The following is a 54,656-nucleotide window of genomic DNA, read 5'->3' as shown; positions in this document are numbered from 1 at the left end:
GTCGCGCGCCTGCATGAGCGGCCTGTCGGAACGCGGCGCCGGATGGTGCCCGCCGGCTCCAAGCGCCTGAGCGCCGGGTTCAGCGAGCTCATCGCCCGCGAGCAGGTGGTCGCTGTCTCCGACGACTGCGGCCTGGACACGGTGTACGCGTACCTGCCGGTCGTGCTCACCTGGCTTCGGCTGGCGCCGACCGGGCGGGTGCAGACCCACTACTCGGGCAAGTGGAAGCGAGAGATCCGTGTTTGAATGCACCGCCTGCGGGCACAGTGAGATGGTCCACGTCATGTTCTACGGCTGCTGCATCGTGAAGGGGTGCGCGTGCTTGGGCATGGACGGACGCGGCCCCCACTGCGACCCGGCAACCCACGCGGACCTGCACGACACGCTCACCGAACTGCCACCGCCACGCACGGAGCTGGAACGCCTCGAACGGATCAAGGGCGCACGGGTCACCGACGAGCAGAAGAACCGGATCCTCAGCATGAAAGCGGAGGGGCACGGCAGCAAGGTCATCGCCCGCGTCACCGGCATCTCCCGCACCGTCGTCCGTGCCGTCATCCACGAGGTGCACCCGAAGGGGCCCGCGACCCAGCCCCGCACCCGGCCCCGCCAGGAGGACTGGCAGCGGGCGATGGACGCCGGCATCACGAACGCGGAGTACCTCGCCGAGCGCGGCGAGGGAGGACGCGCGCGCACCATCGACGCGCTGAACGACTGGATCGCGGAACGCACCGCCGCAGGCGGCACCGCGGTCGCCGCAGGGTAGGGGTCAGGAGCGGCCCGCAGGACGGGCTGCGCAGAGCAAGAACCCCCGCCGGAATCCGGCGGGGGTTCGCTCGTGGTGTGCGTCAGATCGAATAGTCGTCGTGGAGGACGACCTTGCCGAGCTCCACCTGGCCGCCGGGCTTGCGCCAGTAGTGCAGGCGACGGGCGGACGCGGTGTTCTGCTCGACGTACGACCGCCACGCGACCGCACCGTCCTCACGGACCTTGCCGGTGGTGTCGAGCTTGTGGCCGTCACGGTCCTGGCCGAGCAGGATGCGCAGGACGCACCTGGCGACCTTGTCCAGCAGCTGCGGGTTGTGGGCGGAAAGCTCATCGAGGGACGCGGCGAAGCCCTCCCCGAAGGTGTACTTCGGCAGCGGGCTCTCCTGCTTCTCGGCGGGAGTGGTCTGCTCAGCCCACAGCGCCATCACACGAAACCGGATCTCCGCGTCCGCGTCCGCGAACATGCGGCGGACGGGCTTGTGGACGGGGACAGGGCCGGTCTTCGGCTTCGAGGCCGGCTTCGACTTCGTCGCTGCGGCCAGCTGGGCTTCCAGTTTGCGGACCCGTTCGCGAAGCGCGGTGTTCTCCGCCTCCGCGGCGACGAGCTTGACGGAATCGGACTCGCGGCGGACCGCGTCCGCGTTCTGGGAGGTGCTGGTCGTGTACGACAGGGAGCCGCGGTGGTTCAGCAGGCTCTTCACGTGCCCGGTGATGGCGCGGACCCGCTGCTTGCCCTCCTCGGGGCTGCGAGCCATGAACAGTCGGGCGCTGTCCCACCGGCCCGCCGGGAACACGCGGGTCGCCCCGCCGTACACATTCACGTCGTCCAGGTCCGCGGCGCCTGCCCGGCGGGGGACGACCTCGCGGATGTCCACGGCGGCGGAGTCCAGGAAGTAGATGTCGGCGATGTCGCCGATCGCCTCGTACAGGTCGTCAAGCGGGATGTACGGCGCGGCCTCATGCGACGGTTTCGTGACGACGACCGCGGGGAACGACAACTGCTCCTTCATCACAAGGTCGAAGAAGTCGGCGACCGCTGTGCGTGTCGTCAGGTAGCGGATGCCTGGTAGGGCAGGGGCTGGGGACATGATGTGCTCCGAATCGCGAAGTGCGGGCGGGCTTGTGGCTCATAAATGCGCGGTCTCGCACACCAGCGTCGCCCAAGCGCCCGGGCCGGTGCGGCGCATAGTCCAGCGTGTTCCGATTCCCGCCCGCCGCCGACCGGTTCCTCATCGGGGACCAGTCCGACCGTGGCCCGCTGCTGCAGGTCATCGAGATCATCGTGTGCGGGATCATCGGCCACAAGGCGTCCGTCCTCCATTACGCGCGCCTCGAGGTCGAGGAGGTGTACGACTCGGACGAGATGGACTGGGTGCAGGTCGGCCGTGACGTCGAGGAGCCGTACCTCGGCTGCATCCGCTGCCTCGCGGAGGTGGAGCTGCCGCTGCCGCCACCGGTGCCGGTGGACATCGTCGACTGGGAATGACGAAGCTCCCCGGCGCCCAGGGCGCTGTCACCAGGCGCTTACGACACCGCGATCGATGCGGACAGGATCGCGAAGAACACGAGGAAGCCGAGCATCGTCCCCACGGCGGAGACGGCGATTGCGGTGATGCCCTGCCACTTCCGCCGCCCACGAAGGCAGACGGCGATGACGCCCATCACGAACCCGACCGTCAGCATCACCCACCCGAAGATGAACCCGCCGCCGGTGATGAACCCGCCGATGGTCGCGAAGACCAGTCCCGTCACCGCGGCGAACAACGCGATGACCCCGACCGGGTTCCCGTCGACGGGCCCGAACCCGTACGACGCCGGCACGGCAGGGTACGCGAAGTGCGGAGGCGGGCTCTGCGGGGCCGCATACGGCGGCTGCGGGTACTGCTGCTGCGTGGGCGCGGTCGAGTTGTCGGTCATGAAGGTCCCCAATGGTCGAACAGCGAGAGTGCGCGGGCACGCCAACGATGCCCCCGAGCGAGTCCCCATCGCACGTTGTACGTGTCCGACGACAACCTAGCCGCACGCGCCGACACCGTCCACATCTCGCGGCCGCCGCGCATAGAGGGGTGAGCCGCCCGACGACGCGCGGTGACATTCCTCCGTAGCTCAATTGGCAGAGCAGCCGGCTGTTAACCGGCAGGTTCTTGGTTCGAGTCCAAGCGGGGGAGCGAGGTACCTGCGCGTCTGGGGTGCGCAGGTCCCCGACTTCGCCTCGGTAGCTCAGCAGGCAGAGCACCCGACTTGTAATCGGAAGGTCGCGAGTTCAACTCTCGCCCGAGGCTCGAGCTCGCGCATGGGAGAGGGAGCGTCCGACGTGGACGCTGCTTGCCGTTCCCGGATGTGAGGTACCCCGTGCTCCCGACCCGCCCCGACGACCCCGACTGCGGCTGCGGCCCGACACCCGCTGAGCAGAAGAAGCTGTTCGGCGCCGTCACCCGCCGCACCGCGCTGACCGCAGGGCTCCTCAGCGCCGTCCTCATCGGCGCCGGGCCCGTCGCCGGTGTCGCACCGGCCGCAGTCGCATCCGAGGCGGACCCGACATGGGAGGACGTGCAGCGGGCCAGGGCGAACACCGCCGCCAAGAGCGCGGAGGTCGCCCGCATCTTGAAGCTCATCGAGCAGCTCGAAGCGAAGGTCGCCGAGGCGGAGCAGGCCGCCCGGGACGCCGGGGACGAGTTCCATGAGGCGCAGCAGGCGTTCTTCGACGCTGCGATCGCCGCCGACGAGCTCCAAACCCAGGCGGATGCCGCCGACGAGGACGCGCAGGACGCCGGAGACCGGATCGGACGCATCGTCGGACGGCAATACCGGGAGGGCTCAGTCGCCCCGCTCGCGCTGCTGACCGCCACATCCGCCGCGGAGGCGGACAGCCTCCTGAACCGGCTCAGCGCGCTCGAGATGATCCGGAAGCGGAACGAGGCCCTGTACGGGGAGGCGTTCACCGCGAAGAACACCGCGCAGTCCCTCGCCGACCAGGCGAAGGAGAAGCAGAAGGAGCGGGACCGGCTGTTCCGGCAGGCGGAGCGGAAGATGAAGCGCGCGCAGCGCGCCGCGGACGCCGCACAGGCGACCCTCGCCCGCCATCAGGAACGGCTCGAGACGCTGAAAGCGCAGCTCGCGGCGCTCACCGACTCCACCGGGAAGACCGTCTCCGAGTACGAAGCCGGCGTCAACGCGGAGAAGGCGGCCCGCGCGGAGCGGGAACGGAAGGCACGCGAGCAGGCCGGGAACGTCACCGGCGGTGGCGGCAGCGCCGCACCCGCACCGGCGCCCACACCGCCGCCGACGCACACCCCGACACCCACCCCGACGACACCCCCGAAGACGACCCCGCCGCCGACCACCCCGCCGGTCGTGAACCCGCCGGCGCCCGTGCAGACGTGGTCGAAGCCGGTGCGGGGGACCGTGAAGATCAACTCCGGATTCGGCCCCCGCACGACCCAGTGCGGGCCGAGCTACTGCTCGTCCGGCTACCACTACGGCTCCGACGTGAACGCGTCCTGCTACGCGGACATCCTCGCCGTCGCCGCCGGGAAGGTCGTCTACGCCGGGTGGAACGGCGGGTACGGGAACTTCGTGAAGATCGACCACGGGGGAGGGCTCGCGACCGGGTACGCGCACATCGCGAACGGGACCATCAAGGTGACCGTCGGGCAGCAGGTGAAGCCCGGCGACCTCATCGCGGGGGTGGGGAACACCGGGAACTCGTTCGGCTGCCACCTGCACTTCGAGGTCTACAAGAGCGGAACACCCATCAACCCGGAGCCGTGGCTGCGCGCTCGCGGCCTCCTCTGACCCGTCCGCCACCGATCGAGGGCGTGCTCTCCTGTCGTGGAGAGCACGCCCTCGACGCGTTGAATCGAACGTGCGTTCGAAAGTGTGGCCGTTTCTGCCCAGCTGATCCAACCTCTGCCAAGGTCACCTTGGCTGGAGTTTCCCCAGTGTTTTCAAGGGATCGAGGGCTGTTGCCAAGTCTGCCAAGTAGTAGTTGTCTCACGTGAGAAGAAAAAAGAAGAAGAAAGAAGAAAAGGGCCCTGAGCACACTCTCCTCCCTCTATATAGAGCAACATGCGCTTGGCAAACTTGGCTGGAGCACGATTCTTGCCGTCTGACCTGGGGTTTTCGCGAATATCGGACTTGGCGGCGGCTGGGCAGAAAACCAAGCCCGCGAGAAGAACCCCAGGTCAAGGGCGAAAACGCTTCAGCAGGCGGGTTGGCGGCGTCGTTCGCCGCAGGGTATGGGCTGCCCACGACCGAAGGTACGCCCAATGCCCACGCCCACCGCGGAGCCGAACCTCCGCCACGCGATCCTCGCCGGGCGCGAAGACCACGCCTGGTGGTCCACCCCCGCCGCCCGCCTCGTGCTCGACAGCGTCCTAGAGCTGCTCACCCCGCTCGCGCTGCGGGTCGGCGCCGACCCCGCAGACGCTCTCTCGTACGCGTTCGAGGTGTGGCTGACCTTCGACGATGAGCTGCTCGCCGACGAGGCCGCCGACCTGTGGGCGTACACGTGCACCGCCGTCCGCCACGCGCTCGCGCGCGAGCAGGAAGCAGCCCGCAAGGTCACCTCCGCCACCGCCGTCCGCCGCACCTCCACCCGCGCCGCCGCCGGCGTCACCTCCCTCGACGACAACGACCTCGCCGCCGACGAGGTCGAGTACGTGGAGGTGTCGGTCTCCGACCCGCGCCTGGTCCGGGCGAAGGCCGCGCTGGACCAGGTGCTCACCATGGCCGGGTTCGACGAGGACGGCCGACTGATCGTCATCGACGTGCTCAGCGACTCCCTCGAAGGCTCCCCGTCCGCCCGCGCCTCCATCGCCCGCGCCGAGCGGGTGCACACCGTCGTCGGCGCGCACCTGACCGGCGAGCAGTGGAGGACCCTCGTCGAGATCATCCTCGGCACCCCCGCCGGGCTCCCCGGCGTCGTCCAGCTCGCCGCCGCAGGCCACCCCGCGCCCGCCGTCGAACCGCACATCTCGTCGCGTCTGCTCACCCTCATCTCGGCGGCGGCCGCGTGAGCACCGTCACCGTCCGCAACCCCTGCCACCGCACGATCGCCCGCGACCAGATCGTCATCGGCGAACGGGTCCGCGGCATCGACACGGAGACGCTGGACGAGCTGACCTCGTCCATCCAGGAGCTGGGGCTGCTGTACCCCGTCCTCATCGACGAGCAGAACCACCTCGTGGACGGACTGCGACGACTCGCAGCCCTCGACCAGCTCGGCGTCGACGAGATCCCCGTCATCATCGACCAGAACCCCGTCACCGCCACTGACGACGCGGAGCGACTGCGCCGCGAGCTGGCCGCGAACGGCGTGCGCACCCAGTACACGCCCGTGCAGGCAGCCGCCGCCCGCCGCCGCCTGCGCGAGCTTGTCGCCAAGCCGCAGCAGCGCCGCACCGGCGCGCCGCTCGCGGAGCGACGGAAGAACTGGGCCTCCGAGCTCGCCGTCGCCGAGACCGGCGTCTCCCGCACCACCATGGACCGCGTCGACCAGATCGTCCGGGTCGCCGAGGACGTCACCCGCCCCATGCACGTGCGCCGCGAAGCCGCCGAAGGGCTCACCCGCATCGACGTCGAAGGCGTCCCCGTCCACCGGGTCCTGCAGCAGGTGACCACCGCCGCCCGCGCTGCGGACGCCGTCGCGAAGTACCCCGCACTCGCGTCCCTGCCCACGCCGGACGCGCAGGCGACCGTCGCCGCACAGCTGGACGCCCTGCCCGCCGACGCCCGTCAGGCGCAGCTGGAAGCGATGTCGTCCCTGTTCGGACAGCCGGCTGAAGCAGTCTCCGCGTACCGGGTCCTCAGCGACGTTTCGCGCATAGAGGAGCTCATCGAACACGGCGAGGAGGCGGTCCTCGCGGCCGCGACCCTCACGTCGGACGGACACCTGACCGAGGAGCAGCGGCACACCTGGACGGGCCTTGCAGCCCGACTCGAAACGCTCGCCGCCAAGCTCCGTGAAGCACTCACCGAGGGAACCCACCCATGACCAACGACATCCACATCGCGTTCTCCGAAGCCGTCGCCGACACGTTCGACGCGCTCAGGAAGTCGCCGCTGCTGAACGACCCCGCCGTGGTGAAGGAGCTGGACACCAGCTACGTGTTCCTCAGCGAGGTCACCCGGGTGGACCCGCAGGTGCTGTTCAACAACATCTCGAAGGGCGCGTACGACGTCTCCCACGCGTCCGACCACATCATCCTCGTCTCCGGCAAGCACCCCCGTGAGCTGGCGTGCGACACCTGCGGGAAGCTCCTCAGCCACCACGGGCCCGCCGCCTCGTACAAGACGCTGCTGACCGCGGTGCAGGACATCGAGGCGATCGCCGCGCTCCACGCCGCCGCCCCGAAGGGGGCGTGATGGCCGCAATCGACTTCACCGGCGCGAACGGCCCGAAGCCGTGGCTGGACCGTGTCGTCGTCGCCGCGATGGACAACGGCTGGTCCGACATCCAGATCCGCCTGAACCGCGACCCCGAGTACGTCGCACTCGGCCAGGGCGGCACGGACTCGAAGCTGGAGGTCCGCGCCCGCATCAACCGGACCATGCAGCCGGTCGGCGAGGTCGAAGGCCGCAACGCGGAGATCCTCGTCACCCACATCAAGGCGACCGCCGGCATCGGCTCCGGCCCCGCCATCGCACCCCTGGACGGCCTGTACCCGTACAAGGAGACCGGCGGTCAAGCACGGAAGGTCGACATCCGTGTCGCCGTGTTCCCCACCTACGCGGGGGAGACCCTGTCGCTGCGTCTTCCCGCCACAGACGCCGCCGCGACGATGGACGACCTCGCGTTCAACGCCCGCAACCGTGAGCTCGTCGAGCAGGCCATCGGCATGGCGAACGGCCTCGTCCTCGTCGCCGGTCCCATGGGCTCCGGCAAGTCCACGACCCTCCGCACGTTCGTCCGAGAGCTCGGCGGCCCGGACGTGTCCGTATGGACCGTCGAGGACCCGGTCGAGATGGAGATCGCCGGCGTCGACCAGATCAACATCAACAGCGAGGCCGGCAACGGCTGGCCCGAGGTGCTGACCGGTCTGCGCCGAAGCGACCTCGAAGTGCTCATGATCGGCGAGATCCGCAACTACGAGCAGGCATCCGCCGCGCTCGAGATCGGCAACGCCGGCGCGAAGGTGCTCTCCTCCATCCACGCGAACGACTCCATCGGCGCGGTCATGCAGCTCATGGAGCTCGCCGACGCGAAGCCGCGCACCCTCGGCGCGCAGCTGCGGTCCGTCATCAGCCAGCGTCTGCTCCGCAAGCTCTGCACCGCCTGTGCAGGCGCCGGCTGCGGCGCGTGCGACAGCTCCGGCTACCGCGGCCTGCAGCCCATCCACGAAGTGCTCCTGCTCACCGACGAGTTCACCGCCGCGCTCGCCGCGGGGGAGTCGATGACGGAGCTGCGCCGCGTCGCCGCCGACGCAGGCATGGTCACGCTGCGCGCATGCGCGCAGGAGCTGGTGGACGCCGGGGTCACCGACCTCCGCGAAGTGAGGAGGGTGCTCGGTGTCGATTGAGCAGGACAAGGCCAACGGGGACGAAGCGTGGAAGGCGGCGGTCGCCGCATCCCCGAAGAAGATGGAGGAGATCCTCCGCGCCGCGATCGCGAAGCACCCGAACGGGTCGGACATCCAGTTCGTCGGCGGCGACCAGGTGTGGGTTCACGAGAACGCCGCCGAGCACCGCACCGGCATCGAGATGACCGACAACCTGCTGCTGCACTGGGCGGAGGCGTTCGGCGCCGAGCGAGGAGGCGCCCGCGAGCTCGCGTTCGGGAAGAAGGGCACCCTGGAGGTCGCCCTCGACATCATCGGCCTCCGTCTGCGCATGACGTGGCGGCGCCAGCACTCCCACGGCGGCCGGTACGCGCTGAACGTCCGCCTGCTGCCCAGCAAGCCGCCCGTCATCGACGGCCCCCGCTTCCAGGAGAACCCCGTCCCGCCGGCTCTCATCGACATGGTGATGAACAACACCGATGGGCTCATCCTGTTCGAGGGTCCCACCGGGTCCGGCAAGTCCACGCTGCAGGCCGCGCTCGTGGACCTGGTGAACCGCACCCAGGCCCGCCACATCTACACCCTCGAAGACCCCATCGAGTTCGTGCACGTCTCCCAGAAGTCCCTCATCAGCCAGCGGGAGATCCACACCGACGTCGACTCGTTCTTCCAGGGCCTGCAGACCGCGAAGCGCTCCAAGCCCGGCATCATCCTCCTCGGCGAGCTCCGCGACCCGGTCACCAAGCGGGCCGCGCTCGAATCCGCCGTCGAAGGCCACCTCGTGCTCGCCACCTCGCACGCCTCGGCGGTGCCGGAGGCGATCGCGTCGTTCATCGGCGCGTTCCCGTCCGACGAGCAGAACGAGGTCGCCCAGACCCTGTCTGTCGCGCTGCGCGGTGTCGTCGTCCAGCAGCTCATCCCCGCAACCAGCGGGAAGGTCGTCCCCGTCCGCGAGCTGCTGAAGGTGGACTCCGTCATCGCTTCCAAGCTCGCCGACCGGGAGACCGGCGGTGACCTGCGCGCCATCATGCTCTCCAGCGAGGTCCGCCGCAGCGAGGGGACGTTCTCCCGCGACGACGACCTCCTCAAGCTGTACCGCGGCGGGAAGATCACCGCCCAGGTCGCGCTGGAGAAGGCCCTCAAGCCGGAGGAGCTGCGTGCGCGCATGGGAGTACGGTCATGAGCGAAGAAGAGCGCCTCGAGCAGACCCGCCGCGAATACTGGCGCAAGCGCCGCCAGCGCACCTACGCGACCCCGGAACCGCTCGACTTCCCGTGGGGCGAGTTCGACGTCCCCGACGAGACCATCCCGGCGGTCAAGCCGTTCGAGCTGCCCCGTTGGAACCACGCGCACGCGCCCATGCAGGGCGCGCCGGTGGAGGTCGCACCGCGCCGCACCGTCTCCGAGGACTTCGACGGCCCCGCACCGACGACCGGCGAGCTGGCCCCGATCCCGTTCGCTGACTGGGCGACCGGCGGTGACGTGTACGTCCCCGACGTCGAGCCCACCGCTGACACGCTCGACGTCGAGACGGCGGACATCGGACTCGACGTCGAGGAGCCTGCCATCGAGCGCGACCTCGACGACGTCGAACCGCCCGCGGAGGAGGCCGAGCGGGCCGCGCCGCAAGTGAAGCGGGGACTGTGGGCGCGGATGCTCGCCACGCTCGGCGGCAAGCCTAAGCAGCCCGAGCCCGAGACGGCCACCGAGACCGCCGACGAGGCACCCGTCGAGGACGCCGCCGCCGATGTCGAGGGTCCGGCCGATGACACGTGGACCGACGACACGTGGGAGGCGCCCGCCGACGAGAACGGCACCGGCATCGCCCCGGAGGTCGCCGCGTGGGAGGAGGCGTGGTCTTCCACCGCCTACGCCGACGGCGACGCCGAGGACGAGTCGCAGCTGTCGAAGAAGGAGCTGCGGGCGAAGCGGAAGGCGGAGGCGAAGGCCCGCCGCGCCGCGAAGCCGGACGCGGCCGAGCGCAAGCGCCTCGCGCAAGTCGCGCGGGAGGAGCGCGAGCGGGAGAAGAAGCGTCTCGCGGAGGCTGCGCAGGAGGAGAAGATCGAGGCGGATGTGGCCCGCGCCCGCGCCCGCCGAGAGCAGAAGGCCCAGAAGGAGTGGGAGAAGCGGCAGAAACGCCGTGACGCGGTCCGCCGCAACGGCGGCAAGGAAGGCTTCTGGCAGGGCACGTCGAAGCCGAAGCCCATGGAGATCGCCAACTCCGTCCGGTCGCTGTCCATCGTCCTCGAGGTGAACCCCGCCGAGATCGAGGCGGTGAAGATGATGGCTGAGGAGTTCGCCGGAGGCCGCATCGGCGACGCGTACGACCGCATCTACGACCGGCTCGTCAAGGACAACATGACGCTCGTGGAGGCGTTCGAGCCCGAGCGGCTGTTCCCGCCGATCGTCCACAACATGCTCCGCGTCGGCGCGAAGACCGGCAAGCCCGGCGCTGCGCTGCGCACCGCCGTCGAACTGCTCGACACCAGCAACGACAACTCCCGGAAGATGCGGAACGCGCTGTTCGAGCCGATCCTCCTGGCCATCCTGTCCCTCGGCGTCCTGTTCCTGACCGCGTGGATGGTCATGCCCCAGTTCGTCGAGATGTACGAGGGCATGGAGATGCCGATCGGCATGTTCACGCAGATGGTGCTGACGTTCAGCGACGTCACCGTCTGGGTCCTCGGCATCCTCGGTGCGGTCGCCGCCGCCATCCTCGCCTGGTGGTACCTCCACGGCCGCTGGGACATCCGCGTGCGCACCGCCATCGACCGGTTCAAGCTCAGCGCACCCCTCACCGGCAAGGCCACGCAGTCCAATGAGGCGTTCCAGCTGTTCAACATCATCGACTCGTACCTGTCCGTCGGCGCCACCGAGCGGGAGACCCTGCTCGGCGCGGCATCCACCGTCAGCAACCGGGCCGTGAAGCGGCAGCTGCGCGCGACCGCGAACGGGCTCACCACGGGCGAGAAGACGTTCGCGCAGTTCCTCGACGACGACATGTTCCCGCGCCTGGCCCGCGCGTTGCTGGCCACCGGCCAGCGCACCGGGCAGACCATCCCCGCCATCCGCCACCTCCGCGACACGTACCAGAAGGAAGCGCGCATCGAAGGGGAGCAGGCGGTCGAGAAGGTCGTCCGGCAGGTGTCCGGCTACTCGACCATCGTCTACATGCTCACCGCCACGATCGTGACCATCCCGCCGCTGGAGATCTTCGGCCAGACGCTCGGGTACACCGGATGACCCGCACCGGCCTCGCCGTCACCGCTCTCTGGGTGACGACGTTCGCTGCTGTCGTCACCGGGCAGAGCGCCCCGTTCGCGTGCCTGCTCATCGCTGCCGCGGGCGCAGCTGTCGCGGACGCGTGGGACATGCGGATCCCGAACCTGCTGGCCGCGGCCACCGCGGTCGCAGCCATCGGCGTGTGGGCGAGCTTCGGGTTCCCGCTGCTCGCGGTCACCGTGGCCCTCATCGTGGCAGCGGCCGTGCTCGCCGCGTACGAATGGGACCTGCTGGGCGGGGGAGACGTGAAGTTCATCCCGTCCCTCGCCCTGGCCGTCGCGTCCACCGGGCAGACGCTGTCGTCCGCGCTCGCGCACGTCACCGTGCTCGCCGTGTTCCTGTTCGGGACCGCCGCCGCCTGGGCGGCCGCTCTCGGGAACCGTCACGCACCGGTCGCAGCTGGCGCCCCGCTCGCGCTCGCCGCGGCCACCGTCCTCTGATCGCACCTCATTGGGGCGCGTAACGCACCCCAAAACCGGCGATGCGGTCGCCTGACCCTCCTTGGTAGCGGCATTCATCTGTCCCCTCATAAGGAGATTCACACATGGCAAACCCGTTCCTCGTTCTCGGTGGTATCGCTGTCAGCATCATCACCGCGACGTTCGGCATCCTGCAGGTCCCCGGCTGGGTCAACTCGGCCAAGGACGCGTCGGTGTACAACGACATCGACCAGGTCACCATCGGCGAGGCGGCAGCGCTCTCGACCGGCGGCAAGGCCCTCGACTTCGCCGACCTGACCGGCGCCGAGGGCGCGAAGTCGGGTGTCGTGATCAACGTCGCGGCCGAGACGGTCCACATCGAGGTCGCCGACAACGACACCGACTACGTCGTGGCCATCGCGTCCGAGTCGGGCAACCTGTTCGGCCGTGTCAACGGCGGCGAGATCGTCAAGGTCGAGCTGTCGGAGCACGCCGGCGTCGTCGCCGACGCTCTCGCCGACCTGAACACGGAGCTCGGCGTCGTGGCGGCGGGCTTCGAGGAGATCACGCTCGCCGACCTCGGCATCACGCCGTAAGGCTGACTCAGTCCGCCGGCACGTCCGGCGTCAGGGGCCAGGTGAGGTGGGCACTCGCCTGGCCCCTTCCACAGAACTCGCGGACCCGGAGGCAATGGGCGCCTCCGAGCCGCACGACCTCTGCTGAGGTCTGCCGCTGGGCCCGCAAGGGCTCACAAGGGGCCAGGTGCGATCGGGCAGTCGCACCTGGCCTCTCCTTCGCTCCCGGCGCATAGAGGACCCGACATGATGACCGGCATCTTCCGCACGCTGAAGCGAGACGAGCGAGGCAACGCGCCCGCGCTCGTCGTCGGCGGTGCCGCCGTGTTCACGATCGTCAGCGTCGGCGTCGCGTCCGGGCTCATCACCGGGCTTGTCACCGCCGGCCTGTACGGACGGAACGCCGCGCTCGAGGACGCCGCCTACGAGGCGCTCTACGCGGACACAGCCCGCGGCTACTCGCACCTGACGACCCTCCCGGACAGCGCCGAGATCACCCTCCACCCGGACGAGCGCACGGAGGTCGTCGCGCACCGCGAGGTGGAGAAGAACCCGTCCGCGCGGACCGCCCGGGTGACGATCACCGTCAGCCGCACCACCGACATCGGGTACGCCGACTGCGCACCGGCCGACGGGCGATGCTTCTTCGCGACCGAGCTGGTCGCCGACGTGGGGTCGGGACTGTGATCGGCCGGCTCCGTGCTCTGCTCCGCGACACCCGAGGAGGGGCGACCCTCGCCCCGGTGTTCGCGATCATCGGCGTCATCATCATCGCCAGCGTCGCCGCGTCCATAGCAACCGCCGCCGCAGCGAAAGGCACCGCGGACGCGGACCGGAACGCCGCAGCACAGGTGCGCTCCGCCGTCGCCGCGCTGCAAGCCGACCTGAACCTGCGGACCACGTGCGCTGCGCTCGCCACGCAGATGGCGAACCCGATGTACTCGCCGACGGGCTACTTCGCCACCCCGCACGAGGACATCGACTTCCACACCGCCACCGCCGCAGGAAGCGACTGCCGGGTGACGTTCGACGTCACCACCACCCGCGGGCGCACGCAGACCCGGTCCTACACGGTCGAGCTCCGGAGGACCCCGCTCATCCTCACCGACGGTGTGTGGCAGGACGCGGGCGCCAGCACTCCCACCCGCACCGTGTGGGAGCCGTACCGGACGGTGGTGACCGGATGACGGGCACGAACAGCTTCCGCCGCCTCCTGCGCGACGAGCGCGGCTGGGTGTACACGCACATCGCAGTGCTGATCATCGCGCCCATCCTGCTCATCGTGATGGGCACCGCCGCCATCACCGCGCTTCGCACCGGCGCCAGCCTCACGGAGGCGATGGACCGTGCCGTCCTCGCGCAGACGATGCTCGACGACTTCGAGAACGCCGTCTCCTCCGCCGCCACCATCACCTGGTCCGACGACGAGGTGACCACCGTCATCGACCCGGCCGCGGTCCCCGCCACCTCCCTCTCGAACCCGGCCGACATCCTCCCCGAGTGCGTCACCGTCATCTGGACGGTGGCGGACGACGGATCGCTCGCGTCCCTCACCCGGACGGTGCAGCGGCACCAGGCCGCGTCGTGCGCGTCCCCGGTGGCCGCGACCATCCAGTCCGCCCTCACCGGCCTGGAGCTCGGTGCCGGGTTCACGATGCACAACGCGCACGGCCGAGAGCTCACCGACGTCCCAGGGTTCGAGTTCGGGCACTGGGTCCCCGCGTCCCAACCGAAGCCCGCAGGGCTCACGGACGGACAGTGGGGCGACACGCGCGTGGCGACCGTCCGGTTCGACGCCGTCATGCAGGAGCTCATCGGCGCCCGCGACCTGCGCGCCACCGCCCGCACCCCGGTGCCTGCGCGGTGAACACCACCGCACCGCGCATGACCCGGTCGAAGGAGGACGAGATGACCGATGTGAAGCCCCGCCAGGTGTGGGCCGACAACGACGTGCGCTCCCGCGGGCGCACCGTCGAGGTCGTGAGCGTCGACGCGACACACGCGACCGTGAAGGTGCTCACCGCCCGCACCGCCGCGCCACCGCAGGAGCGCGAGCGTGCGGTCGGCCGCCAAACGCGGATCCGCCCGAACAACACCGGGTACGTGCTGGTCGCCGACGCCGACTGACCCCGCGCAGACCGTCGCCGACATCGAGCACGCCCGGCAGGTCGCCGCAGGGTGAAAGGCGAGCCCGCCACGCCCTGAAAGGCACCCGCCGTGTCCCACCCGTTCGTCGCGCTCGGCGCGATCACCATCACCGCGATGACCGCCGCGTTCGGCATCATCCAGGTGCCCGGGTGGATCGACGAAGCCCACGACTCCGCGGTCTCCGCGGACCTGGCGTTCGTGCAGACGCTCGAGGAGCGAGCGCTCCTCAAGACTCGCAGCTACTGGAACGGCAACCAACTGCAAGAGAAGGCAGGCACCGTGCGTGGCCGCGACCTGCCCGCGGAACGGCCCCTGTGCGTGTCCGCGGCCGCGCTCGGCATCGGGTACGCCGCCGTCGGCAAGAGCGATTCCGGCACCTACCTCGCCCGCACCAGCGCCTCCGACGTCGAAGGGACCGGGAGCACGCCGCTCGCCGCGATCGCCGCCGCCGGTGGCCTCCCACCAGGCGTCCCCACACCCGTCAGCGGCGACTCCTGCACCGCCGGCGCCCAACTCGTGTACACGCCCGTGGGTTGACTGTCAGACCCCCGGCAGCACCACGTCCACGGGGATGCCTACCCACTCGTCGGGGTCCTGGGTGATCTCGTCTCGCGCGACCGCGCGCACAAGGGAAGCGAGGACCTTCGGGAAACGGACCTGTGCCACCGCCCACGCTTCCAGCCGGTTGAGTTCAGCCGCCTGCGCGTGGACCCGCCTCAGCAGTGCGGGTAGGTCCTGGAACTGGTCGTTCAGCTGCGGGTACCGTTCGCGAGCTTCGGGGTATTCCGCGAACAGGTCCGCCTGAGATTCTGCCCGCGCGTCTGTGCGGAGGTCGGCACTGACGTTGATGAGCGCGGAGCCGCAGGTTCGCGCCTGAGCGCGCACGGCCTCGACGACGGCACTCGGGTTCACTTGCCACTTGTACAGGTCTCCCCGGCTCAGGAGCGGCGTGACACCCGCCAGCCTGGGCAGCGTCGCGTCGAGCCACGCGCGTTGCCGGAGCCGCTGAGGCTGCAGGACCGCCCACACCTCGCGACGTTCCAGTTCACGCGCCGACGGTGGCGGTGGCGGCCGCAGCTCCACCGCCCGGTCGTTCATAGCCGTGACCGTGCGGTCGAGGTTGATGCGGAACAGGGCGACATCCGTGCGCTGCGCCGCAGCGATAGCGGCGGGCGTGTACCCGGATGACGAGTAGAAGAGCGCGTTGTACGTGTTGAAAGCCGCGCCCCGCAGCCTTTGCACGTCGGGCGCGCCGACAGGAGATGCGTGGTGCTTCACCTGCGCGACCGCGCCGCTGGCGATCACGTCGAGGCCGCCGTCGGTGCCGGGCCCGGTCACCGCAGCGTCGTCGAACCCGAGCCACCGCATGTGAGCGGCCGCGAGCTCCTCCGCCTCCCGCCACGTCATCACCACGCGGTGATCGTACGGGCACGCCGCGACATCCGCCGGGACCACCCCGCGCATGAGGACCGCGGAAGGGAGCAACACCATGACCCGCATCGGCCTCGTCGGCTGCGCAGCACAGAAGCTGCAGCGCCCCGCACCAGCCCGTGATCTGTACGTGTCGCAGCTGTTCCGGAAGGCGTCCGCGTACGCCCAAGCCACCTGCGACGTGTGGTTCATCCTCAGCGCCAAGCACCACCTCGTCCACCCCGACGAGGTGCTCGACCCGTACAACGTCCGTCTCGGCGACAAGGTCACTGGGCCGCCCATCTGGGACTGGGCGACCGAGACCGCCCGGCAGATCGAGGAGGCCGCGGCTGCGTTCGACGACCCGCACCTGGTCGTCCTCGCCGGCGAGCAGTACCAGACCATCCGGTGGCGCACGACGCTGCCCATCGACATCCCGATGAAGGGCCTCGGCATCGGGGAGCAGCTCGGGTTCCTCACCCGCGAGCTGAACGCCATCCACGCATAGGGGAGACCCCGCAGAGAACAGAACGGAGACCCCCTATGCCCGATCGTCAGCGGCAGCGGCAGGCGGATGCCAGAAACGTTATGAAGGCCGCCGCACGGCACGCGGCTGTGTTCGGCCCTGGGCCGAGCACCCCGCCGACGGTGACCCGGCACCCGAACGTCACCCGGATCGAGGTCATCGACAACAGCGGCCGCGTGTTCGGTGGCCGCTACACCCGAGGCGCCGAGATCCATGTGCAGGACGACGGCCGCACCATCAAGGTCTTCGCGGAGGAGGGGACCGGTCAGCAGAACGACCCGTACCGCGGCCCGTATGAGCGACTGCAGCGCACCCTCACACGTCCGCCCGTCGGCTGGTTCTCCTTCGGCACCCACGTCGACCAACCGGACGTGAAGCTCGAGTTCTGGGGCACCGACGACGGCGGCATGCCGCTGTGGGAACGCCCGGTCTCCGTCGGCGACCGGGTGCAGGCTGTCGCACGGGCGCTCGCGGCGATCCCGCTCGGCGAGTTCGCCGAAGGCCCCGAGAGGATCGCGGAGATCGTCGTCACAGCGCTCGACGAGCACGACGCACGAGAGGCGTGACCGGCGGCACCTGCCACCGCGCATGTGTGAGTCAGCCCCGACGACGACGACAACCGCGGCGACGCACGAAGGAGCATCATGGCTGGAATCCGCATCAAGGGACACGCGCTCAAGCTGGAGTGGAGCGGCGAGCGCGGCGCTGAGTCCAGCAGCACCGGTACCTGCGAGTGCGGGGATTGGGAAGAGTCCGCATCCAACCAGCGAGAGGTCCGGTTCGAGTACCGCATGCACCTCGAGCAGGTAAAGAAGCACGCTGCCGCCTGACGGCAGGCCCGTGCAATACCGGCGCAACACCCGGCGCAACACCGGGTGCAACACCGACGCAACCCGGTCGGTCGAGCCTCGTACATGAGTGACGTCCAAGCCCGCCGACGAGACGAGAACCACGATGAGCGCGAAGGATCTGGCCGAGCGGTTCCAGGTCGACACGCGCACCATCGAGCGGGACCGGAGCGAGCCGGGGCGGAGGGCGGCGTGATGAGCCGCACCCTGGACATCCTCGAGCGGGCGCAGCACGGCACGACAGCTGGGTTCAAAGCGGGGTGCCGCAGCAAGGGCGGATGCCCCAACCACGGGATCCGCGGGCAGTTGACCTGCCTGGAGGCCGCGCGTGCACAGCGGCACTACTTCTCGCTGGCGGTCCTGGCTGAGACGGACACCATCACCTACGCGATGCTGCACGTTGCGAAGACGAATCCCTTCACGCCGGTGAGAGAGCAGGAATGAAGGAGTGCACGATGCCCGTTGCGGCAACCCGGTCTGTGCGCGGGTATGTGCCGGAGGGCGCTACCCGCGGGAGTAGCCGGCCGGGCAGGGCGCCTCGCGTCCGAAGCGATCGCACCCCGCCGACCTGATCACCATGTGCCGCCGCACCGCGCTCCTCCCGGTGAACAGGCGCCGGCAGACCCGTCACGTTGATGCTGTAAGAACTGGACGGTGACGGCCTGGGCCAGAGGATCGGCTAGCAGAGCGGCATGATCGGTACCTGCGACAACGGTGGTCGTCGCCCGCGGTAGGGCACGTTCGGCCTCGTGCGCATCACGCATTCCGACCGCGTCCCGATCGCCGGTCAGCAGCAGGGTGGGCGCGGTGATCGCCGCAAGATGTTCGGGGGCGAGCCCTGGCTCGCCTTCCAGCGATCCGAGCAGGGCCGCGAGAGCGAGCGGGTCGTTCTGGCTGAATGCGAGTGCTGTGCCGGAGTCCACGGGCGCGCCTCGATAGGCAGCCCACGCATTCAGGAACCCGTCGATGCCTTGTGTGCGCAGCGTCGCAACGGCGTCAGGGGAGAAGATCGCATCGGCTCCACCGGCGAGCGCTCCGAAGCGTCCGCCCAGGCTCACGAAAGCCGACACACGCTCTGGGCGACGGCTTGCAAGATGGAACCCGATGCACGCCCCCAGGGAGTACCCGACGACATGCGCCCTCGGGGCATCGACGGCATCCAGCACGGCCACGAGGTCGTCGGCCTGGGTGGCGAGCGCATAGTCCCGCGGCCGGTGCGGCTTTCCACTTCGCCCATGCCCCCGAAGGTCCACCCCCACGACTCTGAACCCCTCCAGCGCAGCGGTATACCCCAGGCCCCGCCACACCACCTCCGACAGCCCCGTCCCATGAGCGAGCAGTACCGCCGGCCCGCTGCCCACGACGGTGAACGCGACCGGGGTGCCATCCGAGGAGAGCGCCAGGCGACGCTCAGGCTTCGCGGAGATGTTCATCCAAGACATTCTGAGCTCGTCGACGAGCGGGACGGCGACTTCGTTGAGCGCGAGAAGGGCGAGCCACGCGCGCAGGCGGGCGGTGTCGTCCCTGAGGGCGGCTACGGTCCGCAGACGCCTCCACCGGCAGGGTTTGACATCTTCCGCGAAGAGAATCACTTTCTAGGGGAGGTCTCACTACCGCGAAAACCCAAGGGCACACTCCGCGCGGACCTGCAAGTGGTGCGCGTAGAGATGCGCCGTGTCTGCGGGCTGACCGCCGTGTGCCAAGCCGCCATGTTGCCATCTCATTGTATATAATATTGAGTGGCGAGCGTGCAGCAGCAGAGAGGATTTCCGATGAGTGACGAGCATTCCGTGGTCACGTCCGGACAGCGAATGGGTGTCGATGGATGGAAGGGGAGATTCTTCGAGGACTTCGAACCGGGCGACGTCTATTACCACCCGCTCGGGAAGACGGTGTCCGAAACCGACAATCAGTGGTTCACGCTGCTGACCCAGAACACCGCAAAGGTGCATTTCGACCACAACATGGCCTCGGTCACCGAGTTCGGGCGACCGCTGGTGAACTCCACCTTCATCCTGGCGCTCGTAACCGGTCAATCGGTGATCGACCTGTCGTTCAACGTCATGGCCAACCTAGGGTGGGACGAGGTGCGCCTGCCGACTCCCGTGTTCGCGGGCGACACGATCTACTCGAGATCCAAGGTGTTGGAGAAGCGGACGTCGCGGTCGCGGGAGAACGTCGGCATCGTGACGGTGGCGACCGAGGGCTACAACCAGGACGGCGCCATCGTCATCTCCTACAAGCGCACCTTCATGGTCTACCGCCGCGGCTTCGCACCGGAGAACCCGACCCCAAGGCCCGACGAGTCGAGTCTCCCGTCGGTGCTCGATGTCTGACATGGCGAGCGATCTGGCCCGCACCTGGCTCTTCGTGCCCGGCGACCGCCCGGACCGCTTCGACAAGGCGGTGGCGTCAGGCGCCGACGCCGTCATCATCGACCTCGAGGACGCCGTCGACGCCGCACGCAAGCCCGCAGCGCGCGCCGCCGCGGCGGCCGCGGTCGCGCGGGGCGACTTCAGCGTGAGGGTCAGCTCGGTGGGCGACGACGCGGGGCTGCGCGATCTCGACGCGCTGAGCAGCGCCGACGCCCGCCCGGCTGCCGTGATCCTGGCGAAGGCCGAGGATCCGGATGCCGTCTCGAAGGTCGTCTCGGCGCTCGGCTGCCCGGTCGTCCCGCTCGTCGAGAGCGCAGCCGGGCTGGAGGCAGCGGCCGAGCTGGCGGCCGCGGAGGGCGTCGCGCGCCTGGCATTCGGTGCCGTCGACTTCAGCCTGGACATCGACGCCAGCCCGGATCCCGATGTCCTCGCTTATGCGAGATCCAGGCTGGTCACGGTGAGCAGGGCGCACGGCATCGCCGCGCCGCTCGACACGCCGAGCCTCGCGATCGCGGACGCCGCCGCCGTCGCTGCTGAGGCGGGGCTCGCGCGGCGCTTCGGGATGGGCGGCAAGCTCTGCATCCATCCGGCCCAGGTGCCGGTCGTCGCCGCCGCCTTCCGGCCGACCGAGCGCGAGGCGAGCGAAGCCCGTCGCGTGCTCGCCGCCGCCGAGGGCGACGGCGCCGCTGCGCTGGACGGCCGGATGATCGATCTGCCCGTCTTGGAACGGGCGCGGCGCGTGCTGGCACGCGCGGAGGAGGGCGCATGATCGCTCCGCCGCTGGACGGTCTGACCGTCGTCGCCTTCGAGCAGGCCGTGGCGGCGCCGTTCGCCACGCGTCAGCTCGCGGATCTCGGCGCCCGCGTGATCAAGGTGGAGCGAGACTCCGGCGATTTCGCGCGCGGGTACGACACCAAGGTCGATGGGCTCGCCAGCTACTTCGTCTGGCTGAACCGCTCCAAGGAATCCGTCGTCCTGAACCTGAAGGACGAGGCGGGCCTCGCCGCCGCGCGCCGATTGGTCGTCGGCGCCGATGTCGTCGTGCAGAACCTCGCCCCGGGCGCGATGGACAGGCTGGGCCTGGGCCCCACGCAGGCGCTCGGGCTGAACCCGTCGCTGGTCTACGTGTCGATCTCGGGATACGGCTCGACGGGACCGTACAGCGACAAGAAGGCGTACGACCTCCTGGTGCAGTGCGAAGCGGGCCTGCTGTCGATCACGGGCACCCCGGATGTGCCGAGCAAGGTGGGCGTGTCCATAGCGGACATCGCGGCCGGCATGTACGCGTACACGGGTGTTCTGTCGGCGTTGCTGCAACGAGGGCGCACGGGTGCGGGCCAGGTCATCGAGGTGTCGATGCTGGAGGCGCTCGCCGAATGGATGGGGCAGCCGTACCTGTACGCCCGGTACGGCGGCGAGGCGCCGCCCCGCACCGGCGCGGCGCATGCGACCATCGCCCCCTACGGCCCCTTCGCATGCGCGGACGGCGCGATCTTCCTCGCGGTCCAGAACGAGCGCGAGTGGGGGCGCTTCTGCGTCGAGGTGCTGCGGATGGGCGAGATCGTGGACGACGCGCGATTCGCCGGCAACGCCCGTCGGGTGGCGAACCGTGCTGAGCTGCAGGCGGTCATCGAGCCGCTGTTCGCCGGCATCACGCGGGCGGAGGCGCTCGCTCGTCTGGACGCGGCGGGCATCGCGAACGCCGAGTTGCGGGATCTGCATGGGCTCGCCGAGCATCCTCAGCTCGAGGCGCGGGACCGATGGCACGATGTCGGCTCGCCGGTCGGTCCGATCCGGGTGATGGTTCCGCCGGTCACGGCGCCCTGGGAGTACCGGATGGCCCCGGTGCCTTCGTTGGGCGAGCACACCGCGCGGATCCTCGCGGAATGGCAGGAGGATCCGGGTTGAGAAATGCAGATGTCCAGCGGATCGCCGGTCGGCCTGAGTATAATGCATCATGACCGGGTGGTCACGAGGCAGACGGGGGATCTGAGATGACATCAGTGGCGGCGCGACCACAGCTCGGGGATGAGGTGGCCTCGTACGTCCGCGATCAGATCACGTCCGGCACGCTCGCACCCGGGGCGCACGTGCGCCCGGAGGCCGTCGCGGCGGAGCTCGGCATCTCGTCGACGCCCGCGCGCGAGGCGCTGCAGGCCCTGCGCGCCGAGGGCTTCCTCGAGCTCGCGCCACGCCGGGGCTTCACCGTCGCGCGCATCAGCGGCTCGGACATCCGGGACATGTTCCTGATGCAGTCGATGGTCGGAGGGGAGCTCGCGGCCCGCGCCGCCCGGAACGCGACGCCCGCGCTCGGCGAGCGCCTTCGCGAGATCCACGCTGAGCTCATCGCCGCAGCGGAGCGCGGCGACTTGAACGCGCTCGAGGAGTGGAACCATCGCTTCCACCGCGAGATCAACCTGGCGGCGGGCGCGCCGCGGCTCGCCTGGGTGATCCAGCTGCTCTCTCGTTATGCGCCGCGCCGCTTCTACGCGTCGATCGAGGGATGGCCCGAGACGACGATCGACGATCACAGCGGGCTGCTCGAGGCGGTCATCGCCGGGGATGCCGACCGCGCGCGCGCGGAGATGGTCGCGCACATCGAGCACGCCGGGGAGCAGCTGGCGGCGCACGTCGACGCGCGCCTGCAGAGTCACGCCACGCAGTTCGCCTGAGCTTTTCGCGCCTCCGGGCGGCGATCGCCGATCACGCCGCATGGCATCGCTCCAGGGCGCACATTGCATCCCCGTGAGATATACAATATATACTGCAGGGACCGACTTCGAATGGACCGACTTCGAATCTGAGGCGGTTCGAAGCGGACGCTGCGTGGCGATGGAGGCACAATGAGCGACCACCTGAACGACGAGGAGCGACTTCTCGTCCAGACGATCCGTGAGTTCGTCGACCGAGATGTGAAGCCGACTGTCCGTCAGGTCGAGCACGCCAACGAGTATCCCGAGGCGTGGATCGAGCAGATGAAGCACATCGGCATCTTCGGGCTCGCGGTCCCCGAGGAGCACGGAGGGATGCCGATCTCGATGCCCGCCTATGCGGCGGTGACGGAAGAGCTCTCGCGCGGCTGGATGTCGCTCGCCGGCGCGATGGGAGGCCACACGGTCGTCGCGAAGCTGCTGGCCGACTACGGCACCGCGGAGCAGAAGAGGCGATATCTGCCGCGGATGGCGACCGGCGAGATCCGCGCGACCATGGCGCTGACGGAGCCGAGCGGCGGGTCGGACCTGCAGTCGATGACGACCATCGCGCGACGCGACGGCGACGACCTGGTGATCCGCGGGCAGAAGACCTGGATCACGAACGCGCGCCGTTCGTCGGTCATCGCGCTGTTGTGCAAGACCGATCCCGCCGCGCAGCCGGCGCATTCCGGGATGTCGGTGGTGCTCGTCGAGCACGGCCCTGGGCTCACCGTGTCACGCGACCTGCCGAAGCTGGGATACAAGGGCGTCGAGAGCTGCGAGCTCGTGTTCGACGAGTACCGGATCCCTGCCGACGCCATCCTGGGCGGCGTCCCCGGCCGGGGCTTCGCGCAGATGATGAAGGGCCTGGAGACGGGTCGGATCCAGGTCGCGGCGCGGGCGCTCGGCGTCGCCGCCGCTGCGCTCGCGGACTCGGTCGCCTACGCGCAGCAGCGCGAGACGTTCGGCAAGCCGATCTGGCGCCACCAGGCGATCGGGGGTTACATCGCGGAGATGGCCACGAAGCTGACCGCTGCGCGGCAGCTCGTGCGATACGCGGCCGAGAGGTACGAGAGCGGCCAGCGTAGCGACATGGAGGCGGGCATGGCCAAGTACTTCGCCTCGGAGGTCGCGATGGAGGTGACCCTGAACGCCGTGCGGATCCACGGCGGATACGGGTACTCGACGGAATTCGACGTGGAGCGGTATTTCCGCGACGCGCCGCTCATGATCGTGGGTGAGGGCACCAACGAGATCCAGAAGAACGTCATCGCGGGCCAGGTCATCGCCCGCGGTGGGATCTGATCCGATCGATAGAGGAGTGGGATGACGATGACGTCGACCGACCAGCAGACGGAGACCGCCGAGTTCTCCTTCGACGGGTTGTACATAGACGGCGAGTGGGCGCCGAGCGGCACGGGGCGGGTCGAGCAGGTGCGCTCTCCGTTCGACGGGCGCCTGGTCGTGGAGGTCGCCAAGGGCGACGCCGCCGATGTCGGTCGGGCAGTCGCGGCCGCGTCGCGCGTGCACGCCGCGGGCGCCCTGCCGTTGAGCCGCAGGATCGAGATTCTCGACGCGGCTGCCGTGGCTCTCGTCGAGCGCGCGGAGACCTTCGCACGTGCGATCGCGCTCGAGTGCGCGAAGCCCATCAAGACCGCGCGCGGCGAGGTCTCGCGCGCGGTCGACACCCTCAGGTTCACCGCGGCGGAGGCGCGGACGCAGTCGACCTCGACGGTGCCCGTGCATGCCGTCGCCTCGGGTGAGGGGAAGCTCGCGTACACGCTCCGGGTGCCCATCGGCGTGGTCGCGGCGATCGCGCCGTTCAACTTCCCGCTCAACCTGGTGATGCACAAGGTGGCTCCCGCGGTGGCGGTCGGCTGCCCCGTCGTGCTCAAGCCCGCGAGTCAGACGCCGGTATCCGCCCTGCTGCTCGCACAGCTCTTCGCCGACGTCGGCCTGCCCGCCGGCTGGCTCAACGTCGTCACGGGCGGCGGCAGCGAGGTTGGGGTGCCGCTGTCCACGCATCCGGACGTGGCGTACGTCACCTTCACCGGTTCGCCGTCGGTCGGGTGGGGGATCTCCGCGGCCGCTCCGCGCAAGAAGGTGCGGCTCGAGCTGGGGTCCAACGCGCCGCTGATCGTCGATGAGCGCTCCGACTGGCGGGCGGCGGCCGAGGCGGCCGCGTTCGGTGGCTTCGTGCAGGCCGGCCAGTCGTGCGTCTCGACGCAGCGGATCTTCGTGCACCGTGCGCACGTCGACCGGTTCACCGACCTGCTCGCGGAGATGGTGAGCACCCTGGTCGTCGGCGACCCGCTGGATGAGACGGTCGACGTGTCGGCCGTGATCAACAGCGGCGAAGCCGAGCGGATCGAGTCCTGGATCCAGGAGGCGCGCCAGGGCGGCGCGACGGTCGTCATCGGCGGCGAACGAGACGGCGCCGTCGTATCGCCGACCATCCTGCGCGACGTGTCGCCCGAGATGAGCGTGCAGTGCCGGGAGGTGTTCGGGCCGGTCGTGACCATCGTCGCGTTCGACGACTTCGCGGATGCGCTCGCCCAGGCCAACGACTCGGACTTCGGGCTCAACGCCGGGGTGTTCACGGACGACATCGCGCACGCGCTGGAGGCGACCCGTCGTCTGGAGTTCGGCAGCGTGTACATCAATGACGCGCCGACGGTGCGCGTCGATCTGCAGCCCTACGGTGGCGTCAAGGACTCCGGGAACACGCGGGAGGGCCCGCATTACGCCATGGAGGAGATGACGGACGTGAAGTTCGTCACCATAAGGCCGACCGCGTGATCGCCGGGCGCCGCCGCGTGCGGGCCCTCAGCGATGCGCGCCGAGCCGCGAGCGCTCGTCGCCGTACTCGAGAGGCCCTACTGCGAGAAGCCCGCCGTCGATCACCAGGGTGTGCCCGGTGACGTACCGTGCGAGGTCGGAGAGCAGGTAGACGACGCCTCCGGCGATGTCGTCGGCGGACCCGCGGTGTGCGAGCGGCACCCTGCTCATCAGCGCGTGCTCGTCGCTCGCGCTGCGCAGCGGGATGCGGGGCGACACGATCGCGCCGGGCGCGACCGCGTTGACGCGGATGGCGTGGGCGGCCCACTCGATCGCGGCGCTGCGCGTGAGGTCGAGCAGCCCCGCCTTCGCTGCGCCATAGCCGGCGTGCTCGGGGGCGCTGCGGATGCCATCGACCGAGGCGACGTGCACGATCGATCCACCATGCCCATCGGTCACGAGCGACTGCGCGAACCGCTGCGCGGCGACGAACACGTAGCGGAGGTTGATGTCCTGGGTGAGTTGCCACTCGTCCCGCGTCATCTCCAGCAGTGGTGACCAGATGGCGCGCCCGACGATGGTCACGAGCCCGTCCAGTCCTCCCAGACGATCGTGGGCGGTCCGGATGCCCTCGGCGAGGTCCTCATCGTTCAGGACGTCGGCGGTGATGGCTACGGCCTTGCCGCCGCTCGCTTCCACCGCTTCTGCGACGTGCGTGGCGGGGGACGCCTCGCGATCGAGTACCGCGACCGAGGCGCCAACGCGTGCGGCCATGAGGCATGTCGCCTCACCCATGCCTTGACCGCCTCCGATCACTAGGATGCGGCGGCCGGTCAGGTCGATCAGAGGAGGGTTCATTCCGAACCCTCCGTGACGGGTGCGGGTGCGGCGCTGAGGTGGTCGACGTGCATTGATACTTGGAGCAGGGCCGAACGCAGATAGCCGCCGCGCATCCGCTCGAGCGGCGTGCGCCACTCCAGCTGGGTCGCGACCTCCCAGACCGGCGCCTCCGCTTCGCCGAGGAGTTCGGCGATCCGGGTGCTGCGGCGCAGATGATGCGCGCTGATCTCGCGGCACCGCGCACCCAGACCGTGGAACGGCTGCTCGTGCCCGGGGCAGGCTTCGGCATCGTATTCCGAGATGCGCTCGAGGGAGGCGAGGAAGTCGCCGAGCGGATCGTCGCTGTCTCCGCCGAGCCCGAACCCGGGATTGATGCGCGGAAGCACGAGGTCACCGGTGAAGACCAGATCCTGATCTTCGTCGACGAGACACGCGTGGCCTGCGGTGTGGCCGGGCGTGGCCAGCACCCTGATGCGTCGCCCCGAGACCGCCAGCAGCTCGCCGTCGTCGACCAGGAGGTCGGGGGCGGCGACCGGCCTGCCGTGTGCCTGCTGGGCCGCCACCAGCAGTTCGTCGCGCCGATCTGCGGGTACGCCCCAGTCGATGTTGCGTCCCGCCTGCCGGTCGGGCTCGTGCGGGGCGGCAGGCGCCATCGACCGCGCCTCGGCGCGTGAGATGATGACCGGCGCGTCTGCGCGTCGCGCGAGCCAGGCCGCGGCGCCGAGGTGGTCGGCGTGCGCGTGCGTCGCGAAGATCTCCTGCACGCGGCGCACACCGCCGAGCCGGTCGAGGGCCGCCTCGAGAAGCGTGCGGTTCTCCGGCCGGTCCTCTCCCGGATCGATTACGTGAAGCCCGCCATCGGCGTCGCGCACCACGTACGCGAGGCTGTGCTTCGGCTGCGCGTGCAGGACCGGCAGCGGAATCATCCACACGTCGTCACGGACGGCGTGCGGCTCTCCGAACGCTGCGACGAACTCGGTGCCGACGGCTCTCACAGGACCTCCGTGTTCATCGCTGGATGGCGCGGGTCGTGGCTCGCTGTCTGATCCCTTGGCGATCAGAGGCTTCTGCGATATCCTCACCACGGACTACACATTATATATTGAATCGGGACGATTGATACGATTCCGGCGCCGATGCCGGAGGTCGATGGGAAAGGGCGATGGTGACCGAGTACAAAAGCTTGTGGCTGATGCTTGCCGAGCAGGAGTTCTGCCAGCGGTGGCTGGACGTCGACGGGGTACGCACGCGCGTCGCGACTGCCGGCCCGGAGGACGGGCACCCCGTCATCCTGCTTCACGGCACCGGTGGCCATTGGGAGACGTTCGCGCCCACGATCGGCGCGCTCAGCTCGACGTATCGGTGCATCGCGATCGACATGATCGGCAACGGCTTCACCGACAAGCCGGACTACGACTACGAGATCAGCGTGTATGTCGACCACGTCCGCGGCGTGCTGTCGCGCCTCGGGGTTAAGCACGCCCACTTCGTCGGTATGTCCCTCGGCGCCTGGGTGTGCGCGAAAATCGCCCAGCAGCATCCGGAGCTCGTCGACAAGCTCATCCTGATGTCTCCCGCCGGCCTGATCGCAACTGAGGACAACATGGCCCGAATCCGGGCAGAGAGGACGAAGGCGGTCGAGGACCCGAACTGGGAGTCGATCAAGGCGATGTTCGTCCACCTGATCGCCGAGGAGGAGCGCCGCCTTCCCGACCTGATCGCCCTACGCCAGGCGATCTACCGGCGCCCCGACACGCGCGCGACGATCGACCACCTGCTCGCCCTACAGAATTACGAGACGCGCGAGCGAAACCTCCTCAGCCCGGAGCAGTGGAGCCAGATCAGCGCCCCGACGATGGTCGTGGCGTCCGGCAAAGACCACGGCGAGTACCAAAACACCGCGCGGCAGGTGGCCGGATTCATTCCGCACTCGGAGGTCTTTGAGATGCCGGAAGTGCGGCACTGGCCGCACTTCGAAGACCCCGAGCTCTTCAACCCGGCGGCTCTGAACTTTCTGGGACGCTGACGTGCTCGACACCGCCGACATCCGCAGGCTGGCGGACGAGCTCGACCACGCCCGTAAGCACGTCGCCACGGTGCGCCAGCTCTCGCTCCGGCATCCGCACATGACGGTCGCGGACGCCTATGCGGTGCAGAGCGCGTGGGTCGAGCGGATGCTCGCCGACGGGCGACGGATCGTGGGTCGCAAGATCGGGCTGACCTCTATGCCGATGCAGAGGTCGATGGGGATCAGCGAGCCGGACTACGGGGTGATCGCTGACGACATGGTGTTCGACAACGGCGGTGCCATCCCATGGGATCGATTCACGTTTCCCCGTGTCGAGATCGAGTTGGCGTTCGTGCTCGCGGAGCGGTTGGCGGGCCCAGGCATCGGAGCCGCCGACGTGCTGCGGGCGACGAGCTTCATCTCGCCGTCCATCGAGGTGCTCGACAGCCGGGTCGAGATGACCGACCCCGGCTCGGGTCACCGTCGGACGATCGTCGACACCATCTCCGACAACGCTGCGAACGCCGGCCTCGTGGTCGGGCCCGGCACGCTGGATCCGCGCGATCTGCGTCCACGCGATCTCAGCGCGCTGCTCTACATCAACGGGGTGATCGAGGAGAGCGGTGTCGCGAGCGCAGTGCTGGGCAACCCCGCGCAGGCAGTCGCGTGGCTGGCCAACCGCCTCGGTGCCTACGGCCAGGCTCTGGCGGCCGGAGAGGTCATCCTGTCCGGCTCTCTCACTCAGTCGATCCCGGTGAGCCGGGGCGATGTCGTACACGGCGAATTCGGTGCGCTGGGGGCGGTGACATGCCGGTTCGTCTAGACGAATTCGAGGACCAACTCCCTGCCACCAGCGCACGCGCGTGGCGGCGCCGGCTTGCTGCCCGCGAGCCGCTCGTGGGCCTCTGGGCCGTTTCGGGGTCCGCCACCGCGACCGAAATCCTCGGGAGGTCGGGGGCGGACTGGCTCATCATCGACGTGGAGCACTCACCGAGCACAGCTCTCAGCGTCCAGGAGCAACTTCGTCTGCTCGAAGCCGCGCCAGTCTTCACCGTCGTGCGCGCGGGATCGAAGGACCCGCTCGAACTCGGTCGCTGGCTCGACCTCGGGGCACGCGGGCTCATGATCCCGATGGTCGAGTCGGGCTCCGAAGCCGAGGCGATCGTCGCCGCCGTGCGATATCCGCCGCGCGGCAGGCGCGGCGTCGGCGGCGGTTTCGCGCGTGCGACCCGCTGGACGGGCGTGTCCGACTATCTCGCGCGGGCGGAGGAGAGCTTCTCCATCATCGCGCAGATCGAGACGAGCCGTGCGATCGATGCACTGGCCGAGATCCTCGCCGTCGACGGCATCGACGCGGTGTTCATCGGCCCCGCTGATCTCGCAGCCTCTATGGGGCACCTCGGCCAGCCTCGTCATCCGGATGTGCGCAGACATGTCCAGGAGGCCATCGCCCTCTGCGCGGCGCGCGGCGTCCCCGTCGGTGTCAACGCATTCGCCGTGGAGGACGCACGCGAATACGCCGCTCTCGGTGCGCGCCTTCTTGCGGTCGGAGCAGACGTGACACTCCTCGCCCACGGAAGCCAGTCGCTCGTTGCGAGCATGGAGGCGTCCGGGGCCGGCCGGACATGAGGGGCGTCGCGCTCCGACGCGTGACTGCAGACCAGAGCAAAGGAACCAAGTGTTGAACACCATCGAGTGCGACGTCGTGATCATCGGGGCAGGCCCGGCGGGCGTGACGCTCGCGAGTCTTCTGGCCGGGTATGACGTCTCGGTTCTCATCATGGACCGCGAGCCCGACGTGCTGCAGGAGCCGCGTGCGGTCGGGATCGACGACGAGGCCCTCCGCACCCTGCAGTCGTTCGGGATGGCGGAGCGCGTGCTTGACGACGCGGTCCGCAACGCACCGATCCGCTATTACGACTCCAAGGGCCGGGTCCTCGCCCACGTCGCGCCCAGCGCTCGCCCGTACGGCTGGCCACGTCGCAACCTCTTCTTCCAACCCAATCTCGAGAAGGTGCTGCGCGAGTACCTCGCGATGCAGCCGAACGTCGAGCTGCGGACGTCGTGCGAGGCCGTGGGACTGCAGCAGGACGACTCCGGGGTCGTCATCACGGCCCGGCACGGCGGGGAGCACATCGAGGTGCGCGCTCAGTACGCGATCGGCGCGGACGGAGGCAAGAGCTTCGTGCGCAAAGCCGCCGACATTGAGCTCCTCGGCGACACCGCCCCGATGAAATGGCTCGTCGTCGACGTCGAGAAGGACACGTGGGATGCGCCCTACTCGGCCGTGTACACCTCGCCGGAACGCCCGTCGATGACGATCCCGCTGCCCTTCGGGTACCGCCGATTCGAGTTCAAAGTGCTCGATGGGGAGGACCCGGATACCATGGCGACACCGGAGAAGGTCGCCGAGCTGATGGCGCCGTTCTACCCCGACGGGCGGATCCCCAACGCGATCCGCCGGCGCATCTACTGGCACCACTCGCGCACCGCCGCGACGTTCCAGCGCGACCGCGTGTTCCTCGTCGGAGATGCCGCGCACCTCCAGCCCCCCTTCTTCGGCCAGGGCATGAACTCGGGCATCCGGGACGTCACGAACCTCGGCTGGAAGCTCGGCTTCGTGCTGCGGGGGATGGCCGCACCGGAGCTGCTCGCCACCTACGACGCCGAGCGCCGCGAGGCGGCGAAGGACATGGTCGAGTTCGCCACGGGCGTCGGGCGCCTCTACCACCCGCGCAGCACCTTCACGGAGGCGGCCCGGAACGTCCTGTTCCGTGGTGCGCAGAAGGTTCCGGGCGGACGCGACTACATCCTGCAGATGAAGTACAAGCCCACGCCGCGGTATCGGCGCGGCCTGGTCCTGGCGGGGGAGCGGGCCGACAAGGCGTCGCTCGTCGGCCGTGCGTTCCCGCAGCCCATGGTCGAGCGCATCGACGGCGGTCGCGTGAAGATCGACGACGTGTTCGGGCAGCGGATCGTGGTGCTCGGCGTGGTGCCCGGCACCGCCGAGGCGCTGTCCGCGCAGACGGCGGAGCGGCTCGCCGCACACGGCGGCTGCGTCGTGCAGGCGCACGTCATGCCGGCCTACCGCCGCGCCGGGCAGTTCGATCCGGCCACGCGGCCGGCCGAGGGCCCGGCGCCCGTCATCGACCTGTACGACCTCGAGGGGGGCCTGCGTGACCTGCAGCTCGCCCGCCCCGCCGACGAGGTCTACGTCATCCGTCCCGATCGCTACGTGGCCGCGACCTGCCGGCTCGCCGAGCTCGACGCGGTCGTCGGCGGCGTCGTCGACCTGCTGGACGGTGCATCGCGGGGTGCCGTGGCCGCGGGCGGGACGCGACGATGACGATCCGCGTGTGCATCAACTTCCCGATGCGGGCGGTGAAGCACTTCCCCCGCTGGATCGGAGACCACGGGTTCGCGGATGTGGGTCGCTGCGTGGAGGAGAGCGGATTCGACGGCATCGCGGTGAGCGAGCACCCCATGCCCGACAGGGCGTGGCTGGCCGAGGGCGGTCATCACGCGTTCGACCCGTTCGTCGCGCTCGCCGCGTGGGGCGCGGTCACTCGGCGGATCACGCTGATGACGGCGATCGCCGTCACGGGCTACCGGCACCCGTACGTCACGGGAAAAGCCGCGTCGACGCTCGATGTCGCGACTCGCGGCCGATTCGTGCTGGGGCTCGGCGCCGGGTATCTGAAGGCGGAGTTCGAGGTGCTCGGGGCCGACTTCGCGCACCGCGGCGCCCTGTTCGACGAGGCGATCGAGGCGCTGAGGGCGTCCTGGCGCGGTGACGACTTCGACGGGCCCACCTACCCGCTGCACGGTCACGAGTCGCTGCCGCGCCCGACGTCGCCCGACGGCCCGCCCATCTGGGTCGGGGGCAACAGCCGGGCGGCCCGCCGGAGGGCCGTCACCCTCGCGGACGGATGGATGCCGATCGCCCAGGACGAGGGCATGGCGGCGATCACCGGGACGCCGGCCCTGACCGACACCGCGACGCTCGCCGAGCAGATCGGCGAGGTGCAGGCCGCGCGCCGGGAGGCCGGAAGGGCCGATGCGGACATCGCCTTCACGCCGTTCGAGAAGGCGGCGCTCCGCGAGGGCGCGGCCCCGTTCGGCACAGCCGTGAAGCGCGCGCTGGGCGCCTATGAGGACGCGGGCGTCACGTGGCTCGTGATCGAGCCGCTGAGCCGCAGCTTCGGCGACTTCGAGGCCGATCTCGAGCGGATCGCGGAGGCGCTGGCGTGATGAGGACGATGCGAGCGGCCCCGGCCGCGGAAGGAGGGCGACGGTGACCATGACGATGACGCCTGGAGCGACGACGCGCGCGAGCGGCGGCCGATGGGCTCCGACGCTCTGGCAGCTGATCGAGCGGCGGGCCGACGAAGCGGCCGACTCCGTGCTCGTGATGGACGAGAAGGGCAACGTGGTGACGGCGGCGGCCTTCCGCGACCGCGCGGAGCGCCTCGCGGCCGGCCTGATGGCCCGAGGCGTGGGGCCGGGGTCGGTCGTCTCCTGGCAGCTGCCCAGCAACATCGAGGCGATGCTCGTGTTCGCGGCGCTCTGCCGCCTCGATGTCGTGCAGAACCCGCTGATCCCCATGCTCCGCGAGCCCGAGGTCGACTTCATCACCGCGCAGGCGGGCACCACGCTGCTCATCGTGCCGAGGGTGTTCCGTCGGTTCGATCACGCCGCGATGGCCGCCGCGATCGCGGGCCGGCGAGCGGGCCTGGACGTGCTCGTCGTCGACGACGGGCTTCCCGAGGGCGACCCCGCCGCACTGCCGGACGCGGCGGCGTCGGGCGAGGAGGTGCGCTGGCTCTTTTACACATCGGGGACGACGGCCGAGCCGAAGGGCGCCAGGCACTGCGACCGGAGCATCATCGCCGGGGCGAAGGTGTTCACCCGCGCCCTCCGTCCGACGGCGGACGACCGGATCGCGTCGGTCGCGCCGATGGCGCACGTCGGCGGGATCCTCTACTTCCTCGGGGCGCTCGTGGCAGGGGCTCGGCTCATCATCACCGAGGTGTTCGATCCGGTCGCCACGACCCGCCAGCTGAGCGAAGCAGGCGTGACCCTGTGCGGCTCCGGTGTGCCCTTCATCCAGGGCTTCCTCGCGGAGCAGCGACGGCGCCCGGAGGTGCCGCTGTTCCCCGATGTGAAGGCGTTCCTCATCGGCGGGTCGAGCCGCATGGCGTCGCTTCACGTCGCCGCGCGTGACGAGCTCGGCGGCGTGGGGATCGTGTCCGGCTACGGCGCCACCGAGGCGCCGTTCAGTTGCTGGGGGAGCATCGACGACGACGACGCGCACCACGCGCTCGCGGACGGTCGCCCCGCCGAGGGCGTCGGCATCCGGGTGGTCCGGGAGGACGGCAGCGAAGCCGGCCCCGGCGAGAGCGGCGAGGTCCGCATCAAGGGTCCGACGGTCATGAAGGGGTACGTCGACGCCTCGTTGGACGAGTCCGCTTTCGACGACGACGGGTACTTCCGCACCGGCGACCTGGGGTACCTGGACGACGAGGGCTACCTGGTCATCTCCGGGCGGATCAAGGACGTCATCATCCGCAACATGGAGAACATCTCCGCTCGGGAGGTGGAGCTGCCGATCATCGATCACCCCGGCGTGCTGATCGCCTCGGTGATCGGACTGCCCGACGAGAAGACCGGCGAGCGCGTGTGCGCTGTGGTGGTGCCGAACGACCCGCAACGGCCGCCGACCCTCGAGGATCTCTGCGCGCACCTGACCGCGGCGGGCCTCAATCCGCGCAAGCTGCCGGTGCAGCTGGAGATCGTCGACGAGCTGCCGCTGAACGCGATGGGCAAGGTGATGAAGCAGCAGCTGCAGAAGCGGTTCGCGGCGCCGGAGAGGGCAGGGCGATGAGCGCGCAGTCGCGGTACGAGACGATCCTCGTCGACGTCGAGGAGCACGTCGCGACGGTCACCCTGAACCGTCCGGATCGGCTCAACGCCTTCAACGAGGCGATGGTCGCCGACTTCGGCCGCCTGTGGGCCTGGGTCCGGGACGAGGACGACGTGCACGCGGTCGTGATCCGTGCGGCGGGCGATCGCGGCTTCTGTGCGGGGGTCGACGCGCGAGAGGGTCCCTGGTGGCAGGAGCAGGCGGTCTTCCGTCAGGAGGATCCGGGCGCGGTGCTCGGAGCGAAGGCGCAGCGCGTCTGGAAGCCGGTCATCGCCGCGGTCCACGGGATCGCCGCGGGCGGCGCGATGTATCTGCTCAACGAGGCCGACATCGTGATCGCCTCGGACGACGCGGAGTTCTTCGACCCCCACCAGACGGCGGGCCTGGTCTCGGCGCTCGAGCCGATCGGCATGCTGCAGCGCGGCGTGCCGCTCGGCGATGTGCTGCGGTGGGCGCTGACGGGGAACGACGAGCGGATCACCGCGCAGACGGCGCTGCGTCTCGGCATCGTGACGGAGGTGGTGGCGCGCGCGGATCTCTGGCCGACGGCCGAGCGGCTCGCCCGGGAGATCGCCGCACGGCGGCCGGATGCCGTGCAGGGCACGGTGCGCGCGATCTGGGAGGCGCTCGATGTGCCCCCGAGCGTCGCGCGACAACGGGGCCTGGCCTACACCCAGCTGGGCAACGGCACACAGGCGCCCGATCTCTCGATCCCGCGGGTGACCCCGCGCTATCGCTGAGCGGCACGACAGGAAGCACAGGACAGGCACATGGATCGGCTCGACGACGAGCCGAGAGAGGAAGGTCGCTGATGAGCGCTGCAATCCCGGAGCACTGGGATCTCGAGACGGACTTCGTCTCGATCGGATCGGGCATCGGCGGCCTGTCAGGCGCCGTCGTGGCGAGATCGTGGGGACTCGACTCGGTCGTCATCGAGAAGGGTCCCACGGTCGGCGGGGTGACGGGCTACTCCGGGGGCCAGCTGTGGGTGCCGGACAACCACCACCAGCGGGCCCTCGGCGTCGAGGATTCCCTCGAGGAGGGGCTCGCGTACATCAACGCCACCTCGGCCGGCCTGAACGACGAGGTCCACGCCCGCAACTACCTCGTGCACGCCCAGATCGTGGCCAAGTGGTTCGAGGATGAGGCCGGTGTGGGATTCGCGGTGATCCCCGGCTTCCCGGACTATTACTATCCGAAGGCGCCGCATTCCCGCACCGACGGCCGGTACCTCGAGAGCGCCCCGTTCGAGGCGGCGTCCCTGGGCGAGTGGCAGGCCAGGACGCACCTGTCGCCCCAGATGGTCTCAGGGCTCACGATGGGCGAGGCCGTCGAGCATGGCGGGAACATGGCGTTCGCGAAGTGGGACCGCACGCTCTTCGACGACCGTGTCGCCCACGATGTGCGCACCTATGGTCCCGGGCTCGCGGCCAATTTCGTCAAGGCCGCTCTCGACGCCGGCGTGCCGCTGTTCACCGAGACGGCCGCCGCGGAGTTGATCCGCGACGGGGGCAGGGTGATCGGCGTGAGGGCGGTCCGGGAGGGGCGCGACTGGTTCGTGCGTGCCCGCCGCGGCGTGCTGATCGCCGCGGGGGCCTACGACTGGAACGAGCAGGCGCACACCTCGTTCAGCATGGTCCCCGAGGTGAAGGCGGCGGGTCCTGCGTCGGTGACGGGCGACGGGCTCCGGCTGGCAGGACGGCTGGGGGCGCGCGTCGCGCAGGTGCCGCAGCCTCTCAACGCCGGCTTCGGGATCCCGGGTGAGCAGCACGAGGGGGCGCCGATGTGGCGTCTCGGCGCCGCGATCATCGGGGTGCCGCACGCGATCGCCGTCAACCGGAAGGGGCGCCGGTTCTGCGAGGAGTCGTTCTACCGCTCGGTTGGCTTCGCGTTGAAGAACATCGACGGCGCCACCATGGAGTTCGAGAACTTCCCGTTCTGGGGCATCCAGGACAGCCAGGCGCGCGATCGCTACTACGTCGGCCCGTACGGCCCGGGCGAGCCTCTGCCGGAGAGCGTGGCGATCACCGCCGACACGCTGCGCGAGCTCGCGGAGAAGGCGGGCATCGATCCCGACGGCCTGGAAGCGGAGGTCGCGAGGTTCAACGGCTTCGTGCGCGCGGGTGTGGACGAGGACTTCCATCGCGGGGAGCGGCCCTGGTCGGCCCTGAGCTTCGGCGACATCACGATCGACGGCAACAGCAACCTCGGCACCATCGAGCGCGGCCCGTTCTATGCCATCCGGATGGTCCCCCTGAACATCGGCCTCTCGAACGTCGGCCTGGCGGGCGATCTGCACAACCGGGTGCTCGACTGGGATGACCAGCCGATCGAGGGGCTGTACGTCGCCGGCAACTCGATGGCGATGACGGAGTTCGGGGCGGGCTACACGAGCGGCCAGGCGAACACGCGCGGGATGATCGGCGGCTACCTCGCCGCACGGCACGCCGCGGGAGATCCGAGCGATGCGCTGAAGCGGTACGAGAGCCCAGCGGAGCACACCGCCGCCTCGCGCTGAGCGCGCCGACGGCGCAGCCGATCGCGGAGCCGGTCGCTCGTCACTCGGTGTCCAGCACGATGCCGGGTGAGGCGCGGCCGGTCCAGACGTCGAAGAGAGCGAGCAGCAGGCTGATCGTCAGCATCGCGACCGCCGCGATCAGGCTCGCCACCATCGCGCCGGTGTGATCGGACGGTGCGGGATCGGCGCCCAGCACGGCGAAGTACACCGCGGTGGCCACCGCCACGCCGAGCGCCATGCCCACGCGCTGCGCCACCTGCGTGAGCGATGCCGCGACGCCCGCGAACGCGTCGGGCACGCGGTGAACGGTGATCGTCTGGTTCGGCGACATCGCCAGACCCGTGCCGGCGCCCGCGACGGCGAGCGTCAGCGCGCTGAGCAGCGGCGTCGTCGCCGCCGGGGTGAACTGCACGACCGGGACGAGGGTCGTCACGCCGATGACCGCCAGAGCGATCCCGGCCGCGACGACCCGGCGCCCGCTGCGGAGCACGAGTCGCGCGCCCACCCACGCGCCGCACGCCGACGTCACGGCCTGCGGGATGTTCACCAGTCCCGCCGCCAGCGCGGAGGCGCCGCGCGCCTGCTGCAGGAACATGGCGAGCACGAGGAACACTGAGGTGATGCCGGCGAAGAACGCGAGCATGACGAGAAGCCCGTTGCGGAAGGACGGGAGCCCGAGCAGCGCGGAGGGAAGTACGGGAGCGCCGCCTGACGACTCGAGCCGGCGCTCCCACAGGGCGAACGCCGTGCCGGACGCCGCCGACCCGAGGAGCCAGAGCCAGCGCAGCGGCCCGGCCGAGACGGAGTCGATCTCGAGGAACGGCAGCAGGGTGCACACGCAGGCGACCGAGAACAGCAGGAGGCCGACGATGTCCATCCGGGGCACGCTCGTCGAGCGCGGGCGCTCGGGGATCGTCAGGCGGATGCCGATGAGCACCGCGACCGCGATCGGCACGTTCACTCCGAACATGAGCCGCCACCCGAAGGCGGGATCGGCCTGCGTCAGAGCGCCGCCGATCGCGGGCCCGATCGCGGTGGAGACCGCGATGATGCCGCCGACGTGTCCAAAGGCGCGCGCGTGTGCGCGCCCCACGAACAACTGCTGCACGAGCCCGAGCGCCTGAGGCATCTGGGTGCCGGCCGCGACGCCCTGCAGGATGCGCCCGACGATGACGGCCTCGATGGACGGGGCGAGCGCGCAGAGAAGGCTGGCGATGCCGAACAGGGTCAGGCCGATGGTCAGCACCGCCTTGCGCGACCTCGTGTCGCCGAGGCGGCCGGCGGGCACCAGCGTGAGACCGAACGCCAGGATGAAGCCCGTCACGAGAAGCTGCAGCTGGGCGTCTGTGGCGCCCAGGGCGCGGTCGATGGCCGGCAGGGCGACGTTGATCTTGGTCAGGTCCAGGGTGGTCGCCGAGATGACGGCGGCGCACACGAGGAACGCGGGCCACGGGCTCGGGGCGTCGTCGTCGGGTGCGTCCGTCACGAATCTGACACTACCGTCATAGAACTCTGTAGAATATAGTGACGCTGTCGGTCATCGCGAGACCGCAACGGACAAGGATGTCGAGAAGGGAACTCCATGAGTACGACGATGACGCTGTGCGCAAGTCATGCACCCGGGATGGACCGCGATGAGGCCGGTGAGTTCGGGGCCGGATTCCGGGTCGGCGTCGCCGAAGCGCGCGACCGGATCGCCGAGTTCGCACCCGACCTGGTCGTCCTGTTCGGCGGCGACCACCGCCGCGCGTTCCGTCACGTCGTGCCGCTGTTCGCCGTGGCGTACACGGCGAGCCTGCTGCCGGAGGGAAGCATCCCCGCGCAGAAGATGAACGTCCCCACCGAGCTCGCCCGCGAGCTGAGCTCCTATCTGATCGGCTCGGGATTCGATCTCTCGGTCTGCCGCGACGTCGAGCTCGACCACGCGTTCGGCCAGCCGCTGCACCACTACCTCGCCGACGTCGCCGGCACCGAGGTGATCCCGATGCCGATCAACTGCGCGAGCCCGCCGCTCGCCAGCGCGCGCCGCGTGATCGACTTCGGCACCGCGATCGGCGAGTTCTTCGCGCCGCTCGACCGCCGCATCCTCTTCATCGGCACGGGCGGGCTCTCGCACGACCCCAGCAGCCTCAAGGACGACCGTCACGATCTCGCCGACGACGAACGCCGTCAGATCAACCAGGCGGGCTTCGAGCGCGCGTCGAAGCTCATCAAGCCCGACTGGGACCGCGCGTTCCTCGACGCGATGTCGCGCTGGGACGTCGACGAGCTGATCCGCATGACCGACAACGCCACGGCCGATGCGGGCGTGGGCGCGAACGAGGTGCGCACGTGGCTCGCCGCGACGGCGGCCGGAGGCTGCCGCGCGGCCGAGCCGCTCGCCTACGAGCCCGTGCCGCAGTGGATCACCGGGATGGGCGTCGCGCTCACCGCCGCAGGCTGACGCGAAGACGGCTCGGCACGACGACCACGGCACCACGACCACGGCACGACAGCCACGACACGAGACGAGGCCGCCGGCTCTGCGGAGCCGGCGGCCTCGTCTCGTCGTCAGGGCGCCGATCAGCCGGCGGCGCCCTCGGCCGCCCCGGCCGCCACGTCGGTCGGCACCGCGGCCGGCTCGTGCCGGGCGACGCCGCGCCCGGCGATGTACCCGAACGTCATCGCCGGTCCGAGCGTGCCGCCCGCGCCCGCGTACGCCATGCCCGTCGGCGACGAGACGTTGCCGGCCGCGTAGAGCCCGGGGATCGGCTCGCCGTCGAGGTCGATGACGCGCGCCTCCGTGTCCACCTTGGGCCCGCCCTTCGTTCCGAGCGCGCCGATCGTGAGCGGCAGCGCGTAGTACGGGGCCGTGTCGATCGGCCCCAGAGTGCCCTCGATCCGCCCCTTGGCGTAGGGATCGCCCCACCAGAGGTCATGCGCGCTCTCGCCGCGATGGAAGTCGGGATCCACGCCTCGCGCGACGTTCTCGTTCCAGCGCGCGACCGTGCGGTTCAGCTCATCCGCGGGGACGCCGAGCTTCTCGGCCAGGTCGTCGAGCGTGTCGGCGCGGATGAGCCACCGCGGCTCCTCGGCGCCGAGCTGCCGGCCGATCGACCCGAAGCGACGGAAGTACTCTTCGTCGAAGACGAGCCAGCAGGGCAGGTTCGCGTAGTCGAACGCCGTGACGTCCTCCTGGTGGAAGGCGCCGCCCACGGCGTTGTACGAAGCGGCCTCGTTGGTGAAGCGCCTGCCCATCCGGTTCACCATGATCGAGCGCGGGCGCGTGCGGTCGGCGTTGATCATCATCCGGTTCATGCGATTGATGCCCTCGGGAAGCACCGCCACCGGCGACCACCACGCCTCGCGCATGTTCTGCAGCGCCGCCCCGACACGCATCGCCATGATGAGGCCGTCGCCCTCGTTGGAGGGGATCGACACCGGATGCGTGAGCGGCCCGCGCAGGAAGGCGCGCTTGAGCTCCTCGTTCCACTCGAACCCTCCCGTCGCGAGGACCACGCCGCGGCGGGCGTACGCGCGCGCGGTGCCGTCGGGGGTGGCGAACTCGACGCCGATCACGCGGCCGTCCTCGGTCAGCAGCCGTGTCGCCCGGTGCGAGAGCCGCAGCTGCGTGCCGGCACGCAGGTTCGCTCGCAGCAGCCGGCCGACCAGCGCCTGCCCGCTTCCGCGTTCGTTGTGCGCGTTCCGCCGCTCGATCTCCTCGGGGGACGGCGGATGGGGCACGGTTGCGCCGAGGGGCGTCTCGGACATCGTGAGGTACGGCGCGAGGTAGGGCGAGGTGGTCACCTTGTCCTTCCACTCTCCGAGCTCGTCGAACGAGAACAGCGGCACCTCCACCGTCCGCCCTCCCTCGGGCCGGCCGCCGGGATTCGCCGCGTGATAGTCGGGGAAGCCCACCGTGATGAAGAACTCGGTGCCCGCGCGGTCGTCGAGGTACGACAGCATCTCCGGCCCGACGTGGATGTAGGTGCGCGCGAGGTCCTCATCGAGCACGCCCCGCCCGAGCGAGCGCATGTACGTCATCGCGTCGTCTTCGCTGTCCTCGATCCCGAGCTGCGGGCCATACGGATTGTTGGGCACCCAGATGTGGCCGCCCGACCATGCCGAGGTGCCGCCGAGCTCGTCGTTCTTCTCGAAGACGGCCACGGACGCGCCGTGATCTGCGGCCGTGAACGCCGCGGTGAGCCCCGCGGCGCCGCTGCCGAGCACGATGACGTCGAATGCTTCGCTCATTTCTCTCCTCCATCGGATTCGTCGGCTGTCGTGTCGGCGTCCGCCTCGTCGTTGCCCAGCACGTCGCGCACGACCTGCATGGCCTCCGCCGCCGCCGGGAACCCGATGTAGAGCGCCAGGTGATTGATGAGATCGAGGATCTCGCGGCGGGAGAGCCCGAGGTTCACGGCGATCGGCAGGTGGACCGAGAGCTCGTACGTGAGCCGGTTCGCGATCAGCGCCGACAGGACCGCGACCTCCTTCGTGCGCATGTCGAGCCCCGGGCGCTGCCAGACCTCGCCGAAGAGGAACTCGGTCACGAGGTCGCCGAAGTCCTGGCTCGGGCCGTTGAAGCGCCCGTCGACCTTCTCGGCCATGCCCGGCCGCAGCGTCTCCATCATCCGCCGGCCGCGCTCGAGCCGTTCGCGATCCACGGTCATCGTCCCGCCGTCTCGGCGCGGCGCGGAGCGGCGGCGGACGGGCCGGCGCTCATGCCTCCGTCCGCCACGAACGCCGCCCCGGTGGAGTAGCTGGAGTCGTCGCTCGCGAGGAAGACGACGAGGCGCGAGATCTCCTCGGGGTCGGCGAAGCGGCCGAGCGCCACGGGAGCGGTCGTCTCGTCGACGTCGCCGGCCATCGCGGTGCGCACTCCGCCCGGGTGGATGGAGTTGACCCGGATGCCGTCGGGGCCGAGCTCCAGTGCGAGCGACTTGGTCAGGCCGGTGATGGCGAACTTCGAGGCCGTATAGCCGAGGCGCCCGACGGAGCCGACGAGACCGTCGACCGAGGAGATGTTGACGATGGAGGACGGCGCGGCCGCTCGCAGCGCGGCGACGCACGCGGTGACGCCGAGGAACGTGCCGGTGGCGTTCACGGTCATCACGGCGTTCCATTGATCGAGCGTGTACTCGCCGACCCGGCCATGGTTCAGGATCCCGGCGTTGTTGACGAGCACCGACAGCGAGCCGAACTCCGCGACGGCGGTGTCCACCGCGCTCGCCCAGTCGTCTGGCGAGGTGACGTCGAGGTGCACGTACCGGGCATCCCTGAGGTCTTCTGCGAGCGCGCGTCCGGCGTCGTCCAGGATGTCGCCGATCACGACGTGGGCTCCGGCGGCGACGAGTGCGCGAGCGTGGGAGGCGCCCATTCCTCGTGCTCCGCCCGAGACGATGGCGACCTTTCCGGTGAGGGGGGACATGGGCTCTCCTTCGATGCCGACCCGGCGGACCGTGATGTCCGCCCTCCTGCACGATATACAATATATGTAATCGAGTCCATGCTGACCATATGTAATCGAGTCCATGCTGACCGGGGAGGTCCCATGCGAACGCGCGGGCGACGGCGGGACGAGGATGGCTGACGCGGACGTGCGGCGCCTGCTCGACCTGCACCGAGTCGAGGCCGTGCCCGCACGCTATGCGCGCGGTGTCGACCGACGCGACTGGGATCGCGTGCGGGCGTGCTTCGACCCGGAAGGGGAGATCGTCGGCACGTTCGGGCGCGGCCGGATCGCCGAGTATCTTCCGGCGCTGATCGCGCGCGTCGAGGGGTTCGGCGCGACGATGCACCTGATCGGCAGCCAGGAGGCCGACGTCGACGGCGACCGGGCGACGAGCCTCGCCTACGGCCTCGCCCGCCATTTCGACGACGCGGAGGGGCGGGTCGAGCGCCTCGTCGTGGGTGTCGAGTATGACGACGAGCTGGAGCGTCGCGGGATGGACGGGTGGGTGATCGTGCGCCGCATCGTGCGCACCCTGTGGGAGCGGCGCGCTGACGATCTTGTCCCTCGCCGGTGAATCTGACATTATCGTCACTATCTGACATTGTCGTCACTTCAGTTCGAGTCGATACCGGAGGCACCGTGGTAGACCTCGATTTCACCGTCGATCAGCGCGAGTTCCGCGAAGAGGTGCGCACGTGGCTCGAGGAGCACAAGCCCACGCAGCCGCGCCCCCACGGCTACGGGGACATCCGCGAGTACGACCTCGCCTGGCAGCGCACGCAGTACGAGGGCGGGTGGGCCGGGATCTCGTGGCCGACCGAGTACGGCGGCCGCGGGCTCTCGCTGCTCGAGCAGCTGATCTGGTACGAGGAGTACGGACGCGCGGGCCTGCCCGGCATGGACGCGACGTTCGTCGGGCTGAACCACGCCGGGCCGACCCTGATCGCCAGAGCCTCGGAAGCGCAGAAGAACGAGCACCTGCCCCGCATCCTGCGCGGCGAGGCGATCTGGTGCCAGGGCTTCTCGGAGCCGGGCGCCGGCTCGGACCTCGCGTCGCTCTCGACCCGGGCCGTCGTCGACGGCGACGAGCTCGTCGTGACCGGGCAGAAGATCTGGACGAGCTTCGCCCACCTCGCCGACTGGCAGGAGCTGCTGGTGCGCACCGACTCGTCGGGACGCAAGCACCACGGCATCACCTGGGTGATCTGCGACATCCGGTCGCCGGGGATCGACGTGCGCGAGATCAAGACGATCGACGGCGAGTCGGAGTTCGCGGAGGTGTTCTACGACGAGGTGCGCATCCCGCTGTCCAACGTCGTCGGCGAGCTCGACGGCGGCTGGGACGTCGCGATGTCGACCCTGTCGTTCGAGCGCGGCACGGCCTTCACCGCGTCGCAGGTGCAGCTGGCGTCCACCGTCGAGAGGCTGATCGCGCTCGCGAGGGAGCGCACGCGTGTTGACGGCAGGACCCTGATCACGGATGACCACGTCGCGCATCGGCTCGCCGAGGTCAAGGCCGAGGTCGCGGCGCTGCGCGCGATGACCTACGCCGGGATCTCACGCGCCGCCCGGACGGGCACGCCGGGAGCCGAGGGCTCCATCGTCAAGCTGTACTACTCCGAGCTGCACAAGAAGGTCGCCCGCCTCGCGGTCGAGTTGCTCGGAGTCGACGCGGTCGAACTCGTCTCGCGCTGGGTCCCCGGCGGCTGGACGGGCGACTATCTGTCGTCATTCTCGCTGACGATCGGCGGCGGCACGAGCGAGATCCAGCGCAACATCATCGGCGACCGCGTTCTCGGTCTGCCGCGCTGAGAGAAGGGTGCGGACATGAACCTGATTCCCGATGAGGACGAGCTCGCGATCATCGCAGCGGTGGAGGAGCTCGTGGAGCGCGCCTTCCCGCGCGAGCGGATCCGCGCGCGGGCGGCAGAGCGCGACGCCGCGCCGCCCGACGTCTGGGCGTCGGTCGCCGAGATCGGCCTGTTCGGCCTCGGTCTCGCGGAAGACCACGGGGGCGTGGGCCTCGGGCTGGCGCAGGAGGCTCTCGCCTATCGCGAGCTCGGACGCGGGATCGCCTCGGGGCCCTTCCTCGCGTGCAGCCTGGCCGCGAGGGTCGCCGCGCACGTCGGCGACGCCTCGCTGCTGGGCGAGCTGCTCGAGGGGGGGACGCAGGTCGGGCTCGGCGTGCTGCGCGCCGGCGCGACGCTGCAAGACGGGGTGCTGCGGGGAGACATCCACCTGATCGACGCCACGGCCGCCGATCTCGTCCTCGTCGTCCACGAGACGGAGACCGCCCTGTTCGGAAGGGCCGATCTCGGCGCGATCGCCGCCGCCGACAGCATCGATCCCGGGGTGCGTCTCGAGAAGACCACCGTGCCGGGGGCGACCGCCGTGGCGCGCGTCGCCGGGCCGGACCTGCGCACCCGGGCGCTCGTGCTGTCCGCGGCGTACCTCGCGGGCATCGCCGAGGCCGCGCGCGACATGTCGGTGTCGCACGCGAAGGTGCGCGAGCAGTTCGGCCGCCCGATCGGCGTGAACCAGGCGATCAAGCATCGCTGCGCCGACATGGCGGTGCAGGCCGAGGCCGCGACGTCGCAGTCGCTGTACGCCGCCGCCGCCGAGGACGCGCGATTCGACGATGCGCGGTTCCAGGCCGAGGTCGCGATCCGGATCGCCGGGCAGGCGGCCGTGCAGAACAGTCAGGAGACGATCCAGGTGCTCGGCGGCATCGGGTTCACCTGGGAGCACGACGCTCACCTGTCTGTGAAGCGGGCCCGTCTGTGGACGAGCGTGTTCGGCGCCGACGCCGGCCGTGCGCTCATCCTGGCGCAGGAGCCGGCATGAGACGCGTCGCGATCGCCGGCGTCGCGATCTCGGGCACGCGGCCCACCGGCGCGGAGACGCCCTACACGCTCATCGCCGACGCGAGCCGTCGCGCCGTCGCCGAGTCGGGGCTGCTTCCGTCCGACATCGACGGCCTCGCCTCCACCTCCCTGGGCACGATGGCGCCGATCGACGTGGCCGAGTACCTCGGCCTGCGACCGACCTGGATCGATTCGACCACGGTGGGCGGCGCCTCCTGGGAGGTGATGGCCTCGCACGCGGCCGATGCGATCGCGCAGGGCCGCGCCGACGTCGTGCTGCTGACCTACGGCTCGACCGCGCGATCCGACCTCAGGAACGGGCTGCGGACCGCGAGCCTCGACTGGGGATCCCGCGGGCCCCAGCAGTGGGAGGCGCCGTTCGGGCACACGATCATCAGCAAGTACGCGATGGCCGCCCGCCGCCACATGCATGAGTTCGGGACGACCATCGAGCAGCTCGCGGAGGTCGCGGTCTCGGCGCGCTTCAACGCCGGGCTGAACCCGGAGGCGGCGTTCCGCGACCCGATCACGATCGACGACGTGCTGGGCGGCCGGATGATCGCCGACCCGTTTACGAAGCTGCACTGCTGCATCCGCTCCGACGGCGGAGGGGCCGTGGTGCTCGTCGCGGAGGACCGCGTGGCGGACCTGCCGATCGCGCCCGTGTGGATCCTCGGCGCGGGCGAGGCGGTGTCGCACGTGTCGATGAGCCAGTGGGACGACATGACCACCGGTCCGGCGAGCGTGTCGGGACGGCTCGCGTTCCAGCGCGCGGGGGTCACACCCGCGGACATCGACGTGTGCGAGATCTACGACGCGTTCACCTCGATGCTCCTGCTCACGCTCGAGGATCTCGGATTCTGCGGCCGGGGCGAAGGCGGTGACTTCGTCGCCGACGGTCGGCTGCGGGTCGGCGGCGCGCTGCCGACCAACACCGACGGCGGCGGGCTGTCCGCGATGCATCCCGGTCAGCGAGGGCTGTTCCTGCTCATCGAGGCGGCGCGCCAGCTGCGCGCCGAGGCGGGGGAGCGCCAGGTGGCCGACGCTCGGCTCGCATGCGTCAGCGGCACGGGCGGCTGGTTCTGCTCCAGCGGGACCATTATCCTCGCCGCAGGGTGAGCCGCGGCGTCACCGTGCGCTGACGGTGCCGAACAGTCTGGCGATCGGCGCGAGAACCAGCGGTCGCGCGGCGACCCACGCCGCGCCGATCACGACGAGCGAGGCGACGAAGATCCAGAACCCCGCCCAGTTGACGACATCCTGACCGGCGTACATGTGGTTGAGGTTGCGCAGCGCACCCGTCGCGAACACGAGGGCGACGTGCGCGACGATGAACGTCACGAAGTAGAGCATCACCGGGTAATGGATGGCACGCGCGACCTCGACGGGGTAGACGCGATCGAGCGCGCCGGCCTTCTTCGGCCACAGACCGCTCATGCGCACGCCCGTGGCCACTGCGAGGGGCGCGGCGATGAACACGGTCGCGAAGTATGCGAGCTGCTGGAGCGAGTTGTAGTTCGCCCAGCCGTTCTCCGTGGGCCAGTCGAGCGAGACGTACTGGATCGCCGCCGACAGGGCATTGGGGAAGACCTCCCAGCTCGTCGGCACTATCCGCATCCAGTGGCCTGTCGCGAACAGCAGCACCACGAAGACGACGCCGTTGACGACCCAGAGCAGGTCGAGGGACTGGTGCAGCCAGAGGCTGATGCTGATCTTGCGCGCCGGATCCCGGCGGGGAGACCAGAACGCCGCCGGCTTCCTCTGGTGACGCACGTGGAGCCCCGAGCGGATGATGAGCACGATCAGGAACACGTTGAAGAAGTGCTGCCAGCGCGCCCAGGCCGGGAAGCCGCGGTCCGCGCCCTCCGGCAGCGGGTACTCGCCGGGGAACCGGGTGAGGAACTCCTGCATCCCGCTCAGGCTCACGATCCATCGCGTGAACGCCACGATCGTGGCGGCGAGGATCAGCAGTGCGGCGATCGCGAAGACGCCCGCGATCACGCGAGGCAGCGTCGACGTGTCGGGGGGCACCGGCGCTGCGCGGCGCTCGGCCGGACGAGGCGCGGCGGACGACGGGGCCGACTCGCGCGACGGGGCCGACTCGCGCGACGGGGGAGCGGGCGCTTCCACGGGCACGGGAGCCGGCGCACTGGGCGCGAACCCGGCGGGCGGCCAGGGATCCCCGTCCGACGAGCGGGGCAGGCCGCGGCGGAGGGGTGTGCGCGTGCCGTTCCCCGCGTCGGTGCCCGCGGTCGAGACCTCAGGGCCGCGCGTCCGGCTCACCGGCACATCGGCTCCGGTGCGGCCCGGCGCATCATCCGCCGTGCCGGTCGGACGAGTGCGCGGCAGGCCCTGGCGGACCCGGGTCGCAGGGGCGGAAGCGGATGCCCGGTCCTCGGCGGGCGCCGGACCGGCAGCCGGCGTCGACGGCGCCGCCTCGATCGCGGTGGCGGTCGGGGGCCAGGGCTCGCCGGCGGGACGGCGCGGCAGACCGCGCCGGATCGTCTGCGTCTGCGTCTGCTTCTGCGCCTGCGTCATGGCTTGGGGCATGCTCATGCCTTCCGCGATTCGAGGGCCGTGATCAGCTGCGGGACGACGGAGAAGACGTCTCCCACGACGCCGAGGTCCGCGACATCGAAGATGGGCGCGTCCGGGTCCTTGTTCACGGCGATGATCGTCTTCGACGTCTGCATGCCGGCACGATGCTGGATCGCTCCCGAGATCCCGAGTGCGATGTAGAGCTGCGGGGACACCGACACGCCCGTCTGGCCGACCTGGTGCGACTGCGGGACGTATCCGGCGTCGACGGCGGCCCGCGACGCGCCCACGGCGGCGCCGAGCGTGTCGGCGAGCCGCTCCACGAGCGCGAAGCCCTCGGCCGATCCGAGGCCCCTGCCGCCGGAGACGACCTTCGCGGCGCCGCGCAGCTCCGGACGGCTCGACGTCTCCACAGCGGCGTGGAACGCCGTCACCTCAGCGGAGGGGGTGGCGGCGGTCACCGTCAGCGCGTCGTGGACGAGCGGTGCGGAGGCGGCGCGGGCGTCGATCGCACCCTGCCGGATGGTGATGACCGGAGCGCCGAACGTCGCCGCCGCGTCGACCGAGTACACGCCGCCGAAGACGGAGTGCTGGGCGACGATGCCCTCGTCGTCACGCGTCACGCCGACGGCGTCCACGAGGAGCACGGCGCGCGTGCGCGCGGCGAAACGGCCGGCGACATCGCGCCCGTCGACCGAGTGGGCAACGAGGATCGCGTCGGGACGCACGACCTCGGTCGCGGCGACCAGGGCGTCCACCGCCGGTCCGGTGAGCGAGGCGCCCACCTCGGGCAGCTCCGCGGTCAGAACGGCTGTCGCACCGACAGCCGCGGCGGCCTCCGCGGCCGCCTGTCCGGCGCCGGGAGCCGTGACCGCGAGGGCGACGGGCGTGCCGATCTGCGCGGCGGCGCCCAACAGGCCGGCGGCACTGGCGGCGAGCTCCCCCGCCGGAGTCGCATCGAGAAGGACGAGAACGGCGTCGTCGGCGTAGACGGTCATGGCTGCTCCTCAGGCGAGACGGTTCGTGACGAGATACTCGGCGATGCGCGCTCCGGCCTCACCGTCGTCGGTGAGCTTCACTCCGCTCACGCGCGGCGGCCGCTCCGCGACGGCGATCATGATCGCGCGCGGAGTGGCGGGGTCGAGCGCGGTCACGCCCAGATCGGCGAGCGAGACGGTCTCGAAGGGCTTCTTCTTGGCGGCCATGATGCCCTTGAAGTTCGGGAAGCGCGCCTCGGGCAGCGCCTCGGTGACCGACACCACGGCGGGCAGCCCTGCCGACACGTCGGCGGTGCCGCTCTCGGTCGCTCGTGTGCCGGAGACGCCGTCGGCCCGGATCTGCACGGCAGACAGCGCCGTGAGGTGCGGGACACCGAGCAGCTCGGCCACCATGGCGGGGATGACACCGCCCGAGCCATCGGTCGAGACGTTGCCGGCGACGATCAGATCGGCCTCCGCGCGGCGGGCAGCGGCCGCGAGCGCCTCGGCGGTCAGCCCGAGGTCGGCCCCGACGAGCTCGTCGTCGACGATGTGCACGGCGGCGCTCGCGCCCATCGAGAGCGCTTTGCGCAGCGACGCCGAAGCGGGCTCCGGCGCCATCGACAGCACGATGACCTCCGTATCGGGCGCCCCGTCGGCGTAGGCGAGCGCGACTTCGAGGGCACGCTCGTCGATCTCGTCGATGACGTGGTCGCCGGCGACGCGATCCGCCAGGCCGGTCTCCGGATCTAGCTTGCGATCCCCGTACGTGTCGGGCACATCCTTCACCAGGACGATGATCCTCATGGCACAGAGCTCCTCACGCGGCGTCGGCAACGGTGTCGACGCTGGACATTCTTCGGCGGATTGTCGCCGTGATTAGATATATAATATCTAGTCGCGGTTCGTCCAGCCGAAGAGCGCGCGGTCGAGGAGCGTCGCGATCAGCTCGGCCGCCGCGTCGGGCTCGATGTCGCGTCGGTTCAGCTCGAAGGCGCCCGGGACCTGGTCGAAGACGGCCGCGACGAAGGTCGTCGCGCAGCCGAGCTCCATCGGATGTCCACGGTCGACGCCGCTCAGATGCAGGAAGAGCGAGCGCCGCAGCGATCGGACGACCGCCGCCCGCATCTCGCGCAGATCCGGTGTCATCGGCGAGCGCTCGAGCCATGCCCGGAACACGGCCTGATGCGACCGGCTCAGGTCGAGGATGGAGCGGCACCAGTCGAGCAGCCCGGGGAAGTCGTCGACCTGCTCGAGGCGGCGAGCCGCCGTGATGGACTCCTGCGTGCAGGCCTCTGCCAGCGCCTCGAGCATCGCCGTCTTCGTCGCGAAGTACTTGTAGAAGGTCCCGCGCGCGTATCCCGCGTTCGCGGCGATCTCGTCGACGCTCGCGCGCGGGAAGCCGCCCGCCGCGAAGACGCGCGACCCCGACGCGAGCAGCGCCCGCACCGTCGCGGCGCTGCGCGCCGTGAGGCCGCCGCGCGGATCGCGCGTGCTCCAGGGCCGCCCGGCGGGCGAGGGCTCGAGCCTGCCGCTCACGCGGCGCGTGTGCCAGCGGCGCGGCACCGCGTGCCCGGTCGCCTCCGGGGGAGTGTCGGGGAACAGCATCAGCTGCACGAGCACGGCGAAGTCGTACTCGGGTTCGCCGTCGTCATCGCCGTCTGCCGACGTGCCCCGCGCGCGCCGCAGCTGATTCCATCGCAGCACGATGCCCGTGATTACGACGGCGATGTCGAGCGGGTCGCCGCTGACGCCGCTCTCCGCGAGACGCCGCGCGATGCGCTGGCTGAAGCGCACGTTGAAGTCGCTGACGAGCGACCCGACGGGCGCGTCGGGGCCGTCGACGGACGTCCACTCGGCGAACACCACCGCATACCGCGCGTACACACGCGCCCACTCGTCGAGCCACCACCGCAGGTTCGCGAAGCCCTCCGGGGTGCGGCCGAGCTCGCCCAGCCGGCGGGTCACGTCGATCACCGCGGCGCCGCACTCGTCGAGCACCCGCACGAAGATCTGCTCTTTGCTCTCGAAGTACTGGTAGAGCGTGGCGCGAGACAGGCCCAGCTCCGCCGCGATGTCCGCGATCGTCGTCTCGTGGTACCCCTTGCGGGTGAACACCGCGAGTGCCGCCTCCGGGATGGCCGCCGCCGTCTTGGCGCCGAGCGCCCCGATCTCCGGACTCGTCGGTCCGTAGCTCGCCCGACGTCGACCCACCTCCGCGCGCATCCATTCAGTATGCCGGGGCGGTTCCGCGCGACCGCTGTCGACGGCGGCCGCGGCGTGCGCGGTGTCATTCGTCGAAGGTGAAATCGGCCTCTCCCTGGATGGCGACCGAGCCGTCCTGCCGGGTGGCGACGAGCTCCACCGTCGCGAGGGCGCCCGACGTGCTGGTCACGCGCCCGGTGCAGGTGAGCACGTCGCCCGGGAACACGATCGTGCGGAAGCGCACGCGGATGCGACGCAGGCGCTCGGCCCCGAGCCAGTCGATGGCGAACGACGCGAGCAGGGAGGCCGTGTGCATGCCCTGGGAGAACACCGACGGGTAACCCGCCTTCACGGCGAAGTCCTTGTCGTAGTGCATCGGGTTCAGATCGCCGGATGCGCCGGAGTAGCGCACAAACATCTCGGTCGTGAGCGGGCCGTAAGCGCGCTCGGGCGCCGTCTCCCCGACGGCGGGCAGGCCGGTCACTTCGACCCCTTCGGCTCTCGGCCGATGAACGTCGACCTCATCTCGGCGCGGAGGACGCCATCGCCGTGGAACTCCGTCGTGATGACGACGAACTCCATCTTCCCGCTGCGGCTGTCCTTGGTGTAGCGGTCGCTCACGCGCTCGGTGACGGTGAGCGTGTCGCCGGCACGCGGCGGCGCGCCGTGGAAGACGAACTCCTGCTCGCCGTGCAGCAGCCGCTCGCGGGGGATGCCGTGGGCGGCTCTGCCGCCGTCGGGTGCCCACCGCCACGCCGTGATCAGGAATGTCGGCGGCACAAGCGGTGTCGCACCGAAGTAGGCAGGATCGTCAGATTGCATCGCCTCAGCGAACAGGCGGATCGCTCCTCTCTCCACGGGAAACTCGTAAGGAACCGCGGATTCTGCGGCATCTGGCGACATCGTCTTCCCTTCCGGCATGGCGCACGGTTGAATAAATGGTGACAGTAGTGCCAGAATAAGGCAACATCCGGCGACGCAGCCGGACATGCGCCGCCGCATGACATCGATCGGAGCGTCCCCACGATGACCGACCCCGCCGCCGTCCATGGCGAGACCCGCGAGGGCGTGCTGACGATCACGCTCGACCGCCCGAGCGCGGGAAACGCGCTGCGCCCGGTCGACCGGGACGAGATCGTCGCGCTGCTGGCAGGGGCGCACCAGGATCGCGCGGTGCGCGTCGTCATCCTGCGGGCCAACGGCCGCCACTTCTGCACCGGCGCCGACGTCACCGGCGTGGGGGCGGGCGCCGAGCCCGGAGCCGGAGACGTCACGCGCCGCATCATGGGCGGCGCGCAGCGCCTCATCTCCGCGATCCTCGACTGCGACAAGCCCGTGGTGAGCGTCGTGCAGGGGGCCGCGGCCGGGATGGGGGCGCACATCGCGTACGCCTCCGATTTCGTCGTCGCCTCCACGTCCGCGGCATTCGTCGAGTCGTTCGTGCTGCGCGGCCTCACGGTCGACGCCGGCGGGGCGTACCTGCTGCCGCGGCTGATCGGACTGCAGCGCGCGAAGGAGCTCGCGCTGCTCGGCGACAGGCTCTCGGCGATCGACGCGCAGGGGCTCGGGCTGGTGAACCGCGTGGTCGAACCGGATGAGCTCGACGACGCCGCCGCCGAGATCGCCGCGAGATTCGCCGCGGGGGCGACGAGCGCGATCGCGCTCACGAAGCGGCTGTTCAACGCGTCGCTCGACGCCGACCGTGCGGCGGCCTTCGCCGCCGAGGCGTACGTGCAGGAGCTGCAGTCGCGATCGTCGGACGTGACGGAGGGCATCGCGTCGTTCCTCGAGAAGCGCCCCGCGCGGTTCCGGGGGTGGTGAGCCCGATGTCTCAACGCACGGACCTGCCCGTCGTCGAGAGCGACGGCGCGCCGTTCTGGCAGGCGCTGCGAGAGGACGGCGTGTTCCGCGTCGTGCGCTGCCGGAGTTGCGGCGTCGTGCATCACTATCCGCGGCCGTTCTGCCCCGCGTGCTGGAGCGATGACGTGGAGTGGCTGCCGGCGAGCGGCCGGGCCACCCTGTACACGTACTCGACGGTCTACATGAACGACCTGCCGCCCTTCCGCGACCAGCTGCCGTACACGGCGGCCGTCGTGCAGCTCGAGGAGGGGCCGCGGGTGATGACGCGCCTCGTCGACTGCACGCCGGAGCAGCTGTCGATCGGCATGCCGCTGCGCCTGGTCGTCTTCCCGCTCACCGACGAGGTGAGCATCGCCCTCTTCGCCCCCGAGGCGAGCTGACCGCCGCGCTGCGCGGCATCCACCCGAGCGCTTCGAAGGAGTCGCATCACATGTCAGGTCTTCTGGACGGCAAGGTCGCCATCGTCACCGGCGCGGGACACGGCATCGGCCGCGGCCATGCGCTCGAGCTCGCCAAGCACGGCGCGACCGTGGTCGTCAACGATCTCGGCACGTCCGTCAAGGGCGAGGGGGCCGGCCGCGACGCGGACGTCGTCGTCGACATCATCCGCGCGCGGGGCGGATCGGCGATCGCCGACTACAGCGATGTCGGCGACGAGGATCAGGTCGAGGCGATGGTGCAGCGGGCCTGGGACGAGCTCGGGCGCGTGGACGTGCTCGTCAACAACGCCGGCATCGTGCGCGACCGCGCGATCTGGAACATGGCGGCCGCCGACTTCGACCTCGTGATGAAGGTGCACGTGAGAGGCACCTGGCTCGCGAGCCGCGCGGTCGCGAGGCGCTGGCGGGAGGAGGCGAAGGCCGGCGACGGCCAGACCTACGGCCGCATCATCAACACGGTCTCCGGGGCCGGACTGCTGGGAAACTTCGGCCAGTCGAACTACGCGACCGCGAAGGCCGCGATCGTCGGCCTCACGCTGACGACGAGCCTCGAGCTCGCGGGCATCGGAGTGACCGTCAACGCCATCGGCCCCGGCGGTCTCACGCGCATCTCGGCCACGCTGGGGTCCGAGGGCGCGCCGCTCGAGCCGGACGAGCGCCCGGAAGGCGTGTACGACGCGACCGATCCGTCGAACTGCTCGCCGGTCGTCGCATGGCTCGCGAGCGCCGAGGCCGGCTACGTGTCCGGCCAGGTCATCCGCGCCATGGAGGATCGCATCCATCTCATGTCGGGTTGGACCGAGGCGGTGACGGTCTCGAGCGGCGAGAAGCGCTGGGACGCCACGAAGCTGGGCACGCTGTTCGCCACCGACATCTTCCAGACCCGGGCGCGGGGCCTGCGCATGGGCGGCTGAGGCGTCCGGGCGCGCCTCAGCCGCGGTCACGGCAGCAGGTCGTAGTCCTCGAGCGTCGGCCCGCGCGTGCCCTGCCAGTACTCGAGCGTCGTGAGCGGCCAGTTCTGCGAGTTCCGGCCGAATCGGTTCTTGTACCAGGAGTTCACGGAGGACGCCCCGATCGCGAGGCCGAGGCTGGCCTCGTCGATCCGCCGGTTGTACGCGTCGTACGCCTCCTCGCGCACGTCCAGTGCGGACATCCCGTGCTCCAGCACCGTCCGGATGCCGGCGAGGGCGAACTCGATCGCCGCCTCGACGAACAGCACGACGCTGCCGTTCACGTTGAGGTTCGTGTTGGGTCCGTAGAGCAGGAACAGGTTCGGGAAGCCGGGCACCGACGTGCCCCAGAATGCCCGTGCGTCGCCGCCCCATCGGGCGTGCAGGTCGGCGCCGTCGCGTCCCGTGACGGTGATGCTGGAGAGGAACTCGGAGGCGCGGAAGCCGGTGCCGTAGACGATCGTGTCGAGGTCGTGGTGTGCGCCGTCCGCGGTCTCGATGCCGTGCGGGGTGATCGCGCGGATCGGGTCGACGACGACGCGGACGTGCGGCTGCTTGAGGGCGTTCGTCCACGTGCCGTCGTCCCTGACCGCGCGTTTCGCGTACGGCGCGTACTCCGGCACGAGGATCGCGCGGAGGTCGGGGCGATCGGCGAACTCCTCCTCGAGGAACCGGGTGAGCGACCGGCGCATCTCGTCATTGGCCGCGGACACCGAGACCGGATGCTCCCACGCGGGATCGACGAGGGCGAGCGAGCGGATGCCCTCGACGTTGTTCC

At 70.2% G+C, this 54,656-nt stretch carries 61 protein-coding genes and 2 tRNA genes (1 of these 63 running past the window's edge); 46 read left to right on the top strand and 17 right to left on the bottom strand.

Features of this window, described 5'->3' with window-relative positions:
• Both VNR19_RS10795 and VNR19_RS10790 read left to right on the top strand, forming a co-directional pair.
• Positions 1-246 carry the final stretch of a Fic family protein gene (locus VNR19_RS10795; protein WP_325726619.1) on the top strand. It extends 786 nt beyond the left edge of the window, so 246 of the gene's 1,032 nt are visible here — the last part of the coding sequence; its start codon lies off the left edge, out of view; it ends in the stop codon at positions 244-246.
• A 25-nt stretch (positions 247-271) separates the two neighbouring features.
• The gene (locus VNR19_RS10790; protein WP_325726617.1) at positions 272-766 is read left to right on the top strand and encodes a hypothetical protein; all 495 of its coding nucleotides are present in this window, start codon (positions 272-274) and stop codon (positions 764-766) included.
• A gap of 82 nt (positions 767-848) precedes the next feature.
• Here VNR19_RS10790 and VNR19_RS10785 read toward each other — a convergent pair whose 3' ends face one another.
• The gene (locus VNR19_RS10785; RefSeq protein WP_325726615.1) at positions 849-1,856 is read right to left on the bottom strand and encodes a hypothetical protein; all 1,008 of its coding nucleotides are present in this window, start codon (positions 1,854-1,856) and stop codon (positions 849-851) included.
• Positions 1,857-1,963: 107 nt separating this feature from the next.
• Here VNR19_RS10785 and VNR19_RS10780 point away from each other — a divergent pair, with 107 nt between their 5' ends.
• Positions 1,964-2,254, top strand: coding sequence for a hypothetical protein (locus VNR19_RS10780; protein ID WP_325726613.1), 291 nt, complete (start codon positions 1,964-1,966; stop codon positions 2,252-2,254).
• Between the two features lie 38 nt (positions 2,255-2,292).
• Here the strand turns inward: VNR19_RS10780 and VNR19_RS10775 are convergent, their stop codons facing one another.
• The gene (locus VNR19_RS10775; protein WP_325726612.1) at positions 2,293-2,685 is read right to left on the bottom strand and encodes a hypothetical protein; all 393 of its coding nucleotides are present in this window, start codon (positions 2,683-2,685) and stop codon (positions 2,293-2,295) included.
• 178 nt (positions 2,686-2,863) lie between these two features.
• Here VNR19_RS10775 and VNR19_RS10770 point away from each other — a divergent pair.
• The 16 genes from VNR19_RS10770 (at position 2,864) to VNR19_RS10695 (ending at position 15,228) form a co-directional block, all read left to right on the top strand.
• Positions 2,864-2,936, top strand: a tRNA-Asn gene (locus tag VNR19_RS10770).
• A 41-nt stretch (positions 2,937-2,977) separates the two neighbouring features.
• Positions 2,978-3,050 (top strand) — tRNA-Thr (locus tag VNR19_RS10765).
• 70 nt (positions 3,051-3,120) lie between these two features.
• Entirely contained in the window at positions 3,121-4,563 is a 1,443-nt protein-coding gene (locus tag VNR19_RS10760) for a peptidoglycan DD-metalloendopeptidase family protein (protein ID WP_325726610.1), read from the top strand.
• A 473-nt stretch (positions 4,564-5,036) separates the two neighbouring features.
• On the top strand, positions 5,037-5,786 hold the full coding sequence (locus VNR19_RS10755; protein ID WP_325726609.1) for a hypothetical protein: 750 nt from the start codon (positions 5,037-5,039) through the stop codon (positions 5,784-5,786).
• Positions 5,783-6,763: a ParB N-terminal domain-containing protein gene (locus tag VNR19_RS10750; protein WP_325726608.1), complete on the top strand. Its 981-nt coding sequence runs from the start codon at positions 5,783-5,785 to the stop codon at positions 6,761-6,763. The genes VNR19_RS10755 and VNR19_RS10750 overlap by 4 nt, the downstream gene beginning before the upstream one ends.
• Positions 6,760-7,134: a hypothetical protein gene (locus VNR19_RS10745; RefSeq protein WP_325726606.1), complete on the top strand. Its 375-nt coding sequence runs from the start codon at positions 6,760-6,762 to the stop codon at positions 7,132-7,134. The genes VNR19_RS10750 and VNR19_RS10745 overlap by 4 nt, the downstream gene beginning before the upstream one ends.
• Positions 7,134-8,288 (top strand): GspE/PulE family protein, encoded by a 1,155-nt coding sequence (locus VNR19_RS10740; RefSeq protein ID WP_325726604.1) that lies wholly within the window; start codon positions 7,134-7,136, stop codon positions 8,286-8,288. The genes VNR19_RS10745 and VNR19_RS10740 overlap by 1 nt, the downstream gene beginning before the upstream one ends.
• Positions 8,278-9,450, top strand: coding sequence for a type IV pilus twitching motility protein PilT (locus VNR19_RS10735; RefSeq protein ID WP_325726602.1), 1,173 nt, complete (start codon positions 8,278-8,280; stop codon positions 9,448-9,450). Before VNR19_RS10740 ends, VNR19_RS10735 begins: the two co-directional genes overlap by 11 nt.
• Positions 9,447-11,510 carry a type II secretion system F family protein gene (locus VNR19_RS10730; RefSeq protein WP_325726600.1) on the top strand — a complete coding sequence of 688 codons (2,064 nt, stop codon included), beginning with the start codon at positions 9,447-9,449 and terminating at the stop codon, positions 11,508-11,510. Before VNR19_RS10735 ends, VNR19_RS10730 begins: the two co-directional genes overlap by 4 nt.
• Positions 11,507-11,989, top strand: a complete 483-nt coding sequence (locus VNR19_RS10725) for a hypothetical protein (protein WP_325726599.1) — start codon at positions 11,507-11,509, stop codon at positions 11,987-11,989. Before VNR19_RS10730 ends, VNR19_RS10725 begins: the two co-directional genes overlap by 4 nt.
• A 104-nt stretch (positions 11,990-12,093) precedes the next feature.
• Positions 12,094-12,564 (top strand): hypothetical protein, encoded by a 471-nt coding sequence (locus VNR19_RS10720; RefSeq protein ID WP_325726597.1) that lies wholly within the window; start codon positions 12,094-12,096, stop codon positions 12,562-12,564.
• Positions 12,565-12,789: 225 nt separating this feature from the next.
• Complete coding sequence (locus VNR19_RS10715) at positions 12,790-13,230, top strand: hypothetical protein (protein ID WP_325726595.1); 441 nt, start codon at positions 12,790-12,792, stop codon at positions 13,228-13,230.
• A gap of 56 nt (positions 13,231-13,286) precedes the next feature.
• Positions 13,287-13,730 carry a hypothetical protein gene (locus VNR19_RS10710; RefSeq protein ID WP_325726594.1) on the top strand — a complete coding sequence of 148 codons (444 nt, stop codon included), beginning with the start codon at positions 13,287-13,289 and terminating at the stop codon, positions 13,728-13,730.
• Positions 13,727-14,410 carry a TadE/TadG family type IV pilus assembly protein gene (locus tag VNR19_RS10705; RefSeq protein WP_325726592.1) on the top strand — a complete coding sequence of 228 codons (684 nt, stop codon included), beginning with the start codon at positions 13,727-13,729 and terminating at the stop codon, positions 14,408-14,410. The genes VNR19_RS10710 and VNR19_RS10705 overlap by 4 nt, the downstream gene beginning before the upstream one ends.
• A 41-nt stretch (positions 14,411-14,451) precedes the next feature.
• On the top strand, positions 14,452-14,670 hold the full coding sequence (locus tag VNR19_RS10700; protein WP_325726590.1) for a hypothetical protein: 219 nt from the start codon (positions 14,452-14,454) through the stop codon (positions 14,668-14,670).
• A 90-nt stretch (positions 14,671-14,760) separates the two neighbouring features.
• Positions 14,761-15,228 (top strand): hypothetical protein, encoded by a 468-nt coding sequence (locus VNR19_RS10695; protein ID WP_325726588.1) that lies wholly within the window; start codon positions 14,761-14,763, stop codon positions 15,226-15,228.
• Between the two features lie 3 nt (positions 15,229-15,231).
• On the opposite strand, the gene VNR19_RS10690 is transcribed toward VNR19_RS10695, so the two are convergent.
• Positions 15,232-16,098 (bottom strand): restriction endonuclease, encoded by an 867-nt coding sequence (locus VNR19_RS10690; protein ID WP_325726655.1) that lies wholly within the window; start codon positions 16,096-16,098, stop codon positions 15,232-15,234.
• Positions 16,099-16,180: 82 nt separating this feature from the next.
• Here VNR19_RS10690 and VNR19_RS10685 point away from each other — a divergent pair, with 82 nt between their 5' ends.
• From VNR19_RS10685 to VNR19_RS10665, 5 genes are all read left to right on the top strand, one after another.
• Positions 16,181-16,609 (top strand): DUF6884 domain-containing protein, encoded by a 429-nt coding sequence (locus tag VNR19_RS10685; RefSeq protein WP_325726586.1) that lies wholly within the window; start codon positions 16,181-16,183, stop codon positions 16,607-16,609.
• A gap of 140 nt (positions 16,610-16,749) precedes the next feature.
• Positions 16,750-17,193: a hypothetical protein gene (locus tag VNR19_RS10680; protein WP_325726585.1), complete on the top strand. Its 444-nt coding sequence runs from the start codon at positions 16,750-16,752 to the stop codon at positions 17,191-17,193.
• Between the two features lie 78 nt (positions 17,194-17,271).
• The gene (locus VNR19_RS10675) at positions 17,272-17,457 is read left to right on the top strand and encodes a hypothetical protein (RefSeq protein ID WP_325726583.1); all 186 of its coding nucleotides are present in this window, start codon (positions 17,272-17,274) and stop codon (positions 17,455-17,457) included.
• A gap of 88 nt (positions 17,458-17,545) precedes the next feature.
• Positions 17,546-17,671: an HTH domain-containing protein gene (locus VNR19_RS10670; protein WP_325726582.1), complete on the top strand. Its 126-nt coding sequence runs from the start codon at positions 17,546-17,548 to the stop codon at positions 17,669-17,671.
• The gene (locus VNR19_RS10665) at positions 17,671-17,919 is read left to right on the top strand and encodes a hypothetical protein (RefSeq protein ID WP_325726580.1); all 249 of its coding nucleotides are present in this window, start codon (positions 17,671-17,673) and stop codon (positions 17,917-17,919) included. The genes VNR19_RS10670 and VNR19_RS10665 overlap by 1 nt, the downstream gene beginning before the upstream one ends.
• A 128-nt stretch (positions 17,920-18,047) precedes the next feature.
• Here VNR19_RS10665 and VNR19_RS10660 read toward each other — a convergent pair whose 3' ends face one another.
• Positions 18,048-18,908, bottom strand: a complete 861-nt coding sequence (locus tag VNR19_RS10660; RefSeq protein ID WP_325726578.1) for an alpha/beta fold hydrolase — start codon at positions 18,906-18,908, stop codon at positions 18,048-18,050.
• Between the two features lie 306 nt (positions 18,909-19,214).
• Between VNR19_RS10660 and VNR19_RS10655 the strand changes: the two genes are divergently transcribed.
• The 6 genes from VNR19_RS10655 (at position 19,215) to VNR19_RS10630 (ending at position 25,342) form a co-directional block, all read left to right on the top strand.
• Positions 19,215-19,811, top strand: coding sequence for a MaoC family dehydratase (locus VNR19_RS10655; protein WP_325726576.1), 597 nt, complete (start codon positions 19,215-19,217; stop codon positions 19,809-19,811).
• A gap of 1 nt (position 19,812) precedes the next feature.
• Positions 19,813-20,619 carry an HpcH/HpaI aldolase/citrate lyase family protein gene (locus VNR19_RS10650; protein ID WP_325726574.1) on the top strand — a complete coding sequence of 269 codons (807 nt, stop codon included), beginning with the start codon at positions 19,813-19,815 and terminating at the stop codon, positions 20,617-20,619.
• Positions 20,616-21,758 carry a CaiB/BaiF CoA transferase family protein gene (locus tag VNR19_RS10645; RefSeq protein WP_325726572.1) on the top strand — a complete coding sequence of 381 codons (1,143 nt, stop codon included), beginning with the start codon at positions 20,616-20,618 and terminating at the stop codon, positions 21,756-21,758. The genes VNR19_RS10650 and VNR19_RS10645 overlap by 4 nt, the downstream gene beginning before the upstream one ends.
• An 86-nt stretch (positions 21,759-21,844) precedes the next feature.
• The gene (locus tag VNR19_RS10640) at positions 21,845-22,522 is read left to right on the top strand and encodes a GntR family transcriptional regulator (RefSeq protein ID WP_325726570.1); all 678 of its coding nucleotides are present in this window, start codon (positions 21,845-21,847) and stop codon (positions 22,520-22,522) included.
• Between the two features lie 171 nt (positions 22,523-22,693).
• A complete protein-coding gene (locus VNR19_RS10635; protein WP_325726568.1) occupies positions 22,694-23,848 on the top strand; it encodes an acyl-CoA dehydrogenase family protein in 1,155 nt (384 codons plus the stop codon).
• Between the two features lie 21 nt (positions 23,849-23,869).
• Positions 23,870-25,342, top strand: coding sequence for an aldehyde dehydrogenase family protein (locus tag VNR19_RS10630; RefSeq protein WP_325726566.1), 1,473 nt, complete (start codon positions 23,870-23,872; stop codon positions 25,340-25,342).
• Positions 25,343-25,369: 27 nt separating this feature from the next.
• On the opposite strand, the gene VNR19_RS10625 is transcribed toward VNR19_RS10630, so the two are convergent.
• Positions 25,370-26,179, bottom strand: a complete 810-nt coding sequence (locus VNR19_RS10625) for an SDR family NAD(P)-dependent oxidoreductase (protein WP_325726564.1) — start codon at positions 26,177-26,179, stop codon at positions 25,370-25,372.
• Positions 26,176-27,156, bottom strand: coding sequence for an MBL fold metallo-hydrolase (locus VNR19_RS10620; RefSeq protein ID WP_325726562.1), 981 nt, complete (start codon positions 27,154-27,156; stop codon positions 26,176-26,178). Before VNR19_RS10620 ends, VNR19_RS10625 begins: the two co-directional genes overlap by 4 nt.
• A 167-nt stretch (positions 27,157-27,323) precedes the next feature.
• On the opposite strand from VNR19_RS10620, the gene VNR19_RS10615 reads away from it, so the two are divergent.
• The 8 genes from VNR19_RS10615 (at position 27,324) to VNR19_RS10580 (ending at position 36,610) form a co-directional block, all read left to right on the top strand.
• Positions 27,324-28,187 (top strand): alpha/beta fold hydrolase, encoded by an 864-nt coding sequence (locus VNR19_RS10615; protein ID WP_325726560.1) that lies wholly within the window; start codon positions 27,324-27,326, stop codon positions 28,185-28,187.
• Position 28,188: 1 nt separating this feature from the next.
• Entirely contained in the window at positions 28,189-28,992 is an 804-nt protein-coding gene (locus VNR19_RS10610) for a 2-keto-4-pentenoate hydratase (RefSeq protein ID WP_325726558.1), read from the top strand.
• Positions 28,977-29,798, top strand: a complete 822-nt coding sequence (locus VNR19_RS10605) for an HpcH/HpaI aldolase family protein (RefSeq protein ID WP_325726556.1) — start codon at positions 28,977-28,979, stop codon at positions 29,796-29,798. Before VNR19_RS10610 ends, VNR19_RS10605 begins: the two co-directional genes overlap by 16 nt.
• A gap of 52 nt (positions 29,799-29,850) precedes the next feature.
• On the top strand, positions 29,851-31,515 hold the full coding sequence (locus VNR19_RS10600; RefSeq protein WP_325726554.1) for a bifunctional 3-(3-hydroxy-phenyl)propionate/3-hydroxycinnamic acid hydroxylase: 1,665 nt from the start codon (positions 29,851-29,853) through the stop codon (positions 31,513-31,515).
• Positions 31,512-32,420, top strand: coding sequence for a TIGR03619 family F420-dependent LLM class oxidoreductase (locus VNR19_RS10595; protein WP_325726552.1), 909 nt, complete (start codon positions 31,512-31,514; stop codon positions 32,418-32,420). Before VNR19_RS10600 ends, VNR19_RS10595 begins: the two co-directional genes overlap by 4 nt.
• 49 nt (positions 32,421-32,469) lie before the next feature.
• Complete coding sequence (locus VNR19_RS10590) at positions 32,470-34,053, top strand: class I adenylate-forming enzyme family protein (RefSeq protein ID WP_325726653.1); 1,584 nt, start codon at positions 32,470-32,472, stop codon at positions 34,051-34,053.
• Entirely contained in the window at positions 34,050-34,832 is a 783-nt protein-coding gene (locus VNR19_RS10585; protein WP_325726550.1) for an enoyl-CoA hydratase/isomerase family protein, read from the top strand. Before VNR19_RS10590 ends, VNR19_RS10585 begins: the two co-directional genes overlap by 4 nt.
• A 71-nt stretch (positions 34,833-34,903) precedes the next feature.
• The gene (locus VNR19_RS10580) at positions 34,904-36,610 is read left to right on the top strand and encodes an FAD-dependent oxidoreductase (RefSeq protein ID WP_325726548.1); all 1,707 of its coding nucleotides are present in this window, start codon (positions 34,904-34,906) and stop codon (positions 36,608-36,610) included.
• 40 nt (positions 36,611-36,650) lie between these two features.
• On the opposite strand, the gene VNR19_RS10575 is transcribed toward VNR19_RS10580, so the two are convergent.
• Complete coding sequence (locus VNR19_RS10575) at positions 36,651-38,096, bottom strand: MFS transporter (protein ID WP_325726546.1); 1,446 nt, start codon at positions 38,094-38,096, stop codon at positions 36,651-36,653.
• A 96-nt stretch (positions 38,097-38,192) separates the two neighbouring features.
• Here VNR19_RS10575 and VNR19_RS10570 point away from each other — a divergent pair, with 96 nt between their 5' ends.
• On the top strand, positions 38,193-39,053 hold the full coding sequence (locus VNR19_RS10570; RefSeq protein WP_325726544.1) for a 3-carboxyethylcatechol 2,3-dioxygenase: 861 nt from the start codon (positions 38,193-38,195) through the stop codon (positions 39,051-39,053).
• Between the two features lie 119 nt (positions 39,054-39,172).
• Here VNR19_RS10570 and VNR19_RS10565 read toward each other — a convergent pair whose 3' ends face one another.
• From VNR19_RS10565 to VNR19_RS10555, 3 genes are read right to left on the bottom strand one after another with little or no spacing between them, the layout of a single operon-like run.
• Positions 39,173-40,843 (bottom strand): FAD-dependent oxidoreductase, encoded by a 1,671-nt coding sequence (locus VNR19_RS10565; RefSeq protein ID WP_325726542.1) that lies wholly within the window; start codon positions 40,841-40,843, stop codon positions 39,173-39,175.
• A complete protein-coding gene (locus tag VNR19_RS10560) occupies positions 40,840-41,262 on the bottom strand; it encodes a carboxymuconolactone decarboxylase family protein (protein WP_325726540.1) in 423 nt (140 codons plus the stop codon). Before VNR19_RS10560 ends, VNR19_RS10565 begins: the two co-directional genes overlap by 4 nt.
• A complete protein-coding gene (locus VNR19_RS10555) occupies positions 41,259-42,020 on the bottom strand; it encodes an SDR family oxidoreductase (RefSeq protein WP_325726538.1) in 762 nt (253 codons plus the stop codon). Before VNR19_RS10555 ends, VNR19_RS10560 begins: the two co-directional genes overlap by 4 nt.
• A gap of 154 nt (positions 42,021-42,174) precedes the next feature.
• On the opposite strand from VNR19_RS10555, the gene VNR19_RS10550 reads away from it, so the two are divergent.
• The 4 genes from VNR19_RS10550 to VNR19_RS10535 all read left to right on the top strand — a co-directional run bounded on the left by VNR19_RS10550 (position 42,175) and on the right by VNR19_RS10535 (position 46,027).
• Positions 42,175-42,618 carry a nuclear transport factor 2 family protein gene (locus VNR19_RS10550; protein WP_325726536.1) on the top strand — a complete coding sequence of 148 codons (444 nt, stop codon included), beginning with the start codon at positions 42,175-42,177 and terminating at the stop codon, positions 42,616-42,618.
• Between the two features lie 65 nt (positions 42,619-42,683).
• A complete protein-coding gene (locus VNR19_RS10545) occupies positions 42,684-43,856 on the top strand; it encodes an acyl-CoA dehydrogenase family protein (protein ID WP_325726534.1) in 1,173 nt (390 codons plus the stop codon).
• Positions 43,857-43,871: 15 nt separating this feature from the next.
• On the top strand, positions 43,872-44,888 hold the full coding sequence (locus tag VNR19_RS10540) for an acyl-CoA dehydrogenase family protein (RefSeq protein WP_325726532.1): 1,017 nt from the start codon (positions 43,872-43,874) through the stop codon (positions 44,886-44,888).
• The gene (locus tag VNR19_RS10535) at positions 44,885-46,027 is read left to right on the top strand and encodes an acetyl-CoA acetyltransferase (protein WP_325726530.1); all 1,143 of its coding nucleotides are present in this window, start codon (positions 44,885-44,887) and stop codon (positions 46,025-46,027) included. Before VNR19_RS10540 ends, VNR19_RS10535 begins: the two co-directional genes overlap by 4 nt.
• A gap of 9 nt (positions 46,028-46,036) precedes the next feature.
• Here the strand turns inward: VNR19_RS10535 and VNR19_RS10530 are convergent, their stop codons facing one another.
• From VNR19_RS10530 to VNR19_RS10505, 6 genes are all read right to left on the bottom strand, one after another.
• The gene (locus VNR19_RS10530) at positions 46,037-47,458 is read right to left on the bottom strand and encodes a cytochrome b/b6 domain-containing protein (RefSeq protein WP_325726528.1); all 1,422 of its coding nucleotides are present in this window, start codon (positions 47,456-47,458) and stop codon (positions 46,037-46,039) included.
• Positions 47,459-47,460: 2 nt separating this feature from the next.
• Positions 47,461-48,444, bottom strand: coding sequence for an electron transfer flavoprotein subunit alpha/FixB family protein (locus VNR19_RS10525; RefSeq protein WP_325726526.1), 984 nt, complete (start codon positions 48,442-48,444; stop codon positions 47,461-47,463).
• A 9-nt stretch (positions 48,445-48,453) separates the two neighbouring features.
• Entirely contained in the window at positions 48,454-49,230 is a 777-nt protein-coding gene (locus VNR19_RS10520) for an electron transfer flavoprotein subunit beta/FixA family protein (protein ID WP_325726524.1), read from the bottom strand.
• An 87-nt stretch (positions 49,231-49,317) separates the two neighbouring features.
• A complete protein-coding gene (locus tag VNR19_RS10515) occupies positions 49,318-50,649 on the bottom strand; it encodes a TetR/AcrR family transcriptional regulator (protein WP_325726522.1) in 1,332 nt (443 codons plus the stop codon).
• 64 nt (positions 50,650-50,713) lie between these two features.
• Positions 50,714-51,112: a MaoC/PaaZ C-terminal domain-containing protein gene (locus tag VNR19_RS10510; protein WP_325726520.1), complete on the bottom strand. Its 399-nt coding sequence runs from the start codon at positions 51,110-51,112 to the stop codon at positions 50,714-50,716.
• Positions 51,109-51,531, bottom strand: coding sequence for an FAS1-like dehydratase domain-containing protein (locus VNR19_RS10505; protein ID WP_325726651.1), 423 nt, complete (start codon positions 51,529-51,531; stop codon positions 51,109-51,111). Before VNR19_RS10505 ends, VNR19_RS10510 begins: the two co-directional genes overlap by 4 nt.
• Positions 51,532-51,654: 123 nt before the next feature.
• Between VNR19_RS10505 and VNR19_RS10500 the strand changes: the two genes are divergently transcribed.
• Genes VNR19_RS10500 through VNR19_RS10490 form a run of 3 tightly spaced genes read left to right on the top strand, consistent with a single transcriptional unit; the run spans position 51,655 to position 53,842 of the window.
• Positions 51,655-52,449: an enoyl-CoA hydratase/isomerase family protein gene (locus tag VNR19_RS10500; RefSeq protein WP_325726518.1), complete on the top strand. Its 795-nt coding sequence runs from the start codon at positions 51,655-51,657 to the stop codon at positions 52,447-52,449.
• A 5-nt stretch (positions 52,450-52,454) separates the two neighbouring features.
• Positions 52,455-52,868 (top strand): Zn-ribbon domain-containing OB-fold protein, encoded by a 414-nt coding sequence (locus VNR19_RS10495; RefSeq protein WP_325726516.1) that lies wholly within the window; start codon positions 52,455-52,457, stop codon positions 52,866-52,868.
• Between the two features lie 50 nt (positions 52,869-52,918).
• Positions 52,919-53,842, top strand: coding sequence for an SDR family NAD(P)-dependent oxidoreductase (locus tag VNR19_RS10490; RefSeq protein WP_325726514.1), 924 nt, complete (start codon positions 52,919-52,921; stop codon positions 53,840-53,842).
• 26 nt (positions 53,843-53,868) lie between these two features.
• On the opposite strand, the gene VNR19_RS10485 is transcribed toward VNR19_RS10490, so the two are convergent.
• Positions 53,869-54,656, bottom strand: a 788-nt coding sequence (locus VNR19_RS10485; protein ID WP_491715943.1) for an NAD(P)/FAD-dependent oxidoreductase, incomplete at its 5' end; no start/stop codon positions are given.

The organism is Microbacterium sp. (assembly GCF_035556355.1).
Classification (GTDB): Bacteria; Actinomycetota; Actinomycetes; order Actinomycetales; family Microbacteriaceae; genus Microbacterium.
Note: the sequence above shows the minus strand (reverse complement) of the source record. Positions and strands in the feature narration are given on the sequence as shown.

What these genes read in the sequence shown, in the direction of transcription:
- VNR19_RS10790 (WP_325726617.1), top strand. Translation starts at nt 272, where the DNA reads ATGGTCCACGTCATGTTCTACGGCTGCTGCATCGTGAAGGGGTGCGCG.
- VNR19_RS10785 (WP_325726615.1), bottom strand. Translation starts at nt 1,856, where the DNA reads ATGTCCCCAGCCCCTGCCCTACCAGGCATCCGCTACCTGACGACACGC.
- VNR19_RS10775 (WP_325726612.1), bottom strand. Translation starts at nt 2,685, where the DNA reads ATGACCGACAACTCGACCGCGCCCACGCAGCAGCAGTACCCGCAGCCG.
- VNR19_RS10755 (WP_325726609.1), top strand. Translation starts at nt 5,037, where the DNA reads ATGCCCACGCCCACCGCGGAGCCGAACCTCCGCCACGCGATCCTCGCC.
- VNR19_RS10745 (WP_325726606.1), top strand. Translation starts at nt 6,760, where the DNA reads ATGACCAACGACATCCACATCGCGTTCTCCGAAGCCGTCGCCGACACG.
- VNR19_RS10740 (WP_325726604.1), top strand. Translation starts at nt 7,134, where the DNA reads ATGGCCGCAATCGACTTCACCGGCGCGAACGGCCCGAAGCCGTGGCTG.
- VNR19_RS10730 (WP_325726600.1), top strand. Translation starts at nt 9,447, where the DNA reads ATGAGCGAAGAAGAGCGCCTCGAGCAGACCCGCCGCGAATACTGGCGC.
- VNR19_RS10725 (WP_325726599.1), top strand. Translation starts at nt 11,507, where the DNA reads ATGACCCGCACCGGCCTCGCCGTCACCGCTCTCTGGGTGACGACGTTC.
- VNR19_RS10720 (WP_325726597.1), top strand. Translation starts at nt 12,094, where the DNA reads ATGGCAAACCCGTTCCTCGTTCTCGGTGGTATCGCTGTCAGCATCATC.
- VNR19_RS10715 (WP_325726595.1), top strand. Translation starts at nt 12,790, where the DNA reads ATGATGACCGGCATCTTCCGCACGCTGAAGCGAGACGAGCGAGGCAAC.
- VNR19_RS10705 (WP_325726592.1), top strand. Translation starts at nt 13,727, where the DNA reads ATGACGGGCACGAACAGCTTCCGCCGCCTCCTGCGCGACGAGCGCGGC.
- VNR19_RS10700 (WP_325726590.1), top strand. Translation starts at nt 14,452, where the DNA reads ATGACCGATGTGAAGCCCCGCCAGGTGTGGGCCGACAACGACGTGCGC.
- VNR19_RS10690 (WP_325726655.1), bottom strand. Translation starts at nt 16,098, where the DNA reads ATGACGTGGCGGGAGGCGGAGGAGCTCGCGGCCGCTCACATGCGGTGG.
- VNR19_RS10685 (WP_325726586.1), top strand. Translation starts at nt 16,181, where the DNA reads ATGACCCGCATCGGCCTCGTCGGCTGCGCAGCACAGAAGCTGCAGCGC.
- VNR19_RS10675 (WP_325726583.1), top strand. Translation starts at nt 17,272, where the DNA reads ATGGCTGGAATCCGCATCAAGGGACACGCGCTCAAGCTGGAGTGGAGC.
- VNR19_RS10665 (WP_325726580.1), top strand. Translation starts at nt 17,671, where the DNA reads ATGAGCCGCACCCTGGACATCCTCGAGCGGGCGCAGCACGGCACGACA.
- VNR19_RS10660 (WP_325726578.1), bottom strand. Translation starts at nt 18,908, where the DNA reads ATGAACATCTCCGCGAAGCCTGAGCGTCGCCTGGCGCTCTCCTCGGAT.
- VNR19_RS10650 (WP_325726574.1), top strand. Translation starts at nt 19,813, where the DNA reads ATGGCGAGCGATCTGGCCCGCACCTGGCTCTTCGTGCCCGGCGACCGC.
- VNR19_RS10645 (WP_325726572.1), top strand. Translation starts at nt 20,616, where the DNA reads ATGATCGCTCCGCCGCTGGACGGTCTGACCGTCGTCGCCTTCGAGCAG.
- VNR19_RS10640 (WP_325726570.1), top strand. Translation starts at nt 21,845, where the DNA reads ATGACATCAGTGGCGGCGCGACCACAGCTCGGGGATGAGGTGGCCTCG.
- VNR19_RS10635 (WP_325726568.1), top strand. Translation starts at nt 22,694, where the DNA reads ATGAGCGACCACCTGAACGACGAGGAGCGACTTCTCGTCCAGACGATC.
- VNR19_RS10630 (WP_325726566.1), top strand. Translation starts at nt 23,870, where the DNA reads ATGACGATGACGTCGACCGACCAGCAGACGGAGACCGCCGAGTTCTCC.
- VNR19_RS10625 (WP_325726564.1), bottom strand. Translation starts at nt 26,179, where the DNA reads ATGAACCCTCCTCTGATCGACCTGACCGGCCGCCGCATCCTAGTGATC.
- VNR19_RS10615 (WP_325726560.1), top strand. Translation starts at nt 27,324, where the DNA reads ATGGTGACCGAGTACAAAAGCTTGTGGCTGATGCTTGCCGAGCAGGAG.
- VNR19_RS10605 (WP_325726556.1), top strand. Translation starts at nt 28,977, where the DNA reads ATGCCGGTTCGTCTAGACGAATTCGAGGACCAACTCCCTGCCACCAGC.
- VNR19_RS10595 (WP_325726552.1), top strand. Translation starts at nt 31,512, where the DNA reads ATGACGATCCGCGTGTGCATCAACTTCCCGATGCGGGCGGTGAAGCAC.
- VNR19_RS10590 (WP_325726653.1), top strand. Translation starts at nt 32,470, where the DNA reads ATGACGATGACGCCTGGAGCGACGACGCGCGCGAGCGGCGGCCGATGG.
- VNR19_RS10585 (WP_325726550.1), top strand. Translation starts at nt 34,050, where the DNA reads ATGAGCGCGCAGTCGCGGTACGAGACGATCCTCGTCGACGTCGAGGAG.
- VNR19_RS10580 (WP_325726548.1), top strand. Translation starts at nt 34,904, where the DNA reads ATGAGCGCTGCAATCCCGGAGCACTGGGATCTCGAGACGGACTTCGTC.
- VNR19_RS10570 (WP_325726544.1), top strand. Translation starts at nt 38,193, where the DNA reads ATGAGTACGACGATGACGCTGTGCGCAAGTCATGCACCCGGGATGGAC.
- VNR19_RS10565 (WP_325726542.1), bottom strand. Translation starts at nt 40,843, where the DNA reads ATGAGCGAAGCATTCGACGTCATCGTGCTCGGCAGCGGCGCCGCGGGG.
- VNR19_RS10560 (WP_325726540.1), bottom strand. Translation starts at nt 41,262, where the DNA reads ATGACCGTGGATCGCGAACGGCTCGAGCGCGGCCGGCGGATGATGGAG.
- VNR19_RS10555 (WP_325726538.1), bottom strand. Translation starts at nt 42,020, where the DNA reads ATGTCCCCCCTCACCGGAAAGGTCGCCATCGTCTCGGGCGGAGCACGA.
- VNR19_RS10550 (WP_325726536.1), top strand. Translation starts at nt 42,175, where the DNA reads ATGGCTGACGCGGACGTGCGGCGCCTGCTCGACCTGCACCGAGTCGAG.
- VNR19_RS10540 (WP_325726532.1), top strand. Translation starts at nt 43,872, where the DNA reads ATGAACCTGATTCCCGATGAGGACGAGCTCGCGATCATCGCAGCGGTG.
- VNR19_RS10535 (WP_325726530.1), top strand. Translation starts at nt 44,885, where the DNA reads ATGAGACGCGTCGCGATCGCCGGCGTCGCGATCTCGGGCACGCGGCCC.
- VNR19_RS10530 (WP_325726528.1), bottom strand. Translation starts at nt 47,458, where the DNA reads ATGCCCCAAGCCATGACGCAGGCGCAGAAGCAGACGCAGACGCAGACG.
- VNR19_RS10525 (WP_325726526.1), bottom strand. Translation starts at nt 48,444, where the DNA reads ATGACCGTCTACGCCGACGACGCCGTTCTCGTCCTTCTCGATGCGACT.
- VNR19_RS10520 (WP_325726524.1), bottom strand. Translation starts at nt 49,230, where the DNA reads ATGAGGATCATCGTCCTGGTGAAGGATGTGCCCGACACGTACGGGGAT.
- VNR19_RS10515 (WP_325726522.1), bottom strand. Translation starts at nt 50,649, where the DNA reads ATGCGCGCGGAGGTGGGTCGACGTCGGGCGAGCTACGGACCGACGAGT.
- VNR19_RS10505 (WP_325726651.1), bottom strand. Translation starts at nt 51,531, where the DNA reads ATGTCGCCAGATGCCGCAGAATCCGCGGTTCCTTACGAGTTTCCCGTG.
- VNR19_RS10500 (WP_325726518.1), top strand. Translation starts at nt 51,655, where the DNA reads ATGACCGACCCCGCCGCCGTCCATGGCGAGACCCGCGAGGGCGTGCTG.
- VNR19_RS10495 (WP_325726516.1), top strand. Translation starts at nt 52,455, where the DNA reads ATGTCTCAACGCACGGACCTGCCCGTCGTCGAGAGCGACGGCGCGCCG.
- VNR19_RS10490 (WP_325726514.1), top strand. Translation starts at nt 52,919, where the DNA reads ATGTCAGGTCTTCTGGACGGCAAGGTCGCCATCGTCACCGGCGCGGGA.